The sequence below is a fragment of the uncultured Virgibacillus sp. genome (genome assembly GCF_947495635.1).
GTDB classification, from domain to species: Bacteria; Bacillota; Bacilli; order Bacillales; family Amphibacillaceae; genus Virgibacillus; species Virgibacillus salarius.
The window spans coordinates 1-57671 of sequence record NZ_CANMAB010000007.1; the positions used below are offsets into that span (position 1 = coordinate 1).

Consider the following 57671-nt stretch of genomic DNA (forward strand, 5'->3'; position numbering starts at 1 on the left):
AAAAAAGATTCCAGCTATCATTTTTTGATAACTGGAATCTTTTTTAACTTCATAAGGGCTAGTTATGTCCCAGCCCCTTTTATATAAGTGCCTGCTTCTTTTCTTTATCATCTGTTCGTGTTATAAAATTAGCTAGTTGTGAACTTGCATTACCATTTGAATAATCATTCCATAAATTAGCAAATGCATTAATTTGCGTTTTATTAAAATTATTTTGTTTAATCTCTCTTATGATAGACTCTGTAGAAGTGACAACTGGTCCAGGCATCTGCTTTTCATAATCTTGAATGATTCCTCTTTCCTGTTTATATTCTTCTAAATCATATGCATAAAATATCATAGGTTTTTGATATATTGCATATTCAAATGGGATAGAAGAATAATCCGTAATTAATAAATCAGTAACCATTAATAAGTGATTTGTCTCAGCATAGTCTGAAACATCATATACAAAATTCGGATAGTTATTGATTAATGAGTTAGAAATAGCAGGGTGTAATTTAACAAATAACACATAGTCACTGGATAGATGATTATATAACATTTCCATATCAAGCTGAACTTGATAATTACTGAGTTGCTTATCACGAAAAGTAGGAGCATATAAAATAATCTTTTTATCTTTTATAGTTGGAAATTCTAACTGAATTTGTTTAGAAATTCTTTTTTCTTCCTTCTTGTCATAGAACACATCGGTTCTTGGAATTCCAGTTCTAAGAATAGATTCATTTGGTAAATTAAAGCTTTGGCGAAATATAGTTGCCATACGCTCCGAACCGACTACAGTATAATGAAATTTGTTATAGACCTGTTGAAAACGCATAATTGCTTTCTTGCTTCTGTTCTTTATAGAAGGATCCATTAGCCCAAATTTCTTTATTGCGCCTGCAGCATGCCAGAGTTGAATACAAGTCGTTTCAGGTTTAAAGTTTGTTACAGCTAAAAAACCATAATAGTTATCTACTAAAACAGTAGTTGCTGTTGCTAAATGATAGATTGATTGTACAAATGAAAGGGGATGCTTTAGGCTAAATAGAATTTCTTTATTAATGATATGCTGTTGGAATGGATAGTTACATTTAGGGACTTTTAAGATTATTATCTCTTCTTCTGGTGTCTGTTTACGTATGGCTTGTGCTGTATAATAAATATTGTCCCCAAAAGTTGCCACACCAACAGTTTTCTGCTTTTGGGGAAATAATTTGCATAAGTTAAAGATGAAATGAAATACTTGAAGGTAAACAGAGATGGCAATTTCTCTAACCATTGTTAACCTTTAAATCTGTCTTTATCTTAGTTGTTGAAATACCAATAGTTCTGGGCAAATAAACGACCTCACAGTATTCCTTTAAGTAGTCGAACTGACCTTTCCAGTCGTCCCCCATTACAAATACATCAATTTCATGTTTTTGAATATCCTGGATTTTTTGTTCCCAAGTATTTTCATCAATAACCTCATCTACATAACGAATTGCTTCAAGAATCGCTTTACGTTGCTCAAATGTATAGTAAGCTTTTTTACCTTTCAGTTCATTGAACTCGTCAGCGGAAATTGCTACTATCAAATAGTCGCCGTATTCTTTTGCGCGACGTAATATATTTATATGACCTGTATGAAGTAAATCAAACGTTCCATAAGTAATCACTTTTTTCATTTTAATTCCTCCAATTTAAATGAAGAAGCATTATAGGTCAATATGCTAAATTTCACTTATTATTATAATAACATAAGTTTACATAAAATTAACACAGGGTTTACACTTTGATAATAATTACCACTTTATGAGTTGAGAAGGGAAAATAGAACAGTTATAATTCTAAAAGAGAATAGTTGAAAAAGTGTGTGTAATTTGGACAAACCTAACAATTCCCCCTTTTTAATCGAAAAGTCTTTGACAGTGTGGATAATAAGATTATTAAGGTCCACATTATTAAATATTTCAATGATAAGATACTTTCGAATATAGTTGGTTGACATGATGTGGTTACATCTAAATTCGACACATTATGATATAATATCCATATCTATAATAACTGAGGTGAATGAATTGATTTATGCTGGAATTTTAGCAGGTGGTAAAGGAACTCGTATGGGAAATGTTCCTATGCCAAAACAGTTTCTAACATTAAATGAAAAACCAATAATCGTTCATACTGTTGAAAAGTTTATTCTTAATAATCGATTTGAAAAGATAATAATTGCTACTCCAAAAGAGTGGATTAATCATACAAATGATATCCTTAAAAAATATAAAATTGATTTACCTAAGGTGGAGGTAATCCCTGGTGGAAGTGATAGAAACGGTACAATTATGAGCGTAATAGACCATATTGAAAGAAATTACTCACTAAACGATAGTGATGTCTTAGTAACTCATGATGCAGTTCGTCCTTTTTTAACTCATCGGATTATTCAAGAAAATATTGATCAAGGGCTTGTTCATGGAGCTGTTGATACTGTTATAAATGCTATAGATACTATTGTTGAATCAAAAGATAATGAGTTTATTTCTTCTATACCGAGACGTAATTATATGTATCAAGGACAGACTCCACAAACTTTTAACGTTCAGAAGTTAAAAAGACTTTATAATGAATTAACAGATGAAGAGAAAGTTATTTTAACAGATGCTTGTAAGATTTTTTCTATAAAGGGAGAAGCTGTCAAGCTTGTGCAAGGTGAAATATTTAACATTAAAGTTACCACTCCATATGATTTAAATGTTGCGAATGCCATTATAAAAGGGAGCTTGGATCAATGATAAATCAAGTTTACCGACTAGTTTCTCCAAGACAGTTTGAAGTAACATATAATGATCAATCTATAATTTCCGACAAAGTAATTGTTAGACCAACACATCTTTCTATTTGTGCTGCCGATCAAAGGTATTATACGGGCTCTCGAGGGAAAGAGGCGATGAGGAAAAAGCTACCAATGGCACTAACACATGAAGGGGTTGGGGAAGTGGTTTTTGATCCGACAGGAAACTATAAAGTTGGATCAAAAGTTGTTATGATTCCCAATACGCCGGTTGAAACCGATCCCTTTGTTGGTGAAAATTATTTACGGTCAAGTAAATTTAGATCTAGTGGCTACGATGGTTTTATGCAAGACTATGTTTTTTTAAATCAAGATCGAATTGTAGAACTACCAAATGATATGAATATGGATGTAGCTGCATTTACAGAACTTGTGTCAATAACAGTACACGCACTTAGCCGTTTCAAGAAAAAAGCACACCAAAGAGTTAATACTTTTGGGGTTTGGGGAGATGGGAATTTAGGTTACATTACATGCCTTTTTTTAAAAAAACTATATCCAAACAGTAAAGTAACTATTTTTGGTAAAACAGATTATAAATTAAACCACTTTTCATTTGTTGATGATACGATTAAAATTGATGATATCCCCGAAGGTCTTTCCATTGATCATGCTATTGAGTGTGCTGGAGGAAAAGGAAGTCAATATGCACTAGAGCAAATCATCGATCATATTAATCCAGAAGGTACGATATGCCTATTAGGAGTCAGTGAATATCCAATTGAAGTTCATACTAGAATGGTATTAGAAAAAGGATTAACCTTGATAGGGAGTAGTCGAAGTGGTGCTTTTGATTTTCAGCAAACAATAGCTATTTATAAAGAACATCCCGATATTGTTGACTATCTAAGTACGATAATTGGTAATGTCTTTGATGTTACTAAGATTAATGATGCTACAATGGCGTTTGAAAGTGATTTATCGAGTTCTTGGGGTAAAACTGTAATGAGGTGGATGATTTAACATGAATCATCTATCGTTAAAAAAAAGAATTTTTTTAAGGGCTTATAAATCGCTGTTTAGAGCAATTTATAATGTTTTCTCTTTTTTTAGAAAAACGGATGAGAATAAATTTGTTATTGCTTTATATAGATCAAAAGAATTAGAAGGAAATTTAGAATATGTTAGTGATGAGATAAGAAAAAATATTTCTAATGCTAAGATTCATCTTGTAATTGGTGAGAACAAGATGAATCTTAGACTGTTTAAAGAAATTCCAATGTTATCCAATGCAAGGTATTTGATACTTGATGATTATTATTTACCAATTTACCTGGTACAAAAAAAGAAAGATCTGAAAGTAATACAGTTATGGCATGCAGCAGGTGCCTTTAAAAAGTTTGGTTATAGTACATTAGGAACTAAATTTGGTCCAGGGGCTGATTATTTAAAACTAGTGCCAATACATTCAAATTATACACATGTTTATGTTTCATCTAAAAGAGTAGTACCATTCTACGCAGAAGCATTTAATATGTCGGAAAATAAAATTTTTCCACTCGGAATGCCACGAGTCGATTTTTTTAGAGAGAAAAGTAAATGCGAGAGGATAAGAACAGAGATACTAGAAAAATACCCTATATTAGATGGAAAGAGAATCGTGAAAATATTAGTGGCACCAACATACAGGGCGAATGGCAACCAAGGAGAAACGACATTTAATATAATTGATTCAATGGTTGATATATCACATTTGCTCCATAATAATGTACAAGTTATTTTTAAGCCACATCCTTATACAAAAGAATTAGACTTAAATCGCTTAAGTAAATGTCCAAATATTCTTTTAGCAAGTAAGCATTCCATTAATGAGTGGATGGTAGTTGCAGATGCGTTTATTACAGACTTTTCTTCTTCTATTTTTGAATTTGCTCTGTTAAAAAAGCCAATGGCGCATTTGATTCCAGATCTAGACGAATACGATAAAAATCGAGGACTATATCAAGATATAAATCAACTATCAGATGGGACAATTTTAACTATGAATGACCAATTGGCTGACTGGATAAATAATAGGACTCCCAATGAATACTTTAATTCGTCAAGAATGATTCATTATAATTTCGATGATATTCAAAACATAACCAAAAAAATTGTCTATCATTTTACGCATAAGTAGAAAGGGGTGGGGTAAAAGTGTACCGTACACCAATTGATAACAAGAACGTGGAGATAACAACAGAAGGTGCCGTAGTAAATCAGATAACTAAATTAAACATTAACGGTCCTTACTTGGATATTGAAGGCTATGCTTCAATGAAAGACCATTTTCCGCTTCAAGAAGAAAGGGTACGTAAAACGTTAATGTTTGTTCCAAACATTAATATAGAAGAACTAAGAGAAACAGTTGATGAATATAAAGAATTAACGGATGAACAAATTTTGGAGCATAATATTATTGAGATCGCTTTAGATAATTGTCAATTAAATGAACTCGAAAATTTAGATGAACAAATTTCTGTAGAGTCTTTGCAATCATTAGCTGGATATAAAGGAACGATTGATTTGTCTCTAATTAATCAAGGAAAGCCGTTATTAAGTGGGGATTACAACCTATATATTAAACTAGAACAGCTTGCTCCAAACAATGACAAAATTAAATTCGAAAAAACATTACCGTTATCAAGAGTAAAAAAGTTTATAAAGGGAAGTAGTATTCTTAATACGAAGTTAGAGTATTTTTCATCAAAAAAAGTATTAAAGTATAATTTAGTCGCATCCTTTGATAAATTCAGTAAAACGCTTCACTTAAAGAATACATTGTTACAATCATACGATCCTAGAGATCTTCCGGGAAGTGAATTGTATAAAGAGTCAAGGTATATGAAAGCAATCAAACGAAGATTTTTTAAATTTGTTTATATGTTGTGCAGCATACTGCCTATTAATAAAAGAAAAATATCATTTGCATCTGACAGTCGTTCTGAATTAAATGGTAATTTTTATTTTGTATATGAAGAATTATATAAGCGTAATTTAGATATAGATGTAAAATTTATTTTTAATGAACGAATAAATAATAAAAAAACATTTGGTGATCTAGCTAAAACAGCGCTTCAATTTGCAACGTCTAAGATAATTCTTTTGGATGATTTTTACCCGTTAGTTTACCCACTTAAAATCCGTAAAAATGCTGACTTGATTCAAATATGGCACGCTGCAGGAGCTTTTAAAACATTTGGATATAGTAGGATAGGCAGACCTGGTGGGCCATCGCCAAATTCTAAGAATCATAAGAATTATACAAAAGCAGTTGTAAGTAGTGAAGGAGTACGAGAAAATTATGCAGAAGGATTTGGAATTACAGTAGATAAAATTTATCCTGCTGGGATACCTCGGTCGGATATTTTCTTTGATGTGAAATATAAAGATTATGTTCGCAAAACGTTAACAGAAAAATATCCATTTATAAAAGGGAAAAAAGTAATATTATTTGCACCTACATTTCGGGGAAATGGTCAGGCTTCAGCATATTATCCGTTTGAAATATTGAATTTGAAAAAACTGTATAATGAGCTACATGAGGAATATGTTTTTTTATTTAAGATTCATCCATTTGTCAACAACAAACTAAATATCCCATATGAATATGCTGATTTCTTTTTTGACCTCAGTGATTATCGCGAGATAAATGATTTGTTGTTAATTACAGATATATTAATTACAGATTATTCATCTGTCTGTTTTGAATTTGCGCTACTAAATAAACCGATGTTGTTTTTTGCATTTGATGTAGAAAAGTATATTGAAGAGCGGGACTTCTACTATAATTATTTTGATTTTATTCCTGGTCCTCTATTAAAGACAACGTCTGAAATAATTTCAACTATAAAAGAGCAGAAATTTGAAACGGAAAAGATTCAATCATTCGTTAAGTATTTCTTTGATGATACTTTGGGGAATGCATCAAAAAATGTTGTCGATCACTTAATTATTCCAAGCCTTAACGATAATCCGCTTTATGAACTTGAGGATGAGACAAAGTTATCTCCTCCTTCTTCAAGAATTGAATTATTTGAACGTAGTATTAGAGATCGAAATACTGAAGAAAGTCCGTAATAGTTAATGTTTTAATCTAAACTGTATTGAGTTAAGGTGAATGAGAGAGGAAACATTTATGAAATCAGCAATTAAAGTTATAAAAGAACAAATAGATAATTTTTATCTAATAAGAAGACTATCCATTTATGAATTAAAAAGCCAAAATAAAAATAATTACTTGGGTATGTCCTGGGAAGCTATTAATCCAGCTATCCAAATATTAATATATTGGTTCGTGTTTAGTACACTTAGATCACGTGAGCCAATCGATATGAATGGGATAGAAATACCATTCTTTAGTTGGTTGATTGCAGCATTCTTTTTATGGATTTTCTTTTATCAGTCAACGATACAAGGGTCAAAGTCTATCTATACAAGAATTAAGATCTTATCAAAAATGAATTTTCCTATGAGTGTTATACCAAGTTTTGTTATATTCTCTCAATTTTATGTGCATGTATTTATGTTATTGATATCGATAATTGTACTTCATTTTACAGGATTTACAATATCTATTTACTATATCCAGCTATTGTATTTTGTATTTGCTGCATTATGCCTCTTATTTGCCATATCTCTAATTACATCAACATTGTCTACAATAGTAAGGGATTTCCATATGCTTTTAAATTCGGTGTTACGTATGATGTTATATTTATCAGGAGTATTATGGCCATTAACACTTTTATCAGATCACCAGACATTAATGAGCTTAATGAAGCTTAATCCTTTGTATTACTTAATTGAAGGTTATCGTGCTTCTTTATTTGGAACAGAATGGTATTTTATTACGAACTGGGAGTATACATTATACTTTTGGGGATTAGTAATAATAATATTGATATTGGGATCTACATTACATGTTAAGTTTAGAAGGCATTTTATTGATTATTTGTAAAGGTATGTGAAAAATGGAAAAAGCAATAATTGCAAAAGATATAGTAAAAAAATATAAATTATATAATGGTCCAAAGGAACGATTACTTGATTTAATTATTCCTAGAAGTTATGGGGAAGATTTTTATGCTCTTTCAGGTGTTGAATTTGAGGCAGATAAAGGTGATATTATAGGATTTGTAGGTGTTAATGGCTCAGGCAAATCAACCTTATCTAACATTATTGCTGGTATAGTTCCGATGACATCTGGGGAGTTAATAATAAATGGGCAAGTAGCCTTGATTGCTATTTCTTCAGGATTAAAAGAAGATTTAACGGGTCGAGATAATATTGAATTGAAATTATTGATGCTAGGTTTTAATAAACATGAGATAAAGGAACGTGAACCTGATATTATTGAGTTTTCAGAGCTTGAAAAATTTATTGACCAGCCTGTAAAATCCTATTCAAGTGGTATGAAATCGCGATTAGGATTTGCCATTTCAGTAAATGTTGATCCAGATATCCTTATTATTGATGAAGCCTTATCTGTAGGAGATAAAGCATTTGCTGAGAAGAGTTTCAATAAAATGAGAGAATTCAAAGAAATGGGAAAAACTATGATATTTGTAAGTCATTCCATCAAACAAATGAAGAAATTCTGTGAAAAAATTGTCTGGCTTGAATATGGAATGGTTAAAGATTTTGGAACAGTTGACGAGGTACTTCCAAAATATGAGGCATTTTTGAAAGAATGGAAAAAAATGCCTAAACCAGAAAGGAAGGTATATAGACAAAAAGCTTTGGATCATCGAAAAAATACACCAATAGTATAAGTGATTCAATTATTAAGATCGAATTTAAAATACTAAAGGAGCATTTTTATGAAAAATATTATTATAAGATCAGGTATGTCACCACTTGATACATTTGATGCCTCATATATAATGGGTAATAATTCCATTGGAGGTAACGTAGGTAACTTAGTATACCAATATAGTGTCATACGCACATTAATGACTGAAGGAACCTCAATTACTCCGGATTATTATAATTATGACCCAAATAGAGCGGACGAAATTAATGAAAAATTTGATTGTTATATTATCCCTTTAGCCGATGCATTTCGTAAAGATTTTATACCTACATTGAAGAAATATACGAGGTTAATAAAAAAACTAACTATTCCAGTTGTTGTTATCGGTGTAGGCTTACGAGCGCCTTTTGAACCAAAATTAGATGAAGGTTTTCCATTTGATGAAGATGTAAAAGATTTTGTTAAAGCTGTGCTAGAAAAGTCAAATATGATAGGAGTACGAGGCGAGATTACTTCTAAGTATCTCTCTCGTTTAGGATTTCGTGAGGGAATTGACCATACTGTAATCGGATGCCCATCAATGTATACGTTTGGTAGAGAGTTGAAGATTCGTGATACAAACATTACAAAGGAGTCTATGGTTTGCGTGAATTCTTCTAGACTTTCACCTAACCATGTTTTAGACTTTATTTCACGAAGTATGAAAGACTTTCCTAATCACTATTTTATACCGCAATGGATGAAAGAAATGAAGCTTGTTTACAATGGTGCACCACCAATTGCTAAACAAAGTAGTAATTATCCCGTTAAAATGTCTGACCCCGTTTATATGAATAATCGTGTACGTTTTTTCTTAAATGTACCTACCTGGTTAGATTTTATTAGTAGAGCAGATTTAAGTTTTGGAGCAAGGCTACATGGGAATATAACAGCTACTATTGCTGGGACACCTAGCCTTTTAATTCCAAAAGATGCTCGAATGCGTGAATTAGCTGAATATCATAATTTGACTCATGTTTGGGCAAATGATATTACTAAGGATACTAGACTATCTGATTTAATTGAAAAAAGTGATTTCCACCTACCGGAGAAAAAACAAGGGGTCAATTTTGATCACTTTATTAATTTTCTAAATAAAAATGATTTAGATCATATATATAAAGATAGCATGTCGCCTTCAGTTATTCCTTTAGACCTTGAATTATCAAAAAAAGAACTTCTTCCACCTATATATCCAATCAGTGGATGTAGTATGGAGGAAATGGTAATGCGTTTGGAAACCTATTACCCTCAACAAGAGGAAAAAAGTAATAAAGTACAAAAAGAATTAAAAGCTAAAATAGCTAAAAAGGATAAAACGATTAATAAATTAAATGCAACTTTGAATAGAAAATCAGTAAGATTAGCTTTAAAAACAGCAAATATGTTCAGGATATAATGATAGGGGGGAGGTCATTAGTGTACCTCCCCTTTCATATGGTGTAGGAAAATACAAGAGTATGGTATGCAAAAATAATTAACTCAATATTATAATTATTGATTTTCTCCCCTGAAAGAATGAATAGTCAACCGTAATATATAATGATATTATATATGCAACAACCAATATTATTAAGTTTCTTTTTTATGTGAGTTTGTATTGTAGAGGGTCGCTAATTGGACGTGAAAGGTTGCATTAAAATGAAGATGGACAAAAAGTTAGTTAAATTAATGGATATACCATTTATAAATATTGCAAAAAAGGACCTATTAAATAATAACTTATATCCAAGTTTAGACAAAAGACAAAAATGTTATGTTGTTACAGCTAATCCTGAAATCGTTATGAAAACAAGAGAAGATGCTTCCTATAAGAAAATGGTTAAAAAAGCGGATTACATTGTACCTGATGGAGCGGGTATTGTTATGGCTTCAAAGCTTCAAAAGGAACCAATTCAAGAACGTGTTGCTGGTTATGACTTAATGTTGGACTTATTAGCGTATGCAGATAAGCATGGGTTATCATGCTATTTTTTAGGTGCTAAAGAGCATGTGAATGAAAAATTGGTAAGTAAAGTTAAAGAAAAATATCCGGACTTAACGCTTGCTGGTCACCATCATGGTTACTTTTCAATAGACGATCCTTCCATTGTCAACGATGTTGCAAATAGTAATCCTGATCTTATATTTGTGGCGTTAGGATCACCTCGGCAAGAGGCTTGGATTACGCAGCATATGGATAAGTTCACGAAGGGCTTATTTATGGGAGTTGGAGGAAGTTTTGATGTACTGGCAGGTGAAGTAAAGAGAGCTCCAGAAGGTTGGATAAACCTAAATTTAGAATGGCTATACCGATTGTTAAAACAACCGTTTCGATGGAGGAGGATTTTAAAAGCGGTAGAGTTTATGGTTCGTATATTTTTAAAGAAAAAGTAAGGGCGTGATCCAATCATTGGACCACGCCTTTTTAATTGCCTATATTAATTTATCTCATATATAACTGGCAGTAAGACCCTCACTGATTGAAGTTTCACTTTGTAGTTGAATCATTCTCTTCGTTTGCATCAGCACTGAACTCAGAGTTATTCACATTTGAAGTGGAAAGGTCAAGATGCTCTCTCAATTCGTGCTCTATGTCATTTCTGCTTTGTTCATCTACTTGATAATACCATAATCCGTCATTCATTTTTCCACCAGTTCCGTCTAAACTGACAGAACTTAGAGAAAGATTTGTATTCATTCCATAACTCACAAAGCTCTTCATTTCATTAAAGGATAGACTTGTCTTCATATTGTTGCCGACAGCGGTTATTAAATCATCAAGCTTTAGTATAGATGATGCTGAAGCAGCTTGCTTCACAATTGTCTTTATAATTTCCTGTTGCCGCTTACCTCGTTCTATATCACTATCATATTTCCTTGTTCTGGCCAATGCTAACGCTTCTTCACCATTTAGTTTTTGGTACCCAGGGGTTAAATGAATGGCATTCTTATTATCTTGTGAATCCATTTCAACGATCTCAAATGGTACATCATACTGAATACCACCTAAGGAATCAACAACTTCTATGAAAGCTTCAAAGTTTAAACGAACATAGTAATCTACTGGTACATTTAAAAAGTCTTCGACAGTTTCAATTGATTTTTTGGGTCCGCCAAAATAATGAGCATGATTAATTTTGGTGTAACCATGATCTGGCACATTTACGTACGAATCTCTTGGAATGCTTAGTAGCTTCACACTTTTACTACTTTTATTAAAGGTTGCTAGAATCAATGTATCTGACCTGCTTTTTTCATTATAGCCCCGATTTTCACTATCATCAACACCGATAATTAATACGGATACATTATCCTCTACAGGATCTACCGATTCATTCCTTAATTTGGATGTTTCATTTTCTCTTCCAACTTTTTCATAGGAGTCATTTGCAGCATTTTGAGCAGTTGTATATATATGGAAACCATAAGAAAGGACTGTAATGAATAGTATGGTAAGGGGAATCAGTAAGTACAACAGTAGTTTTTTTCTATTCTTCTTCTTTTTTTTCTTACGTTTTGTGATTCTTGAAAAATTGTTATTTTCGTTAGACATTTTATTTACTCCTCGTCAAACGTACTACATACTATTTTACTATTAAGTGACTAATTCGTAAATTTAAAATTACATTACATTATTGTAAGATGTATGTTTTTCCATTTATATATAAGAGAATTAAGCATTTTTATCCTATTGTAATCTTCTTAATTATTTGGCTGCGATCAGATGCTGGGACTTATGGGTAGCCTAATAGATTCAATCCGACATGTATGCACCAAACGGATTAGTATTCCCTAAGCTTTTCGATGCAAGACATGTCGTATTTACAATAATTCCATCAAGAATGTTTACACGTTAATTATCTATTTTGAGTGAAGCAGTTTTAGTTTGTAATTGATCTGTAACGATTCTCTGTTTTCCTGATTCTAAACCCACAATTAAAATGATAATTGAAATAATAAATAGCATAATAAGTGGAACTTGCCATCCGTTTGTTAAATCATGTAATGCACCAATTAAAACTGGCCCTAAAGCTGCTAATAGATAACCAAACGATTGGGCCATCCCTGACATTTCCGCTGCCTGTTGGCCGTTTGATGTTCGAAGACTGAAGAACATCATCGAAAGACTAAAGGCACTTCCGCCAGCAATTCCTATAAAAATAACGGATATAACTAGTACAGGAATAATTCCAGAAAATAATCCTCCAATTCCTATCATAAATAGAATGGCAGTTATACTAGCTAATAGCTTCTGATCATTCATTTGTTCTGCAATGACAGGAATAATAAACGTTACCGGGATAATAGCAAATTGCATAAGGAACAGCATCCAACCAGCGCTATCCGAACTAAAACCATGAGATTGTAATATTTCAGGAAGCCATGTAATTAGCGTATAAAATATTAACGATTGTAATCCCATGAATAATGTAATACACCATGCTAGTGTGGATTTCCAAATAGACCCCTCTGCTTGTGGTGTTGCACTTGTTGTAGGATCTGACTTGTTTTGTTTTTGTAACTGAGGAATCCAAAAAAGCAGGGCAATAAAGGAAAGTATCCCCCATACAGCCAGTGAGCCTTGCCAGCCAATGTCTCCGATAGAAGAAATAGGAACACCTAAGCCAGATCCTAAAGCTCCAAATACGTTCATGAAGACAGCATATATCCCTGTCATTAATCCTATCTTAAGTGGAAAGTTCATTTTTATTAAGCCTGGTAGCAATACGTTTCCAATTGCGATAGCTAACCCAATAAGAATGGTTCCAGAAAATAAAAATATGGAACCAAATAGGGAGCGAATAATAATACCAATTGTTAATAGTGTGATAGAAATAAATATTGTCCATTCTATGCCGATTCTATTTGCTATTTTAGGAGCAAACGGTGATACAAGTGCAAAAGCAAGTAAAGGTAAAGTTGTAATTGTTCCAGCTAACGCATTACTAATTCCTAAATCGTCACGTATATAGGAAATTAGGGATCCAACAGAAGTTAATGGAGCTCTTAAGTTTGACCCAATCAAAATAATTCCAATTAAAAAAATCCAAGTATTGCGGTTTTCTTGTGTCTTTTCTAAAGTTAGTCTATTATTATTCAAAATTTTTCCTCCGAATCTATCATAACAACGGAACTAATCCGAAGTTTATTTCTAAAAAAGTGGTATACTGGAGCAACCTTGTCCTCTATTGCTCTTGAAATTCTGTGCATGCTTTATAATCTTTTTTTAAATTCATTAATATAAGCATCAACATACTTTGTAGCACCATCTATATCTTGATGTCGAATCGCGTCTAAAAGCTCGCTATGAATTTCCTTGTTATAATCGAATTGATTATCCATTAGCATAATATCGCGGATAGAGGAATATAACGGATCTGTCATATGTTCATATAAATCTTGTAGCAGCTTATTATTTGCAGCTCTTACCATATTTTTATGAAAAGTGATATCTGCTTTAATAAAATCCTCCATAGCACCTCGTTCAGCCGCATCCTGACACTGTTTAATACTTGCGTGCAGCTTGTTTATATCCTCTTCACTTCGGCGTTTTGCTGCCAACTGAGCTGCCTCTTTTTCTAAGGCTAATCTAACCTCTAACGTTTCTAGTAGATCAGATTTTTCGATGTAGCGATGCATTGCAGCTTCTAGGGAACTTGATGAACGGACAATCGTTCCGCTTCCTTGTTTTGTTTCTAATAAACCTGCGTGTACTAAAGCATGAATAGCTTCCCTTAATGTATTACGACTAACACCGAATTCTTCCATTAATTCCATTTCAGGTGGAACTTTATCACCAATAGACCAATGACCATTTTCAATTAAATTCTCCATTTGCGAAACAACTTGGTCGACTAACGATATGCGATTCGTTTTCTTAAGCATTCTTTACACTCCGAATTTGTAGGATGATTGGTACATAGGATATATTATCAGATCGTCATAAGCATGTAAATAAAAGCATCCTTTTATGTGCAGATAATAAAAAAATCAATTATCCTTTTTACCTGTTGATATTATTTAATTCACATTCTCCCAGCTGGTTAAGTGACCCTCTCTTTTCTCTATGTCTAATAAATAACGTCACATATTTTTCTTTTCCTTTCATGCCTCCTTCTTACTACTCCATACGAATGTAAGGATAGAAGGAGGTGAAGAAATATGGCAACGACACAAATAATGGACTCTTCATTATGGTTGGTATTTGACGGAGGCTTGGATGAGGTAACTGGAAAATCAATCGTTAAGACAAAGAGCTTTAATAACGTCAAACCTACAGCAAACGCAGAACAGCTATATACAATAGCACAAGCGATTGCTGGATTGCAGCAGCTTCCGCTTCATTCCGTTGAACGTAAGGATACCTCAGCCATTGAGCCAGTCTAAGGAAGAAGAAGGTAACTAAGTAAGAAGGGAGGGAATACGTTGAAAAAACTAGAATTGAAATTTGCGAATAAAGAAGGAAAGACAGTAACTTATTCGATTGATCACCCCATAGTACCTGCAGACCCAACTGCTGTTAACGCAGCTATGGATGAAATTCTCAAACAAAATGCATTTTCGTCAAGTGGTGGGGAGCTACTCTCTAAAAAGAGTGCTCGAATAGTAGAACGGATTGTTGAGGAGATAGATATTAATTAACGGCACCAATCCGTAAAGAGGAAGAGAGCTGTAACAAAAGACAGCTCTCTCTCTTTCTAAACAATGGGAATACACGCTCTTTTTCATGATCAGCCTCAGCCTATTGTGAATACAAAGGTGTCTTTAGTCGGTTGTTCTTCCAGCTGGAATCTAGGTGATGCCAGTTATTCTACACGAAGCTGTTTATAACAGCCATTTTTTAAACGTAGTCTAGGCTATATTTTAATTTTCATTTAACTAAAAAGGAGGCGATGGCTATGGATCCATGGATAGCTTTTATTACAGATGTTGGCTTTCCGATAGCTGTAACATTTTATCTATTGCATCGGATTGAAGGGAAATTAAATGTTTTAATCGATTCCATTCATGCATTGCCAGAGCGATTAAATTATAAATAACTGAAAAACTTCGGAGTCACCAGATTCCGGAGTTTTTCATTATCCCATTAAATAACTATAATAGTTCAATTTTCCTACTTACTAGTCACGGTATGTCGATTAATAAGTGAATCTAGTACTTTTTTAACTTAGATAATAAAAGGTAATCACTTATAATTTTTAAGGGGGTTTATCCTACATATAACTGCCAGTAAGCCCCCGACCTCAAGCAATAAAGAGAAGCTAACATTGGTAAGTGGGAGATCGACTGCCAGTAAATGTTCGATTGCTTCAAAGGTCTTTAGGTTATACCCTTGTGGTACTAACAATTAGTGTGGGATAAACAAAATCCCCCAACTGCTTGAGGTTTACATTTTATAATACCGAGTACCTGTTGCATTACGTTAAGCAGTTAATTGTCTTCAACATATGAAGACAGTATTATTTGTGTGAACCAAAGAAGAGAGGATTATGTAATTCATGAATGAAGAAGTAAAAATCGAACGTGCACCTATTGATAAGGCATTATCAGAGCTTCAAGCTACCATTCAAAACTTTGAAAAGTCCTATACAAGCATGAACAAAGAAGATAATACAGGTGCTATCCTGCATAAGCTTGAAGAAATTAAAAACACATTTGAGCAAATCAATTCTTCCTACCACGCTTTAAAACATAATAACTCAAAAGCTACGAATCAAGCTGTGGAAAAAATGCAAGGAATGGACCATACCCAATCGACTTCTATGTATTGAGATAATGCTTTTGCGTAATATCTATTAAGCTTTTAAGGATGATGTACTATGTATAAGGTAATGCTTCTATTAATTGGAACACTACTAGTCATAATGGGCTGTAGTAATGATGATGCAAGCAAGATAAGTAAAAATGCTTCTCAAGTTAAACAAGTCTTAGAAGATAATTTAACCTATTCTGAAGATGAAAATATGGATAAGTATCTGGAGACAATTGTAGAAGCGAGTAGGGAAGATACAAAAAAACAATTAGAAGTATTTTTTAAGGATTATGATATTACGTATGAACTATTGGATTTTAAGGTAATAGAAGAATCGAATGATCGCATTGTAATTGAGGCAGAACAGCGGGCAACGGCATCATTTATTGCAGCTGGCGAATCGTATCGTGATCATATTGCACATATGGAGTATGTATTTGTCAATGAAAGCGATGGATGGAAAATTGCCAGCTCAACTGTGACGAAAACAAATATCATTAAATAGTAACGATATGACGTTAATTCACATTCTAGCTATCTAATTCTGTGCATGTAGAAGCAACATGCAATAAAAACATAGTTTACGATAATCACATATTTACAGTGCCTTACATCACATGTACGCTAATCATGTAAGTTCAATTCTGAATATTACAACGTTATGTGGATGGGAGCACGCTATATGGCAAAAACAATTATTTTTTATGATTATGATTTTCCTATAGATGGTAATAGACCAAATAGATCTATTTTGGAAGACTTAAATGGAACAATTGTAACTGCTAATTCATTGGAAGAAGCTCTTGATGATGATCAGGTAACTTGTTTTATTAATCTACATGGTTCATTTTTTCCTAAAAATGCTTGGAAGGCGATCTATTCTTATTTAACAACCGGAAAAGGTATGGTTCACTTTGGTGGCATCCCTTTTCGAGTTCCATGCTTTCAAGAAGACGGCAAATGGAAAAAAGAACGTGAACAGACTGCGTACCACCAACAATTAAATATTCACGAGGCTTTGCCAGTAAAAACGAAGCAGGTCACGCAATTACAATCCAATTATGATATTCCCATTTTTAAAGGAAAGGAAAAGCTATTTGCCATCCAAGATACATATAACTTTATCCTGCATGTTACCAAATCCAGTTCTTTAAAGGGAGAAATGGGTGCAGCAGGACCAATGGATGCTAGGATATTCCCTTTGCTACAAGGATTTACGGATTCCGGAAGAAAAGTAGCTGCTCCGAGTGTTCTGATTGAAAATAGAAACGGAGCGTTTACAGGCGGTCGATGGATATTTATTAATCAAAGGATGGATAAACGGTTTTGGAGCAAATTAGGAATTGAATTTTTGGGAGAATTAGCGCTATTTACCAGTCATGGTGTGACGGAGATGTCCTTGCAGGTGAACTATGCTACATATGAAAAAGGGGAACAACCGATGGCTAGCTTACAGATGGAGTCCTTTACCGATGCACCTGTCCAATGGGAGGTTAGATTAACAGTAAGTAGCAATTCAGAACCACTTTATACAGAGACTATATCAATAAAAGCTAGTAAACAACGCTATAATCATTCATTTATTATTCCGATTACGATTGAACCTGGATTATATCATGTAAGTTGTTATATTGAGTCAGAGAACGGTGAGGTACGCTCACTCTATCAGGGATTCTGGGGGATGGATAAACAGCTCTTGGCTAGAGGGGAGCCCTTATCCTGTGATCGTGATTACTTCCATAAAAACGGACAACCTATGCCAATTGTTGGAATGACCTATATGACCTCAGATGTTGCTCGTTATTTTTTGTTTCTCCCTAATGCCCATTTATGGGATAACGATATGGCACAAATGAAACGTGCTGGGATTAATTATATTCGTACTGGAATTTGGACAGGCTGGCGCAATATGATGTTTATTGATGGATACATGGATGAAGCCGTCCTCCGAGCCATTGATGCCTTTATACTATGTGCTAAAAAACATGATATCGAGGTCACCTTTACGTTCTTTTCCTTTACTCCTGAGGCTTGGGACGGTGAGAATCCTTATCTTGATTCTCGTAGCTTGAAGGCGCAAACACGTTTTATTACGTCGATAGTTTCTAGACATGTAGAAACAACAAATATTAACTGGGACTTAATTAATGAGCCGTCTGTATTTGATCCCAACCGTCCATTTGCTGGTCCTAAAACTAGTCATGATAGCTATGATCGCAGAAACTATCAGAAGTGGCTTAAAGCACGGCACGGAACTGTACGTGAATTAAGAGAAAGGTGGAATGTAACGGAAGAAGAATTACCTTCTTTTGCAGCAGTTGAACCACCAGAGGCCTCTGAAATCAATTTTGGAATAAGGGATATGATGTCTGGGAAGAAAGGATTATGCTGGCTTGATTACACCTTATACACGATGGACATGCATAATAAATGGGTAAAGGAGCTAGCAAGTTCGATTAAGAACTTAGCTGGTGATCAGCTAGTTACTGTGGGACAGGATGAAGCACTTGGTGGATTGCGACCATCCCCATTGTTTTATAGTGAAGCCGTTGATTATACCAGTAACCATACATGGTGGTTTTTAGATGACTTAATTTGGGACGGAATATTCACTAAAACGCCTGCAAAACCTAATTTAATTCAAGAAACAGGAATCATGTATGTTGAAAATGCAAATAATCACGCCAAAAGAAGTGAGGAAGAATTACGAAATATATTAGAGAGGAAGTATGCTTATGCTTTCTCAACTGGTGGAGCGGGTGCAGTTCAATGGCTGTGGAATACAAACTATTTTATGAATAATATTAATGAATCAAATATTGGAGCAATACGTGCAGATGGGACTGAAAAACCAGAGGCAAATGTATCCTATGATTATGGAGAATTCATGTATAAAATAAAAGATTTATTTAGAGGTAGGAAGTTAGAGGATATTGCTGTAGTTTACCCATTTTCTAATGATTTCTCCAATCGTAGATATTCCATAAGGGCGACTACGAAATTAACACGTGTATTAGCTTATGAAATGAATATGCCATTTCGAGCTGTTAGTGAATATCATGTAGAAGAAATATTGAGCGATTTGCCCAAATTACTTATTATTCCAAGTCCACATAATTTTAGTTCAAGTACATTCGATACGATATTAACAATGGTAAAGGATAAAGGCGTTAATCTGTTATTCACTGGTGCAATTAGTATCGATGCATATTGGGGCCATACCTCTAGAACAGAATCGATTCTAGGTAAAACCAAAACACAAAATCTTGTTCGTGAAGAAATACTTGAAATGAATGGGCAGGATTACTTTGTATCGTTTGGGAATGAAAAGATAGGTGAATTGTTGAAAGAAGTAGATGTAGGTGGAAAGACTATGAAAGAAGTTCCATATGGAAAGGGTATGATTTACTGGTGTGGGTTACCTGTGGAGTTAAACGAACGTAATGAACCAATAATAGCTTTATATTCCTATGTTATGAGACGATCAGGAATACCTGAAGAGTTTCAATGGAATAAAGGAAACCTCCCCGGGATGTATGGAAGAAAATTAACCTTCAAACATGGTTGTTTATATATATTTGTATCAGAATGTTCGAAAGATATCGAAATAAAGATTACCGATCAAAAGACGAATACTAGTTATCTATTTTTACTTGAGTCAGAGCGTACTGTAATGTATGCAACGGATATGAAAGGTACTATAACAGCGGTATATCGACCTGAAGAGGTAGAAATTATAACGAAAAATTAGAATAGGAAATGTGTACGAGAAGGAAACGAAAAAGGCTTAATTTCTAATAATTAAGTCTTATTTTTCTAAATATTATAATAAAAAGAAAGATTTCTATGCTATACTTGCTGAAAGGTGTTTTTTCTTGTCGATAGTTGTAAAGTAGAGCTATTATTCTATTTTAATTATTAATACATCCAATTATTTCCATTACGCCACTTGTTTTGGTATTTACAAAAGAAGTTCAGTGGGGATTAGGAAGGAGAGTTAGAAACAACGAGGTAAGCGTTTACATAGGAGTGATATAAATTGTCTTTATTTAATGGTTTTTTACGATGGATATATGATTTTGGTAATTGGCTTTATAAAGTCATGTATTTACATATTTTATGGGTAGCTTTTACCTTATTAGGATTAATAGTATTTGGTGTTTCCCCTGCAACTACAGCCTTATATACAGTCATGCACAAATGGTATGAGAAGGACTTCGATATACCGATATTTAAAAATTTTTATGCTGTTTATAAACAGCATTTTAAGACTAGTAATGCATTTGGTATTTTATTTATGAGCATTGGGGCATTTATGTATATAGATATTGCCATATCGAAAAATTACATTCAATCCTTTTATTTTCATGCATTACTTTTATTTATTGGTTCATTATATGTTATTATGCTGCTCTATTTTTATCCTGTATTTGTTCGTTATAACTTAAAATTCCATCAATATATTAAACAATCCTTTCTTATTGCATTGGCCAGACCATTAGAAACAATAGCAATGATTATTAGTATTATTCTACTTTTATATGTATTCTATTTCCTGCCAATATTATTGGTTTTTGCTGGATCATCAATAATTGCTACACCTATCATGTGGTTTGCCCACCAAGCTTGTTTACAAATAGAGAATAAACAAATGAGTTAGTTTATAAGGGGGGAGATTATGTGGAGATATTGGAAAAAGCCTAGACTGTTATATAAATATATTATTTCTTATTTATTTATATTTCTTGTACCTTTTCTTCTTATGAGCATGATAATTTATTATAACTCGGTTTCCAGCCTACGAAAGGAAATAGAACAATCCAATATTAATAAATTGGAGCAGGTTGAAAACATAACCAATGAGCGAATGAAGGAGTTAGAAACATTAGCAGCGAGAATTTCATATGATCCAAGATTGACGCCATATATGTTTAGCCATAATTATTATGGTGGAGAGGCTATTGATGAATTAAACAAATATAAAGCAAATAGTTCCATTATTGAGGAATTGTTTATATATTACCATAATGCAGAAACAATATATTCAACGCATGGCTCCTATTCCATCGATGCTTTACTGAATAATAAGTACCGTTTTAATGAATGGAAAAAGCAAGATTTACTAAATGATTTACATTCAACAATTCCGTTTATTAAGCCAATCGATCATGTTGTAATTAACGAGGATGAACATGAGAATATGATTGCTTATTTATTTCCTATTTCTCCTGGGAATCCAAGTCCCTATGGTACAGTCATGTATTTTATAAAAGAAAGAAAAATGACAGATCTTATTCAAAATATCCTTGGTGATTTTGAGGGGAATGCATATATTATTAATGAAGACAATCAAATTATTGCCTCCAGTATTAATGATGATTCTATAAATATAAAGAAAGTTGATTATGCTTCTTCAAGTAGAAGCGGAATTAACAATGTAACGATAGATGGTAAAGACTATTCGATGGTGTCTGTTAAATCCGATATGATTAATTGGAAATTCATTACCGTAATGGATAGCAATCAATTTTTTAAGCGGTTGGGAAATACTAGTTTAATCGTTTTTATATTATTAGTTATTATATTTATTATAGGTTTTATATTGGCAATTTTACTTGGTAACAATCAATACAAACCGATTCGAAATATCGTTGAAATTACGAGAAAAGGAAAAAATAATACGCAAGAAATGGAAGGAGGTAATGAACTAGAAACGATAAGACAAACCATTACAAATGTATTTGAGGATCATCAAACCTTAAATGAGGCAATGTATATGCAAAAGCCATTTGCAAGGGATCAGTTTTTTGTAAAGCTGTTAAAAGGCGATATTCCGACTAAAGAAGAAATAGAGACTCTTTCCAAGGCATTACAAATAGACCTGAAGGGTGGTACCTATTTTGTTGGAATTATTTATTTCGATAAAGGAATGTTTCATGAAGCTAATATGTTAGAACGTGAGAATTTATTTAATAAATTGTCTGATATGTCATTTGAAAATGCTAATGCTCATGGAATAGATCTTTTATATAATGATGCAATGGCGGTGATTATCAGTATAGAAGAAAGCGCAAAGCAGCCTAGCGAATTACGAAAGCAATTAGTACTAGAAATTCGACAGTTTATCAAGGAATTCTCGTTGATAGAGCCTACGATTGGAGTAGGAGGTCTTTATACGGAGAAAATACAAATAAATCGATCCTACATTGAGGCGCTTGCAACGATTGAATATAAATTCATAAATCCTCCAGGCAGTATTATTTATTTTGAGGATATTAGTCTAGAGCCAGAGCAGTCTCTTGGTTATCCAAAGGAAGAGCAGATAAAGATTATTCAAAGTATAAAACAGGGTGATAAGGTTGTAGCAATTGAAACATTGCGTCACATTTTTTCCAAGTTAGATCATAATGATTATTCCATTCAAGTTTTAAAATGTATTTGCTTTGACATAATCAATACAATCGTTAAAACGATCTCGGAAACGGGTTTGAGTAATAATATTCAAGATTTTAATCGGATAGTAGACTTTTATTCCATTGAGCAGTTACATACAAGATTGGAAACATTGGTCTTAGACATTTGCCAAGAAGTAAAAGGCAAAAAGGAAAGTCATAATGACCAGCTTCGCAATGATATTTTAGCGTATATTCAGGAAAACTATCAACACTATGAGCTGTCCTTGGAAAGTATTGCCCTAAAATTTAAACTCTCTGTTTCTTATCTTAGTAGGTTTATAAAAGAGCAGACAGGGGTTACCTTTACGCAATACGTACAGGAACTGCGAATGGAGAATGTTAAAAAACAACTAAAGGAGACGCAACAGCCAATTAAAGATATCGTTGTGCAGGTTGGCTATAAGGATGTTGCCAATTTCACTCGTAAATTTAAAAAAATTATAGGTGTTACTCCAGGGCAATATCGTAAATTGAATAGATGAGTTTGAGTGTCTCCATCTATGAGAGGCAAACAGACATGCAAATAAGGAAGCTCCGAATTATAATCCGAGTAAAGTATTATCCGGATCGTAGTTCGGAGTAGTTTTATCCTACATATAGCTTGCAGTAAGCCCCCCACTGATGGAAGTTTCACTTAATGCCTGTAATTAGCTATTGTTAAGCATATCAAAAATCACATACTGTAAAAAAACTGTACATAGTGGATGGCTAACGATGCTTTATATACGTCTGGATAGCAGAATGATTACAATTATAAGATAAGAACATATTGATTCTATTTATTAAGCTAAGCAAACTGAAGATAATTAACAATCTAGCATGTTGAAGGGGGGAAAAAGCGATGACTCAAGATACTTCAACAATTTATCTTTTTTAAAAATTATTACTTTTTTAAAAGGGTTTTAGATTTATATGTAGAATTATGTAATATAAGAGCGCTCAAAAAATTTAAAAAGAGGATTTTTTTATGAGAAAATTATTCGTTGTTTTATTAGGGTTTTTTCTTGTTTTTTCAGCTTCATCCACGACTTTTGCAGAATCAGTACAACAAAATACGTCAAACAATATCACTCCAGCACATCTTGAAATTATTCAAAATACACTCAACACTCCAAATCCTGACGGTACTCCAGCTCAAATCACTAACAACGAATCTCAAGATTCAATTTCTACTCAAGCAACTCTAGGCACGATTACACCAGTTTTTATAAGAGCATCTGATAATTCTACTCAAGTTTATGTATACTTAACTTATGCTGGGAATAAGGCTGCTAATGCTGTAAAGTTCAGTAAAATGGATATCATGCACAGTTCAGTACTTAATCGTACGGTATATAAATCATTTCCAGCAAAAACTTATAATTTTGGCATAGCATCTACTTATCACACTACTTATATCGGCACTGCAAATGTACCAACAAACCAAACAAAAGTAAGAGTCTCAGATTCTGGTCTAATGGTATATGTAACAAGCTCCGGTTGGTTGAGTGCCACGAATATTATTGGACAATGGCCAATTCAATAAAACTTTATACTTATTGATTAAAGAAACTAAGGTACAGATTAGAAGTAACTGTTGGTATAGTTAAAGTACTCTATGCGATTATATGCTATAGAGTAATAATATCGAGATGTTCACTAGAGCATCTCTTATTTCTTTTTTTATTGAGGTGATTACGTGGATCATGATGAGTACAAAGCATATTTGAAGCAGCAATATTCCCATAGGATTCGACCGTTACAATCAGTTAATGACGTTATCTCCGCATTTCAAAAAAAATTAGATATTGCCGAAACAGAATTATCAGAATCCGAAGTTATTTTCTTAAAAATGACAATCCTTAACTATATTAATGCACACAAAAACGACCCTATAAAATCTAACTTGGATAACTTAAATTTCATTTCGTATGAAGTAGTAAGAAATGAAAAAAGTGATCATTACTACAATCATATGAGGATTGCATCTGATAATGAAAGAATACTTGTCATTATTGAATCCCAGTTAAATGCAATAACCTCCAATTGCGAAGAACTAAAAGTGGATATGCTTATCGAACGTGGAATCGACACATCTCATGTTAATCAAGAAACACCTGAGTTTTTTGCATATCTAATACTTTTTGATTCTCATAATGAGAATCATTGACTACGACAGAGGATAAAAAGACAACATTTTATAGAAAAGTGAAAGAGTTACAGGAAAATTAATTCTCGATTTTAAGAGTCTATTCTCGGATGGCGTCAGGGAAATGTGCTTAGCGTTGTAAATCCGCATTTTCTTGACGCCACCCGTAATACTGCATCAAAATAAGAACAATTATTGCGTAAATTAATTTTACGCTAAATGCCTTGAATAAGTACATAAATTTTAGGCAAAAGGATAAAAATTATTTTTTCGAATTGGAATGTTGTATATAACTCCATCTCAAAAACGAAGGTTTAAACGCCTGGTTTCCTTATAATGTTGAAACTCTTTCGTTAAGATAAGATCCCCGCCATTTTCACTGACCACGATTAAATTATCCTGATCATAAACGATTTCTCTTGGGATTCCGCCATACCACCGAAATGCCTCTTCATGTGCTTCCATCACATCCTGGGTAGTGAAAGGTCTGTCTAACCATTTTTTATATTTGTATCTCGAGTTAGACAAAACAAATGCGATAAAGCTCAGCTTCACCTCTTGATTGTCAGGTGTTCTTTGTTTTGTATGACCAAAATCAACCTGCATTTGTTCTCCCATTGGCTGGTCAGGAATAGCTTTTTCCGTTTGCTCGTTCATTTTGAGTAATCATTGGATTTAATTTAGAAATCAGTTGAATGCTTTGTTCTTTTGTATAAAGTACCCTACGCAATGCCTTTCAATAATTGAGCTATTGAGGTGCAATTTATATTGATAAAAAATACCGAAGCAACTTCTCTTATTTTTCCTTTCAATATTTGTAAGTGTTTCTAGTCTTTTATGCTGGTTATAATGTGTATAACTCAATTCGATTATAATTTCGAAATAGCATAATAAGGAAGGTGTTTGATACAGTGGTCAGACAAGGAAAATTACTAAAAGTTCAAGACTTACAAAAAAACTACGGAAAGAAAAACAATATAACAAAAGCTTTAAATGGTGTTAGTTTTGATGTTCTTCCTGGAGAATTCTTAGGAATAATGGGACCAAGTGGATCTGGTAAAACTACTTTATTAAACTGTATTGCAACAATAATAAAACCAACATCGGGGCGTGTACTTTTAAATGGTGAAAACATCAGTGCTTTTGACAGTAAGGATTTAGCCGAGTATCGCGGTAGTCGAATTGGATATTTGTTTCAAGACTTTGAATTACTGGATAATCTAACTGGACAAGAAAATATACTATTACCATTATCTATTCATGGGATAGATTTTGCAAAAGCACACACTAAATTAGATGATCTAGCGTTTTTTTTAGAAATTACAGATATTCTTAAAAAATTTCCATCTCAGATGTCTGGAGGACAAAAGCAAAGGGTAGCTGCTGCACGTAGTTTGATTTCTAATCCAGACATTGTTCTTGCAGACGAACCGACTGGAGCATTAGACACACGCTCTGCAAGAACATTAATGAATAAGTTGGAAGGTATTAATAGAAGTAGAGGAAGAACAATTTTAATGGTCAGCCACGATCCTAATGCTGCAAGTTTTTGTTCTAGAATCCTTTTTATTCAAGATGGTGTGATATTTCATGAACTGCGCCGCAAACATGATGAGTCACAAGAGAAATTTTATGAGAGAATTTTGCATTTACTAGCTCAGCTTGGAGGAGGAAGTGCAAATGTTCTCTAGGTTGATTTATCGTAATGCTAAACGAAATCGTAAGGAGAATTTAATCTACTTTGCAACACTTGTAACAGCAGTAGCCTCGTTTTATATCATTCTTTCACTTGGGAGACAAGATGTTATTTTATTCTTAAAGGAGTTTGAAAGTGATGCGATTGATAAACTTTTAGCTCAAATGCCAATTGTGTATCTATTTTCATTATTTTTATTATTTTTCTTAACTTTATTTGCTAATCGGTACCAATTAAATCGAAGGAGTAAAGAGTTTGGGCTCTACCTCATGTTAGGAATGCGCAAGGAACGCCTTATTCTTCAACTTTTAGCCGAGGGGTTTATTACTTCTATTTTGGCACTTATTGGAGGCATTTTGATAGGCGGATTTTTAGCAGAAATAATCAGCTTGACGGTATCTAAATTAGTCGGGCAGGGAATTATCGGTCATCAAATCAGCTTGTCGGTAGGTGCAATTTTCTTTACCATAGTTGGTTTTTTATTCATCCAGTTTATAGCGTTAGCCATTCTTGGGGGAAGATTATTTAATCAAGAGGTACATCAATTACTTTATGAGCAAATGGATAAGAAACAAGATATGGGGCATTTGAAAGGCAACGTTATCAATATATTAGTAGGTTCTATCTTATTAGGCGCTGCATATTGGATTGTTTTATACCGTTTTATGGATTTTGCAGGACTGATTTTGTTCGCGGCATTGGCTCTCGGAAGTTTAGGAACAATCCTTTTTATGAGAGGATTTGCAAAATTACTAGGCTTATTGGCAAGCATGTCCGAGCGTAAATCGACGAAAGGTCTGCACACATTTACATTAAGGCAGTTTCAAGAAAACATAGCAAATCGATCTACTTCTGTTGCGGTAACATCGATTCTCATTATGCTCGCTATCATTTTGCTAACAGATGGTGCTTCGACTATCATGGGGTTAGAAAATGTTTATACTAGAGGTCCCGCGATCTATGATTTTACTGTTAATAGCGATAATCAAAAGGCTGAGCAATTTCTTACGTCAGAAAAAATGGTATCATATGTAGAGGACTTAAATTTTCTTGAAATTGGACAAATGAAATATCAAGATGAACAAGGGGAAGACGACTTGCCTTTATCGTTGGTAGACTGGTCAAAATTAAGAGAGCAACTAATTATGGCTTTGCCAAGCAACTATAGAGAGCAAATTTTATCTGGAGAAATGCAATATTATGATATCAGTTCAGAGAATCCTGAAGCACTTAATCTTTTTGGGGTACTAGAAATCGATGCAACAAAACCCTACCTCATTCCTGAAACATCTTATAATGGGCTTTTAGAGGCGATAGGAGAGACACCACTGAACCTAGATTCAGATGAAATTGCTTTATACTTTAATCCAGATTTTATGCCTATGGATGATGTAGAAAGCATGCCTGTACTAGATCGTATTCTTGAGGATGCTCTAGAAGAAAGGCAAAGTTTAATGAGCATTAATGATCAGGAAGTATTTATACACCCATCAATTCCAATGAGAGGATTAGTAGCAGATCGTTCCGTAGAAATTACCTCAGCATTTATCGTCCCCGATCAAATGTTTGAACAATTACTAGATACGGAAACCTATGTGTCTTATTGGAATTTTTGCATTCCACAAAAGCTGCAAGAACAGCAAGGTTTAATGAAGGCAATGATGGAGGCTAGAGATTTATTACAATCCTCAGGCTTCGAGTTTGAAAGTTATTTACAAAACTTTGGACGGAAACTTTTCTACGTTGTTGCTGGAAGTTATACGACACTATATTTGGGATTCTTATTCTTAATTATTGCCTGTACGGTAATAGCTTTACAATTTTTGACGCAGATGAAGCAGACTGGACAACGCTATGTAACGCTTTCCGTGTTGGGGGCAAAACGTAAGCAAATGAAACAATCGGTGCATAGACAGGTGTTGCTGACTTTTCTGTTACCTATGTCTCTCGCATGCGTCAGTGGAGCGGTTGGCATAAGGGCTATGATTTCATTTGTTATTATTTACTTCGATGATCAAGTGTTACTGTATCCGATTGCCCTTACCTTTGCCTGTCTTGTACTCGGCATTTTTGTGATTTATGGCGTAGCAGTAGCACGTTCAGCAGATCATGAAATTGATAAATTGCGTTGGAAGCCAAATATCGATTAAGGAGAAGTCAAAGGAGGTGCTAAAGTGGCGAGGATTACAATTGTTGAAGATGATTTATTAATGAGAGAAGAGTTAATGGATATATTGCAAAAAGAAGGGTATGAAGCGGTAGCAATGGAAGATTTTCAAGATATAGCACTTCAAATAGCTACTTTGGTACCAGACTTAGTCTTATTAGATATCAATTTACCGGAACAATCAGGATTTGAAATATGCAAAAGTCTAAAATCAAAAGGGATTGGTCCCATATTGATTCTTACATCTAGAGATAAGTTACAAGATGAATTACATGGTTTTCATTTAGGCGCAGATGATTACCTCATAAAACCATGTAATCGAAATAGATTGTTAGCGCGTATTCAGAACTTGCTCAGAAGATTTAAAGAGCAACCAAAGTTAGTAGATGGTGGCAGTTTTTCGCTAGACCCGAATACCTTTACTTTGTATAAGGGATCTCGGTCGTTGTTATTATCAGCTAATGAAGGAAGAATTTTATTGGCTCTAGTGGAGCATAGACCTGAGATTGTATCCAAGTCAACATTAAGTGAACTTTTATGGGGAACGGAGCAATATATAGATGAAAATGCTCTTCAAGTAAATCTGACTCGCTTACGAAAAACACTACGGCAAATAGACTTGGAGAATCATATTGAGACAATAAGGGGTCAAGGTTATCGACTTAGGGGGTAGGTGAAACCATGAAATGGATAAAGCAAATCTATGATTGTTTTCATGCTTATAAACTATGGTTTCTTATTTTAATTACTACAGATCTTCTATTTATCTTTCTAGCCTGGTTGGCTTACCCAGAAACCTTTAAGGTGTTAGTAGGACTAATGATTATTTTTACTCTAACAATGATATCGTTGTCCGTATTCATCATCATTAGAAAGCAAAAAATTATAGAAGCTGTCTTTCAAGATTTTTTATTAGAACCGAACGGGGCGAACGAAGAAATATTATGTCAGCTATCTCCTAAGACAAATTGGTCATATATCCGTAGAATGGGAAGTGTCATAAGATCATATCAGTCAAAACTTAATGATCAAGTCATTGAGTTGAATGATTATGAAAATTATGTAGAAGGATGGGTTCATGAAATTAAAAAGCCCCTGTCATTGATGACATTGGTATTAGATAACCGCAGTGATGAAATATCTCCCTTTGTTAGACAGCGTATGCTTCATATTAGGAATCAAATGCTTGGAGACGTAGAGCGAATTTTGTATTTTGCAAGACTCGGGGCTACTCATAAAGATTATATTTTTGAGTCTATAAATTTACTAGCATTTTGTAAAAAGACAATTGAAGACCATCAAACACTATTAGATGAATCGGGTTTTCAAATACAATTCATAGGTGAAGAAATGGAAATTTTTTCTGACCGCAAAGGATTAGCTTTTATATTAGAACAAATAATCGCTAATAGTACTAAACACGTTCCACAGAATGAGGATAGTCCAATTTTGAAATTTGAAACGGTTTATGACAAAGTGAGTGATCAAACTTTTTTAAATATTAGTGATAATGGACCTGGTGTATATGAAGAGGATTTACCATTTATTTTTGATAAGGGCTTTACTGGAAGGAGAGGTACTTATACAAGACAATCGACAGGTATGGGACTCTTCTTAGTGAGCAAGATGGCTTATGATTTGGCAATTCAGTTGGATGCAAAATCAGAGCTTGGTTCGGGGTTAATCATATCGCTAATATTTCCAAATGTGAAACAATAAGCTGTCATACTGAGCTTGATATGATTATCTATAGTGATGAATTAGGTAACAGTACTATACAGGCTTTACAAATATGCAATCAACATTGTTGTTCGATTTTAAATAATGAACATTTTAGGTGATTAGGAATTCGAAAAAATTAGTGAATTATTAAGGAGATTATTATGGAGCTGTACGGAGAAAATACATCATTATCATTTCTAATTTTCTTTTACTTATCTAAAACGTTTTCATTCTCTCTCCCTTTTAACATGTTTTCAATATTATATTTTTGGATTTAGAATATGGTTAAAAGTAAAATATAAAACAAGTTGGGGTGTAATCTTTGAAAAGTCTATTAGGACTAACACTAGTATTTATCGTTGTTATAGTCATTATCTCCTTACCTTTAAAACAAATGAAGTTTCTTGTTCCACTTATATTCATTTTATTTAGTATCATTTTATTTATTATAAGTACTATAGTTGGTCAGTGGGAAGGAATGCAACTAGGAGTGATAAGCGCATCTTTATTCATAGTCTCTCCTGTTTCTTTGATTCTGATTTTTGTTTTGCAACAATTAAAATTCAAAAAGTAAAAAAACAAAGGATGCTTTCATGTTACGCATTCTTTTGCGGTTGAATATTAGCAACGTTTATCTGCAAAATCGAATTTCTGCTGCTGTCTATGTATCATCAGTTTCTCCACAGTTGTAAAGCATGGTATTACAACTACACTTCTTAAGCCTATCTTTTTATAACATTTATCATGAAGTACGCAGCAACTATCCGTATAATTAATTGGTGCGCTACTACCATGATCTCGAGGCGGTTAACCATAATTCCCTCCACAGTGTTGATAGCCTCCTGGAAAACAACCATCCTTTGACCACCATGCATATGGTGTAATTTTATTTTCCGAATCAAACTTTGGATTGTCTGACAAATCTTTGTTTGATTCTGGAATCTCACTATCTCGATAGCTGTCATCAATAACACTTACTTTTACTTCCACCTCACGATCAAGCGTAATTCCAACTAACATAGTTTCATCTTCTTATAATTTTAATCTGGCTGCAACCAGTGGAGGTGGCACTCGGATTTGAACCGAGAGTCAAGGTTTTGCAGACATTCGCCTTAACCGTTTGGCCATGCCACCATTTGTTGTCGGTTAGATAAAGAGGAATTATAAGCCTAAACAATCATTCTATTACACCAAGTCTCAGCATCTCAAGATTTGAAACAGGAGTTAAAAATGAAAATCACCGAATGCTTCTACAATAACGTTTTTTGGATGGGTTCCAGTATTTGGAATTTTGTCGAGCAATTCGATTAGTGCTCCTGCAGGAGGAAAGGCATTAGTGAGACCCCATAGTGCACGAGCGTCCCACGAAAAAAAGCGAAGTATATTTCTTGAGTAGTTCATAGCAACGATCATTTCTAGTTGTTTGTTTTTTTGATTAAAACATTTTTGTCCCCACCGATACACTTTATCAAAACGATGAAATGTAAAACGGAACATATTAAAACAAATGTAACATAGTACAATTGGTGAACCCCTTGATAAACGGTATGTGTACAAACTGGCTGACAAGCTATAATGAAAATCACATATTGATTGTATTTTCTGAAAAATATAACATGTAAGCAGTTTCTTAAATTGGAAGGAGGGCAAATACGTGGGCACAGCTAATTCTCCGTTAAGAGAGGAAGAAATGCAGGCTTACCCTGTTGAGGGTGAAGCTTTCAGTAAAAGCAATAAGATTAACAAACCTAAAAAACATCGAAAGAATAGAAAGATCCTACAGAATTGGCAGCTATATATATTTGTCCTGCCAGCGTTTTTATACTTTTTCATCTTTCATTATATCCCAATGTATGGTGTGCAAATTGCCTTTAAGAATTTTATTCCTACATTAGGCATATGGGGGAGCGAATGGGTAGGATTTGAACACTTTACTCGATTTTTTGAATCCTATTATTTCTGGGATTTAATTAAGAATACGTTAGGCATTAGTATATATGAATTAATCGTTGGTTTTCCACTACCGATTATCTTAGCATTAGCTTTAAATGAAGCGAAGGATGGATTGTATAAAAGAACGGTACAAACGGTTACATATGCGCCCCATTTTATTTCCGTCGTTGTCATGGCTGGTATGATAATTGCTTTTCTATCTCCCGCCACAGGAATTATCAATCATGCTATACAATTACTTGGTTTTGAACCAATTGCTTTCTTAAGTGATCCTGCTTGGTTTAAAACCGTATATGTATTATCAGGCGTATGGCAAAGTACAGGTTGGGGTACGATTATTTATCTTGCCGCATTATCAAGTGTAGATCCGCAGCATCATGAGGCTGCGATTGTAGATGGAGCATCTAGATTTCAACGTATCTGGCATATTAACATCCCAGCAATTGTTCCCACTATGATTATCTTATTAATAATGAACGTAGGAAATATTATGGCAATGGGCTTTGAAAAAATATTATTACTACAAAATCCACTTAATCTTGAATCTTCAAATGTTATTGCAACATTTGTCTATCAAGCAGGTTTATTAGATGCACAGTATAGTTTTGCTGCTGCAGTCGGTTTATTTAATGCAGTCATTAATGCGATTCTACTTGTAACGGTAAACCAAATTGCAAGAAAAACAAGTGAGACTAGTCTTTGGTAGGGAGGGACAGACTATATGGGCTCAGCAATCCAAGATACAAAAAAAGATAAGGCGTTTAAAGCGTTGGTTCTATTATTTCTTACTGCGGCATTATTGATTGTGCTGTATCCATTAATTTACATTATTAGTGCATCAATAAGTAATCCATCAGCTGTTAATACTGGTGAGATGTGGTTGTTTCCAAAGGAAATAACGCTAGAGGGATATAAGTTAATATTTCAAAATGATGATATTTGGCGAGGATATTTAAATACGATTCTATACACCGTTTTAGGAACCGTCATTAATTTAGGAGTTACTATTCCAGCGGCTTATGCTCTATCAAGAAAAGATTTAGCAGGGAGAAATTTATTAATGGGTATGTTTGTATTAACCATGTTTTTTAGTGGTGGATTAATCCCAACGTATTTAGTTGTTAAGAGCTTAGGACTCATTGATACGATTTGGGCAATGGTTTTACCAAATGCTGCCGCTGTTTGGAATATTGTAATTGCTCGTGTGTTTTTTCAAACTTCTATCCCTAAAGGGTTAGAGGAAGCTGCAATAATAGATGGGGCCTCAAATTTTAAGTTGTTTACAAAGATTATTCTACCTCTATCCGCTCCAATTATTGCTGTAATGGCATTATTTTATGGAGTAGGACATTGGAACAGCTACTTTAATGCATTAATCTACTTATCGGATAAGGAAATGTATCCACTTCAACTCGTACTAAGAGAAATACTTGTATTACAGGAAATGGCCTCTCAAAATACAAACATGACAGGAAGCATGGCAGAAGCAATGCATAGTAAGCAACAGCTTGCTGCTATCGTTAAATATGGAGTTATGATCGTCTCTTCCCTTCCTGTTATTATCGTCTACCCTTTCCTACAGCGTTATTTTGTTAAAGGTGTTCTCATCGGCTCATTAAAGGGCTAATCAATATGAAGTGATATCGATTCGCGAGGAGGTGACCACTTCTTATCATTTAGGAAATCTATTACATGTCTGAAAGGGGATGGTAGGATGAAAAAAATCGTATATTTGTTGTTAATTACTGGACTTTTAGTAGTTACTTTAGCTGCATGTAAATCCAAAGAAACAAATGAAGAGTCTGCTTCGGCTACTGATGTCGAAGTAAATGAAGAAGGTTTTCCAATTGTTGATGAAAAACTTGAACTGTCCATGATGGCACCTGGAACTGGTGTCGCTGAGTGGAGTGATATGCCAACCTTGCAAGTATATGCTGAAATGACAAATATGGAATTTGAGTATATTACACCTCCGTTAAATGACTTTCAAACAAAGCTAAATCTAGCATTTGCTAGTAGCGACATAGCAGACATTATTTATGGTGCAGGCTCAAGTAACTTCACACCAGCAATGGAAGTAGATTATGGTGAACAGGGTGTATTAGTACCATTGGAAGATCTGATAGCTGAGCATGCTCCGAATCTGCAGAAGCTTTTAGAAGAAAGACCAGATGTAAAGAAATCGATAACAACAATAGATGGTCATATTTATGCACTACCGACCGTTGCTGAAGGACCTACTTCTAGATGGTATCGAGGACCTTTATGGTATAACGGTAAATGGCTAGATGCGTTAGGAGTTAAAGAATTACCTAAAACAACAGACGAGTTCTATCAACTATTAAAGCGATTTAAGACAGAGGATCCCAACGGTAATGGGAAGGCTGATGAAATTCCGCTTCTTGATGTGAAAATGAATAGCTCTAGACCATGGCTGTTAGGAGCATTTGGAATGAAAGAATGGGGAATAGAGGAAGTGGACGGGAAGGTAAGGTATACACCAATTACCGAAAACTATAAAGAATACTTAACATTTATGAATAAGCTTTATGAAGAAGAATTATTAGATCCAGAGACCTTTTCGCAATCAGATGAACAAAAAAAGGCAAAAGGGCAAGAAAATCGAATTGGCGTATTCCCTGACTATTTTTCATTCTTTACAACTGGAGAATCTGAAGAAGAGGCAATGAATAATCCGATGTTTCAACCACTAACAAGCTCGATTTCAAATAAAGCAATTATCCCTAGAAGCCCTGCTATTCAGAGAGGTACGTTTGCGATTACTAGCAATAATCCTAGTCCTGAAGCTTCTATTAGATGGATAGATTATTTTTACTCTAAGGAAGGCTACGAATTTTTGAATCGTGGCCCTGAAGGTTACATGTGGGAGTGGAAGGATAAAGAAGGAGGGGAGAAGGTTGATCGCGAGGTACCAGAAGGCTTTAAATCGGAAGAAGATTATCGTGGCACGATCACCCCAGATTATGGGATTTCCACCCCTACAATTAGTGGCCCGATAGAAGGTAGAGCCTTATCTGAATTCGATAAATTTATTGCTACAGAAACAAATGAAAAAATTACGCCTTATGCAGAGGTTCCGTATCCATTGGTTTATTTATCACCAGAAGAACAGAAGAAGGCAAATACGATCGAAGTTGATTTGCAATCCTATGTAGAGCAAATGGAAGCTAAATTCATAACAGGTGTTGAATCATTATCAAACTGGGAGGAATATATAAAGACAATTGAAAACATGCAAATCGAAGAATATATTGAAATTTATCAGGATGCTTATAACAGATGGTCAGATAGTTAATAAAAAATGTATAGGATAAGCTAGATGCGTGTTGAATAGTAAAGTACTTGAACAATGGCTCGTATGTCTTTTTGGAATGTCATACGAGCCGTTCTTACATAGCTAATTTGTTAGTGAGGTGATGACAACGGTGTTTTTAACAGAAGAAAAACTAAAAGCAAGAATGGAAGAGCTTTCCGTATACAGATATCGAGATGCGAAAAAAATAGCAGAATGGACTTTTCGTATAGATGAAGAAGGTGAGATTGGTGCATATCCACCTAACTCTATTAGTGACAATACAACAATTAGAATCGGAGACAGGTGGGAAGGTAGAGATTTATATGTATGGTTGTCTGCAAATGTTCCCATTCCAAAAGAGTGGGATGAAAAACAAATAATTGGCTTTTTTGATTTTGGTAACACAGGTGGAGGGAATAATTCAGGATTTGAATCATTATTATTTGTGAATAAACAACCCTATCAAGGCGTTGACTCCAATCATAAAGAGGTTTTTCTTTCTAGTGATTATGCTGGAAACACGCTAGCCTTGGATTTTCGATTATGGTCAGGGCTCGAAGGAGGAGGCCATCCTACTAATCAAGAATATAAGTTACGAAGAGCAGAAGTTGCTTGGCTAGATGAAAGCGTCGATGGTTTTTATTTTGATGCGAAGGCGATGATCGAAACAATCCAGGTATTAAATGAGAATCAGCCGGAGAAGCATCAATTGTTACAAATACTAAACCAATCGATCAATAAAATTAATTGGTTAAACCCTGGAGCTTCGAGCTTTTATGAATCGATATATCATGCACAAACCTTTTTAACGGAACAGTTACAAACACTAGAGAAATCAAATCACGTTACTTTCCATGCTGTGGGGCATACACATATTGATGTAGCTTGGTTATGGCGATTAAAGCATACAAGGGAAAAGTCAGCACGATCTTTTTCCACAGTACTTCGTCTGATGGAGCGCTATCCAGAATATAAATTCTTACAAAGTCAACCACAGTTATATGCCTATTTAAAAGAAGATTATCCAGCTATCTATGAATCTATCAAACAAAAAATAGCCGAGGGTGCTTGGGAAGCAGATGGAGGTATGTGGCTAGAAGCTGATTGTAATATCCCATCAGGAGAATCACTTGTCCGGCAGCTATTAGTAGGAAGAACGTTTTTTAAAGATGAGTTAAATATAGAAAGTGAATATTTATGGCTACCGGATGTGTTTGGATATAGCTGGGCGCTGCCTCAAATATTGAAGAAATCTGGAATTAAGACATTTATGACAACAAAAATAAGCTGGAGTCAATTTAATCGAATGCCTCATGATACGTTTTATTGGCGAGGAATAGATGGTAGTGAAATACTTACACATTTTATTACCACGACAGAGCCTTGGCCAGATTCAAGATACTATACATATAACGGCTTCATGACACCACAAGTGATTAAGGAATCATGGGAAGCATATAGGGATAAACAACTGAATCAAGATCTACTGATTTCTTATGGATATGGCGATGGTGGTGGTGGAGTAAATAGAGAAATGCTGGAAATGCGAAGCAGGATGGATAAATTACCTGGTCTTCCCCGTGTGAAAACGTCTCGTGCAAAGGATTATTTTCGAAAGTTGCACGAAACAATGGAAGAAACCGAGAACTATGTCCATACATGGGATGGGGAATTGTATCTTGAATTTCATCGTGGAACCTATACCAGTCAAGCATTCATGAAGCGAATGAATCGAAAGCTTGAATTACTTTATAGAGACAGTGAGTGGCTTAGTACAATAGCTTCTGTTTATCATGATAATTTTTCACGCTATCCGGATGCTTCCTTATTAATAGGCTGGAAGGCGATATTGCGAAATCAATTTCATGATATCATCCCTGGCTCTTCTATTAACGAAGTATATAAAGATGCTAAGAAAGAGTATCAGGAAGCAGAAGATATTGGGAACAATACGTGGAATGATGCTGTTTCAAGTATTATTCAGAGTGACAAAAATAAGTGGACAATATTTAATTCTGTACCGTGGAATCGAGATGATACTGTATTTATTCGTAAGTCTGAGCAGATAGATATGAATGGAAAATGGGTGGATAGTGACAATAAATTATTAACTACACAGGTCACGGAAGAAGGCTGTTATGTTTATGTTAAAGACGTCCCAGCAATGGGCTGGAAGGGGATAGCGTATCAGTCTGCAAGTGAAGCACGAAAGCAAGCTGCTGCTCCGGTTTTTAACCATACTGAGGACGGGATTATCTCCCCATTTTATATGGTTTCTTGGAATGAAAAGGGGCAAATTACTCGTCTGTATGATCGTAAAAATAATCGAGAAGTACTGGCAAAAGAAGCGATTGGAAATGTATTACAAGTATTCGAAGATAAACCGCTTATGTTTGATGCGTGGGATATTGACATATTTTATCAAGAAAAGATGGAGGAAGTATCGTTATTGCAATCTATTCATGTAATTGAAACTGGCGACTTACATGCTACCATTCGTTTTGTTTGGAATTATGGTCGGTCGGTTATTCAGCAAGATATGATTGTCTATCGCAATCACCGTCGTATAGATTTTAAAACATCTGTAGATTGGCAGGAAAATCAACGTCTGCTTAAAGTAGCCTTCCCTGTTGATATTCGTTCAACAGAGGCAACGTATGATATTCAATTTGGAAATGTCAAACGGCCAACCCATTGGAATACAAGTTGGGATTATGCAAGATTTGAAACAGTTGGACATCAGTGGGCGGATCTTTCGGAAGAGGGCTATGGCGTTAGTTTATTAAATGATTGCAAATATGGCTATGATATCAAGGATAATGTCATAAGGCTTTCCCTGCTCAAATCGCCGATTCATCCGGATCCAGGTGCAGATAAAGGCTATCATGAATTTACGTATGCATTATTTCCTCATCAAGGTAATTGGAGCGAAGGGCAAACCGTGGAAGCGGCGTGGGCATTAAATAAACCACTCATATATAGTAATGGAAGAGTCAATGAAGGAGATTTTTCCATGTTTCGTTGCTCTGTCAATCATGTGATGATAGATGCGGTTAAAAAGGCAGAGAATAGCGATCAAGCAATTGTAAGGATTCATGAATTTACGGGGAAACGTGAGGAAGTATCACTTACTAGTGACTTTTCCATTTTATCATGGCAGGAATGTGATCTAATGGAGCGCGTAATTGGAGAGAAACATCATGAAGAACAGATTAAGTTTTACATCAAGCCATATGAAATAAAAACATTTCTAGTTAACCTTACGAAATCATAGAAGTAAAATGTTAGTCACTCTGTGTATTACTAATTAACTTATTACAAAGATGAAACTACCATAATAGCAAGTTTTTGTTTAAAAACATTTAGGTCGCACCTCTATAGACCCATTTATTTATTATCAAGGAGGATTGCAATTGGAAGGTAACCAGACAGTTCATATCATTTCACATACACATTGGGATAGGGAATGGTATTTGCCATATGAGAAGCATCATATGTATCTCATCAAATTAATGGATCAGCTCTTAGAAGTCTTAGAAAATGATTCTGATTTTAAAAGTTTTCATTTAGATGGTCAAACAATAATATTGGAAGATTATTTGCAAGTACGTCCGCAAATGAGAGAGAAACTAAAACAGTTCATTCAAGAAGGGCGGATATATATTGGTCCATGGTATATTCTACAGGATGAATTTTTAACAAGTAGTGAATCCAATGTCCGAAATTTATTATATGGAATGAAAGATTCGAAGGAGTGGGGAGGAATTTCCAATGTAGGATACTTTCCGGATTCTTTTGGTAATATTGGTCAGGCACCACAGGTATTAAGCCAGGCAGGGATTCATCATGCCGTTTTCGGGAGAGGAGTAAAGCCCACAGGATTCAATAATGTGGTTCAGGAAGATACAAGCTATGAATCTCCTTATTCAGAGATGCTGTGGCGTTCCCCAGATGGTTCTTCTGTACTTGGTATCTTATTCGCCAATTGGTATTGTAATGGAAATGAAGTACCAGTAGCTAAAAAATTAGCTCAAGACTATTGGGACAAGCAGCTTCAGTCATTAAAGGAGTATGCATCCACGCCACATCTGCTATTAATGAATGGCTGTGACCATCAGCCTATCCAACTTAATTTGCCCGAAGCCCTGCGAACAGCTAAGAAATTAAATCCTGATGTGGATTTTATGCATTCAAATTTTAATGCGTATTGTGAGAAGCTTGCATCTTCTATTCCAAGTGATATAAAAATCATTGATGGAGAATTAAGAAGCCAGCATACAGATGGTTGGGGGACACTTGTAAACACTGCATCGTCCCGTATTTACATTAAACAAATGAATCAGCAAAGTCAGGTGCTGCTTGAAAAGGTTGCAGAACCTCTTGCTACCTTTGCCTATTTACAAGGAGAAACATATGATCATGGTTTATTTGAATACGGTTGGAAAATATTAATGCAGAATCATCCACATGATAGTATATGCGGCTGTAGTGTGGATGAAGTTCATCGTGAGATGGTTACTCGGTTCGAGAAGTGTCAGCAGGTAGCAGAAGTTATTATCGATAAGAGTTTAGCTAGCGTAACAAGAAATATTGATACGACAACCTTTACCAAATGGGGAGAAGATGCTATTCCTTTCGCTGTGTACAATACAACCGGACAAATTCGTACTGGAATTGTTTCGGTGGTTTTAGATGTGAGAAAAGAATATTTTTCTGCAGGAGTAAACAAACAGCAGCTAAAAGCGTTCCCATTAGGTACCAAAATATTGGTAGATGCGTATGGAAATAGAATGGATTGTGAATGGGAAGATTTAGGGATAGCTTTTGATTATGAGCTACCTGATAACCAATTTAGACAACCCTTTATGGCGAGGCGGGTGCGTTTAACATTTGAAGCGAAAAATATTCCGACACTAGGGTATGAAACCTTTGCATTGGTACACCGTTCAGGAGCATCAAAAACGGCTAGCAATCAATCATTAGTTATAAATGAAAGGGAAATGGAAAATAAATATACACATGTAAAAATGAATGAAAATGGATCTCTGGTTATTACGAATAAAGAAAATGGCCGCATTTATAAGGATCTATGTATCTATGAAGATACGGGGGACATTGGAAACGAATATATGTACAAGCAGCCAAAAGAAGAGACACCTCTAACAACAAAGGATATAAGAGCGGAAATAACGATTATTAAGGATAGTCCCTTTCGTGCGGTTTATCAAATTGTTCATGAATGGGATCTACCTAAAGGTGCTTCTGAGCTCTTAGATCAGGAACAGCAAGAGCTTGTTTGGTTTACAGGGAGGCAAGCCAAACGAGTTACGGATACCATTACTCATACGATTACGACCTATGTCACATTGGAAAAAAATAACCGTGGTGTACAAATTACTACTTCCTTTACTAATCAGGCAAAGGATCATCGGTTACGAATGCTATTTCCGACAGATATACAAACAGATACGCATTATGCTGACTCTGTATTTGAAGTAGCAGAGCGATCAAATGAGCCTGCAAAAGATTGGGCAAATCCAGACTATTCCCAGCATCAGCAAGCATTTGTAAACGTTAGTAATGAATTGGAAGGGCTTACGATCGCTAATTTTGGTTTAAATGAGTATGAAATATTACGCGATGGAAGAAATACAATTGCCATCACGTTACTTCGATCTGTAAGGGAACTAGGAGATTGGGGATACTTTCCAACCCCTGAGGCTCAATGTTTAGGTGAGCAAACGGCTTCCATTTGTATCTATCCGCATGAAGGGGAGCGCAGCAAGCTTGTGTCATTTCAAGACTCGTATCAATACCAAGTACCTCTAACGGTAAAGCAGGCAGCTATACAGGAAGGAGTTTTACCTCCAGCTCAATCGTTTGTTGAATGGCAATCAAATTTACTTGCATTTACTTCTTTAAAAGTATCGGATGAATCAAGTGATGTGATAGCTCGGGGATTCAATTTAACGAATAGGGACGCTCGTTTAACGGTTCATTCACCAGCTTCATGCAATTATATGTATCGAAGTAATGTCTTGGAGGAAGTAGTAAGTCCTTTCATGAACGAAATCGAATCAAGCTGCTCATTTCCTGTGAAAAAACATGAAATTGTTACCATCGGTTTTTCTAAACAAAAACTATAAACAACGTATTCCGTATTGGCTGATACCAATAACGGCTTGTTGCTCAGTGGGCTGAGATGAATACTGCTAATACATGGAAAGGATGTGGTGATGTAGTGGAAATAAATGTACCAATATCGATGAAGCAAATGATCGATATGGTAAAACGACATTTTAAACAAGATCATAAGATACAAGCAATGTTTGAGCAATGCTTTTCAAACACCTACCAAACAACCATTCGCCCTCAAGTAGATGGAACTACTTTCGTGATCACAGGGGATATACCAGCAATGTGGCTAAGAGATTCGGCTGCACAAGTACGACCGTATTTATTACTTGCAGAAACGGATCATGAAATAGCAGATATGATTCAAGGCGTATTGCAAAAGCAATTCATGTTTATTACGCATGATCCATATGCCAATGCCTTTAATGAAACGGCGAATGGGAATAGATACCATGATGATCAAACGAGTATGACTCCATTACTGTGGGAGCGTAAGTATGAGGTTGATTCCCTTTGCTATCCGTTACAGCTGGCTTATTTGTTTTGGAAATCAACCGGAAGACTCTCTCATTTTAATGCACAATTTTTAGCAGCAGTCAGGAGGATTATTGATACTTGGCGAACAGAGCAGGATCACGAAGCTGACTCCACCTACTATTTTGCAAGGGACAATTGTCCCAAACAGGATACACTTTCGAATAATGGGAAGGGATCACCTGTAGCTTATACAGGCATGACATGGAGTGGTTTTCGTCCAAGTGACGATGCCTGTCAATACGGTTACTTAATTCCGGCAAATATGTTTGCTGTCGTCGTCTTAAAACAGTTAGCAGAAATAGCAGATGAAGTGCTAGATGATCGATTTCTCAAAGAAGAAGCAGTTCGATTGGCTAATGAGATAGATCGAGGGATAGAACAATTTGCTAAAGTACAACATCCGACGTATGGAACCATTTATGCTTATGAAACGGATGGTCTTGGTAATTATAATCTGATGGATGATGCAAATGTTCCTAGCTTACTTTCCATTCCATACTTTGGTTATTGCGATATCAACGATCCCATTTATCTAAATACGCGTAGATTCATACTTAGTAAAGATAATCCATATTATTATCAAGGCAAGGCAGCTAAGGGAATAGGAAGTCCACATACACCAGAGCATTATATTTGGCATATCGCGCTAGCAATTCAAGGGATGACTGCAGTGACAGAGCAGGAAAAGGAGGAAATATTAAATGCCTTTAAAGTAACAGATGGAAATACGGGATTAATGCATGAAGGCTTTCATGTCGATAATCCAGCAGATTATACGAGACCTTGGTTCTCATGGGCAAATTCAATGTTTAGCGAATTTGTGCTAAATAGAGTCGGTTATTTTGTTAAAGGGAGCCCATTTAATAAATGATGAAGGAGGTTATGCCAATGGAGAAAACAAAGGTTAGAGGTTTTCATTTACGATTTGGTTCCCATGACTTAGTGGAACCGTTGATAGAATTTATTCATCATGTTTTAGTTCCGCAAGGGATTAACTATCTATTTTTAGAATGTAATACCTCGTTTGTTTTTAAGAAACATCCAGAGATAACCGAGGGTACATTAACGAGACAGGATGCAAAGGTGATTGCAGACGTATGTCGAAAGCATAATATTAGACTAATCCCGTTATTTCAATGTTTAGGTCATCAGGGTTGGGGCGGAAAACGTAATTCGATACTTACGGCATACCCACAATTTGACGAAACGCCCGAAATTTCACTCGATGCAGTGTGGCCTGAAATTTTTTGTAGAAGCTGGTGTCCGGAACATCCAGATATACATCAATTAGTCTATGATTTGATGGATGAAATTATAGAAGCGTTTGATGCTGATGGCTTTCATGTTGGCATGGATGAAGTTTTTGAAATGGTTAACCCTAACTGTCCCAGATGCCGTGGGAAAGACAGAGCAAAGTTATTTGCAAACGTAGTAAATGATTTACATCATCATTTAGTTGGAACACATAATGTAGAAATGTTTATGTGGGGAGATCGTTTAAATGACAGTGAAAGATTTGGATATAACGAGTGGGAAGGGGATACATTCGGAACACATGACGCGATTGACCATATTCCAAAAGACATTGTAATTACAGACTGGCATTATGATAAGCTTCCAGCATACCCTTCTATTGGTAATTTTATATCAAAGGGCTTCACTGTAATTCCAGCTTGCTGGTATAAAACAGATGCCGCAGTAGATTTATTAGAACAGGGAATACAACAAGCACAGGAACGTGAAAAATTAAAAAATATGCCAGGTATGCTCGTTACTTCGTGGAATAACTGGGATAGAGCTTCATTCGAAAAAGTGATAAAGATGACAGGTGCTTCACAAAAAGATGAGCTTCATGAATTACACCATACCCTTCACGTAATTACAACTGCTTTAAAGGATTAAAGTGGAAATAAAGGAGTGAGCATTTTGAAAGTAGGTTTAAGTACGTATAGTTTACTAGATGTTATTAATACGGGGGAAATGAGTGTGTTGGATGCTGTGCAATGGATTGCTGCAAACGGTGGAGAACATATGGAAATAGTTCCGTTCGGATATACATTGGTTGATAATTGGAAACTAGCAGAGCAGCTATGTGAAAGGGCAGAATATTATGGGATAGAGCTTTCTAACTATGCTATTCCGGCTAATTTTATTCAGGATTCACAAGAGGCATTTGAAGCGGAAATAGATCGAGTTAAAAAGCATGTTGACCTAATGAAGCATATGAATATAAAGCATATGCGTCATGATGTAACAGCTTTTGATTTATCTTCAGACGAACAAACGATTGCCTATTTTGAAAATAAGTTAGAATACATTGTTGAAGGGAGTAGGAGAATTGCGGATTATGCTGCTCCATTTGGAATTACAACAACTATTGAGAATCATGGTTTAGCTGTACAGCATAGTGACCGTGTGCAACGTGTATTACAAGCAGTGGATAGACCTAACTTTAAAACAACATTAGATATTGGTAATTTTATGTGTGTCGACGAAAGTCCAATAGTAGGAGTTCAAAAAAACCTCCCCTACGCTTCACTTATCCATTTTAAGGATTTTTATTACCGGCCACAATCGAAAAACCCTGGAGCGGGGAAGTGGATTCGAACATCCAATGGAAACTATTTGCGAGGCGCTATTGTGGGTCATGGAGATATCGATATTAGAGAAATAATTCAAGCGATTAAGCAGTTTGGTTATGATGATAATATTACGTTAGAATTTGAAGGAATGGAAGCGTGTAAAGAGGCATGTAAAATTGGTATGGATAATATAAAAAGGTTATGGGAAGAGGAGAATTAAATAAAGGGTTCACTTTATTGCTCAAAGTAGTGGTCTTACTGCCAGTTTTAAAGGGATAAATTTACAATTTTATTAGGACAAAAAATGAGATGAATATATTGTCTTTTGCCTAAACGTTAGAAAACGAAAGGGAGGGCTAATAATTGAATAAATTGAAAATTGGGTTAATAGGTGCTGGATCAATTTCTAATATGCATTTGCAATCGTATAAAAATAATAGTGATGTAGACATTTATGCTATATGTGACCATAATAACCAACGTGCACATGAAAAAGCAGCAGCAGCGTATCAAGCTAAAACAGTATATACGGATTATAAGGAGCTGTTGGCAGATAGGAAGGTAGATGCTGTTAGTATTTGTACCTGGAACAATACACACGCTTCTATAGCTATTGAAGCATTAAACGCTGGGAAGCATGTTTTAGTTGAAAAACCATTGTGTAAAACAGTAAAAGAGGCAATGGCAGTTGCAGAGGCGGTAGACAACAATCCAGAACAAGTACTACAAGTAGGGTTTGTACGTCGATTTGGTACAAATACACAAGTATTAAAGAAATTTATTGAATCTGGAGATTTAGGAGAAATATATTATGCAAAGGCATCATGTATACGAGCATTAGGTAATCCAGGAGGATGGTTTGCAGATAACGAAAGATCAGGAGGAGGACCATTAATTGATTTAGGTGTCCACATAATTGATCTTTGCTGGTACCTTATGGGGAAACCAAAAGTAAAATCGGTTAGTGGAAATACATATTACAAATTAGGAAATCGCTCGAATATAAAACACAAAGATTACTATAAGGCTGCAGACTACGATCCAGATAAAAATAATGTGGAAGACTTAGCTAATGCAATGATTCGTTTTGATAATGGTGCATCGTTACTGCTAGATACCAGCTTCACACTCCATGCAAAAGAAGACGCCATGGCTGTTCAGATTTTCGGAGATAAAGGTGGCGCAGAAATAGAACCTGAACTCCGACTTATTACAGAAAAAAATGACACAATCTTAACTATTACCCCACAAATAGATGATTTATCCTTTGATTTTACTAAAGGGTTTCAAAATGAAGTTGATCATTTTATTACTTGTATCAAAGAAAAAAGAGAACCAATAAGCCCTGTACATGATGGGGTTGAAATAATGAAAATATTAACTGCTGTATATGAATCCAGCAAGAGTGGTGCAGAGATCCATTATGAAGATTCGAAGATGGAGTGACTTTGTAGAATGAAGAGGGTATGCTTGTCAGGTTTTTCTATTTCCCGGGAAATATCGACATGTAAAATAAAAAACAAATTAACATAAAATTAACTGTAGCTTTAAGCTAGTTTAATATATTGTAAGATTATTCTGGTTACAATAAAGGTAAATGAATGTAGATATGAAATGATAGAAGGAAGTGGTTATTTGAAGAGAGTTTTTATTGGTTTTAGCTTCATGTTGATTCTATCCTTTGCTTTATCAGAACATATTCATGCAAAGGGCTTCGGAAAAGATATCACGGTAAAAGTGATGTCCTATAATATTCATCATGCCGTTGGTTTGGATAATGAGTTAAGCTTACCAAGCATTGCAAATGTGATTAAAGAGACAAATGCTGATATTATTGCTATTCAGGAGGTTGATCGATATTTTGGGGAACGAAGCCAATTTGTAGATCAAGCAAGAGAATTAGCAAAATTAGTAGGATACCATTATACATTTGGAGCTAATTTAAATTTAAAGCCAGCCCCCGGACAAGTAGAAAATAGACAATATGGCACAGCTATACTTAGTAAGTATCCAATTATAGATTCGAAGAATATACATTTATCTAGTGATGGGGAGCAAAGAGGTTTACTAATAGGTAAGGTTAATGTAAGGGGAGTACATCTTACTGTTTTTAATACGCATTTAGGTTTAAGTCATGTAGAAAGAATGGGACAGGTGGAAGAAATTATAGGAATTTCCTCCTATTATAATGAACCAACCGTATTAATGGGGGACCTGAATGCAGAACCTAAAAGTAAAGAATTAGAACGTTTACAGACAGGGCTAAACGTTGTAGATACATTTAAAGATGTAGTTGAAGCTAATACGTATCCCGTTCTCCATCCAACGAAGCGTATAGATTATATTCTAACTTCATCAGATGTGACATATAAAAATTCCAACGTACATTATTCTGAATCATCCGACCACCTTCCGATAGTAGTAGATATCACATTAAAACGATAATGGCTATTTAATTGCAGATTGAGCCGCCTTCCATGGGTATCAGCTGTTGCTGTCCTCGTAGGAATCGTTGGCTCCTTTTATTTGCTTTCAATTATTAACAGAGAATTTTATAAGAGTGTCATTTACATCGATGGAGGATGCATTTTATTATGCAGTGTTTTTCTAAAAGTTCTTCTCAATAAACGGAGAACGGTACTAATATTGGACCGTTTTGTATTAGTCTAGGAAATTAATAGGAAATTATAAAATTTGAGCTTGTGGATAAATAGGAGCGTGTTGAACCGCGTCCAGCTCCAACACCCAGAAATTAGGAGACTTTACGAATCACCCTAATCTAAGTCAGCATCGGCTCACAAACTCACCGTGATTCCTTTATCTCTGTTGATTCGCTCAAGTCCTTACGTTTCTAATCGGGCGCTTGCACTTTTGTATAATAATTGTTTATTAAATTAAGAGAATTGTATAATAGCAGTACACTATAGATTTTTTAACTGGAGGTGAGGATTTTGCATGCAAAAGAAGTTATTTCTAGGTTAAGTGATCGAAAACCTACCATCTTAGGTAGTGAAAAATTTCATGAGTTCGCTATATTACTTCCTTTAGTTGATATAAGTAATGAAACACATCTTGTTTTTGAAGTCCGTTCGAAAAAAATGCGTCAGCAACCGGGTGACATTTGCTTTCCAGGCGGAAGGGTTGAAAAAGACGATATAAATGAAAGACAATGTGCTATACGTGAAACTGCTGAAGAATTAGGAATACGTGAGGAGGAAATTGACGATGTTATTCCATTAGATTATATGGTATCAGACTTTGGAAGAATTATTTATCCTTTTGTTGGACGGCTTAAGAAACCAGAAGGAATAGAAGCTAATCGTTCAGAGGTAGAAGAAGTTTTTACGGTACCACTTCAATACTTTCTTGAAACAGAACCTGAGGTTTACAAAGTGAATTTTCAAGTGATTCCTGAAGCAAATTTTCCGTATGACTTAATTCAAGGTGGTAAGAAATATGATTGGAAAGTTCGTCAACTAGATGAGCTGTTTTATCAATATAATGATAAAGTAATATGGGGATTAACCGCAAGAATTTTAGCGCATTTTATTCACTTACTTCAAGCAAATCAATCTTAAATAAATGAAGTAGCAGCAAGCCTCCCAGCTTTCTATAAACGATGGGAGGCTTGCTGCTACTAGTGTTTTACGGGGCTCGTGTGTTTGTTCATTAATCCATTGATAATATAAATGACTATTTCGTTCTATTCACATGCGCTGCACTAAAGCTTGGAAGTAGCTAAGTATGCTGATGCGCTATATCGCCGATATTGTCTTTGCAAGACGCAACTAAATATCAAAATCAATAAATTGGTGACATAAACGGGTGAGCATGATAAAATAATGACCGTAGTCAAATTATGACTATGGTCATTATTGTGGAGGTGATTTATGTGTTACGAGAAGCTAGAAAAAAAGAGCTAAAAGAAAAGATTTTCTTCGAGTCTATTCGTTTGTTTTCTGAAAAAGGTATTGATGAAGTCAGTGTTTCTGAAATTACCAAAGCATGTGGGATTGCAAAAGGAACGTTTTACAATTATTTTTCTACGAAGGAATCTGTTCTTTTATTTGTTGGACAATCGCAAATGGATCGGATAACTAATATCCAAGAGAGTTTAGATATGGACGTAAAACAGAAAATCATCACATTATTTACTGATTTAACGACGAGGTATGAAGAATACCCAAAATTAATGAAATTTGCTGTAGCCGAATTGTTCAAAACCTCGGGAATTATTGATGATGAAATGAATGCGGTTCAACAACTTAAAGACCTGTTAATGAATCTATTAAAGGAAGAAATAGAACGAGAACATATTAAAGTTCATGTCGAACTTGAAGATATTGCTTCTATTCTCTTAGGCACGTACTTTACATCGGTGATGATGTGGGTACATCATGAACAATCCGTAACGACACTTCTTCAAAGTGTGAACCGAAGAGTTTCACTGCTTCTCGAACAATTTATTATGAATAAGGAGGAGGATCAATGATATTCTTTTCGATCATTTCTTGTCTCATATTGCTTCTACTAGCCTTCATTCACGTTTATTGGGCATTTGGGGGAACAAAAGGAATAAGTGCCGTCATACCTCAAGATGTTCATAATCATCACAAGTTTACCCCCGGGAAATGGGTAACACTCTTAGTGGCTGTTTGCCTTTTTAGTTCATGCTTCATCTTAGGCATTCAAAGCTCACTTATCCCATTTGTAAAGCAAACGAAGCTAGTTAGTATCCTTTGTTTTTTCTGTTTTCTCGTTTTTGCTCTTAGAGGCATCGGTGACTTTAATTATGTAGGTTTATTTAAAAAAGTACGAAGGACTTCTTTTTCTAAAATGGATACGATTGCCTATACGCCCCTTTGTCTTTTTCTTAGTTTTACATTTATTTATGTTTTAATGACAAAATAGGAGGAAAATTTGTATATGAAAAAAGTAATTATTTTAGGTGGGGGAATTGCTGGATTAAGTACAGCCATAGCACTTCAACGACTTGGAATGAATGTACAAGTGTTTGAGAAGGCACTAAAACTAGAACCTGTAGGAGCAGGAATTATTTTAGCACCTAACGTTATCCGTATTTTTGAGGAATGGGGGATAACACAAAAATTAAAAAAACATGGTCAGTTCATAAACCGTTTTGTTATTTCCTCTGATAAAGGGAAAACGTTATCAAAGCTTAATGAAAGTCTATTTCCTGAACAAACAATCGCTATTCACCGTGCAGATTTACACCATATTCTTCTAGAGGAATTAAAATCAGTCCCTGTTTACTTTGGAAAGAAAGCTGTTGAATGTCGTCAGCATCGACATGGAGTCACCGTGTTAATGAATGATGGTGAAGAAGTCAAAGGGGACATGTTAATCGCGGCAGATGGAATTCATTCTGTTATTCGCAAGCAATTGCTGCCGAATATATCACTTCGTTACGCTGGCTATACTTGTTGGCGAGGAGTTACCCAAATAGACAACCACATGAATTTAAACGCTGAACTTCATGAACTATGGGGACCGAATGGACGCTTTGGTTATTTACCGATATCTAAAACAAAGGCATACTGGTACATGCTTATTAACACTCGGCCAAATGATCACCTTATATCTAATTATTTTCTTTCAGATTTGATCAAACGCCTAGAAAACTACCCACAGCATGTTACTGACTTCGTAAAGCTTATCGAAAATAATCATGTCCTAAAACATGATATCTATGATATTCCTACAATCGACCAATATGTTTTTGACAATATTGCTCTTATTGGAGACGCAGCTCATGCTATGACACCAAACTTAGGACAAGGCGCATGTCAAGGAATTGAAGATGCCTACATCCTAGGCATGTCTTTATTCAATCATCCAGATAGTGGATTACAAGCTTATCAGAAAGAGAGAGTAGATAGAGCAAATAAAATCAGCAAGATTTCCAGACGAGTAGGGATTATGGCGCAATTCGAGCACCCTTTCCTTTGTCGTATTCGTAATTTAATGATGAAAACGACTCCTCAAGCTTTTTACCGTAAGCAAAATCAATTTATATATAATTATCGCTATGAATATAGTACTTGAATCTGGGAAATTTAACGTACTTCCGAAAGAAGTCTCCATCCTCAAGCGTGTGAAATGCGTAGCCCAACGGTAAGGGGGAGATGAGTTTCGGTTGGGCGACAGCCCAAAGGCCTTTTTTTCCTTTTTTGTTCAAAGCACAATCAAATAGTGAATGATCGAAATTCATCAATTCCTATAAAAGTTCCAGTTCAAGATTTAGCAAGAGGGATTTTCCTCATGTTCGTAAAAAGTTATGGAAAGAAATGTTTTGGTCAAGAAGCTTGTGTTTGTTGACGACTGGCGGTTCGCCTATTGAAGTAGTAAAAAAATATAGAAACGTATGAAAGCCTAAAAGCTGATAAAGAAGCATGGAAAACGGTAAAACATCCTACTCCTGCCAATTACAAAAAAGAATACGAATGGCTAAAAGAAGTCGATTCATTAGCGTTGGCAAACGCTCAACTAAACGTAGATAAGGCATATAAAGCCTTCTTCAAAGGGAATGCCAAGTTCCCAAAATTCAAAAGCAAACACCATAAACAAAGCTACACAACGAATGTCGTCAATAGAAATATTCAGTTGTTGGATGGTCATATCAAATTACCTAAATTAAAAATGGTCAAAATCAAGCAACATCGAGCAATTCCTTCGGAGTACAACATCAAATCTTGTACCTTGTCTATGACTTCATCAGGAAAATACTATATTTCGATTCTTACAGAGTACGAGAAGGAGATAAAAAGGAAGGAAATTGAAAAAGTTGTTGGCTTAGATTTTTCAATGGGTGAGAAAGCCAATTATCCTAAGTTTTATCGACAAATACTTAATAAATTAGCAAAAGAACAACGTAAACTTTCTCGTAAAAAGAAAGGCTCTGCAAATTGGAATAAACAACGTATTCGAGTAGCTAAAATTCAAGAGAAAGTTGCCAATCAACGCAAAAACTTTCTTCACCATAAATCAAAGGAGTTAGTGTCTAACTTCGATGCTGTTGTGATTGAAGATTTAGACATGAAAGGAATGTCACAAGCACTTAAATTCGGTAAAAGCGTAGCTGATAATGGATGGGGAATGTTCCCTTCTTTCTTACAGTACAAACTAAAAGAACAAGGGAAACAACTTATCAAAATTTAAATGGTTCCCATCTACCAAAACTTGTTCGAGTTGCGGAAATACCCAACCAATGCCTATAGAAATTAGAACATACGCTTGTTCGTGTGGGCTAAATCTCGATAGAGATTATAATTCAGCGCTTAATATCAGAAAAGAAGGCATTCGCTTATTAGCAAGTGCCTAATAAAATATAAACTCTTGGAACAAGAGGGTTAGCTTGGTCCATTTCGTCAGCTACTAAAAGTGGCGATTACCCAAGAAACCCCCACTTCAAGCAATCCGTAAGGGTGGTAAGTGGTGGGAGTAGTTCACTTAATTGCATTGGCATGTAGAATGATAGTTTGAAAAAAATAGGACATCTCCTTTTCTAGAATACTGAAGTCTGGTAACGACAAATTATCTTTTAAGGTTCATGTCCTTCGTTCTATTCGCTACTCGTCAGAAGGAGCTACCCGAAGTCTTTCTTATTCAACTAGAGAAACAGCAGTACGTCAGCACAGGTTGGCTAACCAATGTGCTCGCGGAAAAGCGACGTATATATCCAGAGCAGCTATCAGATCTAGCTGTTGTCTGATCAAAACAATTTTGTCTCCGTCTTGTCCCACATATAACCTTGTAGGAATATCCCTCTTCAAGTAATAATGGGACATCAATATGGATGAGTTGGGGACCAACTGCCAGTAGATGTCCGATTGATTCAAGGGCCTTTAGGTCATACCCTTATGGTACGAACCATCCGTGCTGGATAAACAATAACCCCCACGGAGTGAAGTTTCACTTTATATGGAAGGAGTATACCGTTTGTTCCTGGTATGTTTCATTTGGCTCTAAAAGAATGGATGGGAACTGCTTGTGATGGAGAGAGGCTGGAGTTCCTTGTGTTTCGAAGCATACTCCCATGTACTTGTCAGCGAATCCGTTGGCTAACTTCATATCTTTTTCCAAAGTATTTGCTGTATATAGCACCATTCCTGGTTGGCTTGTAGTAATATTCATCACTCGGCCGGATTTTTTTTCGGTTACCTGTATATTTCCAATCCCATCAAACAGAAAGTAATGGTCATAGCCACCACTTGCAATCTCATGCTGTTCAGAAGGAGTCAACATGCCGTCTGCTAGATAACGCCCATTGCGGAAGTTAAAAGTTGTCTGTTTGACATCGAGCTGTTTTCCGGTTGGAATTAATTCATGATCTAGTTCAATAAATGAATCACTATTAAATGCCACAACATGATTTTTCACGCTGTGTTTTGCATTTCCATTTAAGTTAAAATAGCTATGATTCGTTAAAGCGACTGGAGTTGTGTTATCGGTAGTTGCATGGTAATGAATCGTGAGTTCATTTCTATTTGTTAACGTGTATGTCACAGCTACAGACACATTACCCGGAAATTCATTACTACCTGCTGTATTATGCGTCAGCTTCACACCAACAGTATCGTCTGTTTGCAATGGTTGGACATCCCAGATCACCTGGTGAAATCCGTTTGCACCACTATGAAGGTGATGAAGCCCGTGATTCTTCTCCAGTAAATACTCCTTGCCATTGAGCTGAAAGGAAGCACCTTGAATCCTACCAGCTACTGGACCAACCAATGCACCAAAAAAAGCAGGATTGATTTTATAATCTGTATAATTTTTAAATCCTAGTACGACATTTTCTATATTACCATCTCGATCCGGAACCATTATTTTTGTGATGATACCGCCATAATTTAAGAGACTAACGGACATTCGCTTGTCATTTATTAATGTATATTCTTTCCATTTTTCTGTAACTGCTTTAGTTAGTATGTTCATATTGTATCGTCACTTCTATTTAGTGAGTTGATAAAACGTAAGAATTGCTCTTTGTTTTTAAATACGCCTGCATCTTCAAGGGCTTTAGTGAACTTCTTTCCTAGTTCTTCCATGATAATGGATAATGCTTCATTTTTATCTTTAATAGAACCATATGTTTCTTTCAATTGTTTACTCCATGCTTGATGATAATCCGCAATATGGCACGCTTCATCAAGCAGATATTTTTTAATCTCTGCTAATTCTTCCTTTAATCGAGCTGGTAATACAGCTAGCCCCATTACTTCAATTAGTCCAATATTCTCTTTTTTTATATGATGAACATCAGCATGGGGGTGAAAGATTCCCATGGGATGTTCGTCAGAGGTGCGATTGTTCCGTAGGACAAGATCCAATTCATGGACGCCGTTAGTATGTAGTCTAGCAATTGGAGTAATCGTATTATGAGAAATGTTATTTGAAAAGGCATAGATAGAGGCGGATTCGTCTGTATATCCTTTCCATGATTCCAGCACAAAATTAGCTGCTGCTATTAATTGTTCTTTGTTTTTACTTTGCAACCGAATAACAGATAACGGCCATTTCAATACGGAACATAATACATGTTTAAATGGATCTAATGCAAAGGTAAAAGCATCTTCTGCTTGCGCCATGGCAAACTTATAATTGCCTGCTTGATAATGATCATGACCTAAAATGGAACCACCGACGATTGGTAAATCAGCGTTTGATCCAATAAAGTAGTGGGGAAACATTTCGGTAAATTGTACCAAACGTTCAAATGCCTGTTTATCTATTTTCATATTGCGATGTTCTTCTGCAAGTAAGATACTATGTTCATTATAATAAACATACGGTGAATATTGGAGATACCAATTCTCTTTCAATAATGGCACCCGTATTACACGATGGTTGGCACGTGCTGGGTAGCCCACACGTCCAGCATACCCTTCATTTTCAATACATAACACACATTTAGGATAGTTTAGGTCTTGCTTTAATTCTCTTTCCCGTTTAATCTCCTTAGGGTCTTTTTCTGGTTTGGAAAGATTAATAGTAATATCCATTTTTCCGTAAGGTGTATTTGTTTTAAAATGAATATTTTTCTGTATTCGTTTCAATTGAATATAATTACTGTTTTGACTTAACTGGTAAAAATAATCCGTGGCTACTTGCGGTGATTGTTCGTATTTTGCGTAAAACGTTCTATTGATATCGGATGGACGAGCCATAAAACAGTTCATGATGGAAGCAGCCAGCATTTCTTTCTCTTCAAAAATATCTTCTATTACTTGATGGCGAGCTGCATACTCTACAATGCTTTCTAGCAAATTAGGTATGGAATCCTCTATCGATGGAATGGTATCTTCTGGGAAGTTGGTTAGGTTAAGTAAATGCATGACTTGATTTCTAACATAGATTTGATCATGTTCCTCAATGAAACCAATGGTAAGAGCTTGCTTAATTAGTCTCGAAAGTTGTTGGTAAATCATGATTCTTTTCATCCCCCTTCATAACCGTTCGGATGTGTCGTATGCCATTTCCAAGCGTCGCTTAAAATAGTTTCAATCGAAGTTCGCATTGGCTTCCATCCCAATACTTCCTTAGCTTTTTTGGAGCTAGCAATTAGGACAGCCGGATCACCAGCTCGTCGCTCTCCCGTTTTAACTGGAATGGATTTCCCTGTAATGCGTCGCGCTGAATCTATCATTTGTTTAACGGAAAATCCAGTATTGCTGCCAAGATTAAACACATCACTCTTACCGCCATTTTGTACATAATCAAGTGCTAGGATATGTGCTTGAATAAGGTCTTCGACATGGACATAATCGCGAATACAGGTACCATCGTCAGTATCATAATCTTCACCAAAGATCGTTATCGCATCCCGCTGTCCAAGTGCTACTTGTAAAATGATTGGCACAAGATGTGTCTCTGGACGGTGGTCCTCTCCGATCTCGGCTGTCTCTCGTGCGCCAGCTACATTAAAATATCGGAGTGATACAAAGTTAATTCCATGGGCTTTGGCCGTCCATTCTATTAATCTCTCCATTGTACGCTTCGTTTCGCCATAGACATTAGTTGGATTTGTAGGCATCGTCTCTTGAATAGGGTTGATAGTAGCTTCGCCATATGTGGCAGCAGTTGAAGAGAACACAATATGCTTGACTCCATACTCTACCATGACTTGCAATAAGACTTGTGTACCATAGACATTATTATCAAAATAGAGTAAGGGCTTTTCCATAGATTCACCAACTAAAGAGTTCGCAGCAAAATGTATGACTGCATCAACGGATTCCTTTTTGAAAACGTCAATTAAAAAGTTAATGTCTCTAATATCCCCCTTATAAAAGGTTGCCATTGGATGTATCGCTTTGGAATGACCTGTTTGTAAATTGTCTATGACAACTACATCTTTACCTTGATCGATTAATTGATATACTGCATGAGAGCCAATATAACCCGCTCCTCCTAATACTAAAATACGCAATTAAAGCACTCCTTCGCTTAGTTCTTTTGCTCCATCTTCCATAACTGCTGTATAAAACGTCGCATTGTATCCAACAGTGTTGACATATATTTTATTAATACGATTTATAATCAAATCAGCTTTGTCCTTTTTTACAATTGCTATTGCACAACCACCAAAACCTGCACCTGTCATACGAGCTCCTAATACACCTTCCTGACCCCAGGCAGCTTCAACGACAGTATCTAATTCTAAACCAGTCACTTCATAATCTTGTTGAAGCGATTGATGTGATGCATTCATTAATTCTCCAAACTGCTGTAGATCATGTTCTTGTAGGCTTTGCACTGCATCTAATGTTCTAGCATTTTCATAGACAACATGCCTTGCCCGTTTTTGGATAACTTTGTTCCTAATTACATGCTTATTTGCATCAAAATCTTCACGGGTCAGTTCACAAAGAGTTTGAATGGGGAGCTTACTCTGTAACGCTTTTAATGCATGTTCGCATTCGGAACGACGTTGATTATATTTTGAACTAGCAAGTTGGCGATGTTTATTTGTGTTTATAATTAGGATGACATAGTTTTCTAAATGTAACGGAGCGTATTTGTATTCAAGACTTTGGCAATTCAATAGAATCGCCTGCCCTGTTTTTCCCATACCGATTGCAAATTGATCCATAATGCCGCTATTAACTCCTATAAATGTATTCTCTACTTTTTGCCCTAATTGAATTAATTGCAAGCGGTTCACTTTTAATTGATACAAATTTTTTAATAGAATTCCAGTTACCATTTCTATCGAAGCAGAAGAAGAAAGGCCAGCTCTGTTTGGAATGTTTCCATAAAAGAGAATATCAGCACCGGTTTGAATATATTTGGTGTGCTCCCGTAGTAGCTGAATCATTCCTTTAGGATAATTCGCCCAATCATCTGCCGGATCAAAGATGAGCTGCGTAATATCACATGTTACAATCCCCTTTTCAGGAAAATTCATCGAATAAAAACGAAATTTCTTATCTTTTCGTCTTACTCCCAATGCATAAGTTCCAAATGACAAGGCAGCAGGCAGGACATAACCTCCATTATAATCGGTGTGTTCCCCAATAAGATTAATTCTTCCAGGTGCAAAAAATATCCGTGGTGTTGTTTCTGCATGAAAAATAGTATGAAATTCCTTTTTTAAGGCTTCAATGTTCATAAGTACCTCCTGTTGAA

Annotated in this window: 49 protein-coding genes, 1 tRNA gene and 3 pseudogenes; 39 read left to right on the plus strand and 14 right to left on the minus strand. The window is 35.2% G+C overall.

The genetic code is table 11. The annotated features are described in order from the left end of the window. Positions 1 to 79: 79 nt before the first annotated feature. Positions 80 to 1267 carry a CDP-glycerol glycerophosphotransferase family protein gene (locus Q1A47_RS02860; RefSeq protein ID WP_166530170.1) on the minus strand — a complete coding sequence of 396 codons (1188 nt, stop codon included), beginning with the start codon at positions 1265 to 1267 and terminating at the stop codon, positions 80 to 82. Beyond that, on the minus strand, positions 1260 to 1655 hold the full coding sequence (gene tagD / locus Q1A47_RS02865; RefSeq protein WP_026680019.1) for a glycerol-3-phosphate cytidylyltransferase: 396 nt from the start codon (positions 1653 to 1655) through the stop codon (positions 1260 to 1262). The genes Q1A47_RS02860 and tagD overlap by 8 nt, the downstream gene beginning before the upstream one ends. A 393-nt stretch (positions 1656 to 2048) precedes the next feature. Between tagD and Q1A47_RS02870 the strand changes: the two genes are divergently transcribed. The 8 genes from Q1A47_RS02870 to Q1A47_RS02905 all read left to right on the plus strand — a co-directional run bounded on the left by Q1A47_RS02870 (position 2049) and on the right by Q1A47_RS02905 (position 10970). Then, positions 2049 to 2762, plus strand: coding sequence for a 2-C-methyl-D-erythritol 4-phosphate cytidylyltransferase (locus Q1A47_RS02870; protein WP_026680020.1), 714 nt, complete (start codon positions 2049 to 2051; stop codon positions 2760 to 2762). After that, entirely contained in the window at positions 2759 to 3784 is a 1026-nt protein-coding gene (locus tag Q1A47_RS02875; RefSeq protein ID WP_026680021.1) for a ribitol-5-phosphate dehydrogenase, read from the plus strand. The genes Q1A47_RS02870 and Q1A47_RS02875 overlap by 4 nt, the downstream gene beginning before the upstream one ends. Before the next feature lies 1 nt (position 3785). Further along, positions 3786 to 4940 (plus strand): CDP-glycerol glycerophosphotransferase family protein, encoded by a 1155-nt coding sequence (locus Q1A47_RS02880; RefSeq protein ID WP_166530169.1) that lies wholly within the window; start codon positions 3786 to 3788, stop codon positions 4938 to 4940. A gap of 17 nt (positions 4941 to 4957) precedes the next feature. Continuing rightward, a complete protein-coding gene (locus tag Q1A47_RS02885) occupies positions 4958 to 6880 on the plus strand; it encodes a CDP-glycerol glycerophosphotransferase family protein (RefSeq protein WP_152525398.1) in 1923 nt (640 codons plus the stop codon). A 58-nt stretch (positions 6881 to 6938) separates the two neighbouring features. Continuing rightward, positions 6939 to 7760 (plus strand): ABC transporter permease, encoded by an 822-nt coding sequence (locus Q1A47_RS02890; protein WP_026680023.1) that lies wholly within the window; start codon positions 6939 to 6941, stop codon positions 7758 to 7760. 13 nt (positions 7761 to 7773) lie between these two features. Beyond that, the gene (gene tagH, locus Q1A47_RS02895) at positions 7774 to 8574 is read left to right on the plus strand and encodes a teichoic acids export ABC transporter ATP-binding subunit TagH (protein WP_026680024.1); all 801 of its coding nucleotides are present in this window, start codon (positions 7774 to 7776) and stop codon (positions 8572 to 8574) included. Between the two features lie 48 nt (positions 8575 to 8622). Further along, positions 8623 to 9993: a polysaccharide pyruvyl transferase family protein gene (locus Q1A47_RS02900; protein ID WP_166530168.1), complete on the plus strand. Its 1371-nt coding sequence runs from the start codon at positions 8623 to 8625 to the stop codon at positions 9991 to 9993. Between the two features lie 248 nt (positions 9994 to 10241). Next, entirely contained in the window at positions 10242 to 10970 is a 729-nt protein-coding gene (locus tag Q1A47_RS02905; protein ID WP_034678512.1) for a WecB/TagA/CpsF family glycosyltransferase, read from the plus strand. 94 nt (positions 10971 to 11064) lie between these two features. Here Q1A47_RS02905 and Q1A47_RS02910 read toward each other — a convergent pair whose 3' ends face one another. The 3 genes from Q1A47_RS02910 to Q1A47_RS02920 form a co-directional block, all read right to left on the minus strand. Next, positions 11065 to 12129, minus strand: a complete 1065-nt coding sequence (locus tag Q1A47_RS02910; RefSeq protein ID WP_026680027.1) for an LCP family protein — start codon at positions 12127 to 12129, stop codon at positions 11065 to 11067. Between the two features lie 300 nt (positions 12130 to 12429). Continuing rightward, a complete protein-coding gene (locus tag Q1A47_RS02915) occupies positions 12430 to 13677 on the minus strand; it encodes an MFS transporter (RefSeq protein ID WP_166530167.1) in 1248 nt (415 codons plus the stop codon). Between the two features lie 113 nt (positions 13678 to 13790). Continuing rightward, complete coding sequence (locus Q1A47_RS02920) at positions 13791 to 14462, minus strand: FadR/GntR family transcriptional regulator (protein ID WP_121603883.1); 672 nt, start codon at positions 14460 to 14462, stop codon at positions 13791 to 13793. Positions 14463 to 14738: 276 nt separating this feature from the next. Between Q1A47_RS02920 and Q1A47_RS02925 the strand changes: the two genes are divergently transcribed. From Q1A47_RS02925 to Q1A47_RS02935, 3 genes are all read left to right on the plus strand, one after another. Further along, complete coding sequence (locus tag Q1A47_RS02925) at positions 14739 to 14963, plus strand: DUF1659 domain-containing protein (RefSeq protein ID WP_026680030.1); 225 nt, start codon at positions 14739 to 14741, stop codon at positions 14961 to 14963. Between the two features lie 39 nt (positions 14964 to 15002). Continuing rightward, entirely contained in the window at positions 15003 to 15218 is a 216-nt protein-coding gene (locus tag Q1A47_RS02930) for a DUF2922 domain-containing protein (protein ID WP_026680031.1), read from the plus strand. A gap of 257 nt (positions 15219 to 15475) precedes the next feature. Continuing rightward, on the plus strand, positions 15476 to 15616 hold the full coding sequence (locus Q1A47_RS02935; RefSeq protein ID WP_080668622.1) for a YvrJ family protein: 141 nt from the start codon (positions 15476 to 15478) through the stop codon (positions 15614 to 15616). A gap of 146 nt (positions 15617 to 15762) precedes the next feature. Here Q1A47_RS02935 and Q1A47_RS02940 read toward each other — a convergent pair whose 3' ends face one another. Continuing rightward, a complete protein-coding gene (locus Q1A47_RS02940) occupies positions 15763 to 15924 on the minus strand; it encodes a hypothetical protein (RefSeq protein WP_299630465.1) in 162 nt (53 codons plus the stop codon). A gap of 151 nt (positions 15925 to 16075) precedes the next feature. Here Q1A47_RS02940 and Q1A47_RS02945 point away from each other — a divergent pair, with 151 nt between their 5' ends. The 7 genes from Q1A47_RS02945 (at position 16076) to Q1A47_RS02975 (ending at position 24933) form a co-directional block, all read left to right on the plus strand. Continuing rightward, on the plus strand, positions 16076 to 16348 hold the full coding sequence (locus Q1A47_RS02945) for a Wadjet anti-phage system protein JetA family protein (RefSeq protein ID WP_166530166.1): 273 nt from the start codon (positions 16076 to 16078) through the stop codon (positions 16346 to 16348). Between the two features lie 48 nt (positions 16349 to 16396). After that, positions 16397 to 16834: a hypothetical protein gene (locus Q1A47_RS02950; protein ID WP_026680033.1), complete on the plus strand. Its 438-nt coding sequence runs from the start codon at positions 16397 to 16399 to the stop codon at positions 16832 to 16834. A gap of 177 nt (positions 16835 to 17011) precedes the next feature. After that, positions 17012 to 20080 (plus strand): beta-galactosidase, encoded by a 3069-nt coding sequence (locus tag Q1A47_RS02955; RefSeq protein WP_166530165.1) that lies wholly within the window; start codon positions 17012 to 17014, stop codon positions 20078 to 20080. Between the two features lie 288 nt (positions 20081 to 20368). Further along, a complete protein-coding gene (locus Q1A47_RS02960; RefSeq protein ID WP_026680035.1) occupies positions 20369 to 20989 on the plus strand; it encodes a YesL family protein in 621 nt (206 codons plus the stop codon). Positions 20990 to 21007: 18 nt separating this feature from the next. After that, positions 21008 to 23266, plus strand: coding sequence for a helix-turn-helix domain-containing protein (locus Q1A47_RS02965; RefSeq protein ID WP_166530164.1), 2259 nt, complete (start codon positions 21008 to 21010; stop codon positions 23264 to 23266). 485 nt (positions 23267 to 23751) lie between these two features. Further along, the gene (locus tag Q1A47_RS02970; RefSeq protein ID WP_166530163.1) at positions 23752 to 24309 is read left to right on the plus strand and encodes a hypothetical protein; all 558 of its coding nucleotides are present in this window, start codon (positions 23752 to 23754) and stop codon (positions 24307 to 24309) included. Between the two features lie 153 nt (positions 24310 to 24462). After that, positions 24463 to 24933: a hypothetical protein gene (locus Q1A47_RS02975; protein WP_166530162.1), complete on the plus strand. Its 471-nt coding sequence runs from the start codon at positions 24463 to 24465 to the stop codon at positions 24931 to 24933. Between the two features lie 312 nt (positions 24934 to 25245). Here Q1A47_RS02975 and Q1A47_RS02980 read toward each other — a convergent pair. Then, positions 25246 to 25551, minus strand: a pseudogene (locus Q1A47_RS02980) (IS21 family transposase); the annotation flags it as partial. 272 nt (positions 25552 to 25823) lie between these two features. On the opposite strand from Q1A47_RS02980, the gene Q1A47_RS02985 reads away from it, so the two are divergent. The 5 genes from Q1A47_RS02985 to Q1A47_RS20840 all read left to right on the plus strand — a co-directional run bounded on the left by Q1A47_RS02985 (position 25824) and on the right by Q1A47_RS20840 (position 31071). Beyond that, positions 25824 to 26603, plus strand: coding sequence for an ABC transporter ATP-binding protein (locus Q1A47_RS02985; protein ID WP_026682550.1), 780 nt, complete (start codon positions 25824 to 25826; stop codon positions 26601 to 26603). Further along, positions 26593 to 28758: an ABC transporter permease gene (locus Q1A47_RS02990; protein WP_166530161.1), complete on the plus strand. Its 2166-nt coding sequence runs from the start codon at positions 26593 to 26595 to the stop codon at positions 28756 to 28758. Before Q1A47_RS02985 ends, Q1A47_RS02990 begins: the two co-directional genes overlap by 11 nt. A 24-nt stretch (positions 28759 to 28782) precedes the next feature. Then, complete coding sequence (locus Q1A47_RS02995; protein ID WP_026682548.1) at positions 28783 to 29448, plus strand: response regulator transcription factor; 666 nt, start codon at positions 28783 to 28785, stop codon at positions 29446 to 29448. A gap of 8 nt (positions 29449 to 29456) precedes the next feature. Beyond that, positions 29457 to 30494, plus strand: coding sequence for a HAMP domain-containing sensor histidine kinase (locus Q1A47_RS03000; RefSeq protein WP_166530160.1), 1038 nt, complete (start codon positions 29457 to 29459; stop codon positions 30492 to 30494). A gap of 325 nt (positions 30495 to 30819) precedes the next feature. Further along, positions 30820 to 31071, plus strand: a complete 252-nt coding sequence (locus Q1A47_RS20840; protein ID WP_166530159.1) for a YesK family protein — start codon at positions 30820 to 30822, stop codon at positions 31069 to 31071. 233 nt (positions 31072 to 31304) lie between these two features. On the opposite strand, the gene Q1A47_RS03005 is transcribed toward Q1A47_RS20840, so the two are convergent. From Q1A47_RS03005 to Q1A47_RS03015, 3 genes are all read right to left on the minus strand, one after another. Next, entirely contained in the window at positions 31305 to 31517 is a 213-nt protein-coding gene (locus Q1A47_RS03005; protein WP_166530158.1) for a hypothetical protein, read from the minus strand. A gap of 39 nt (positions 31518 to 31556) precedes the next feature. Beyond that, positions 31557 to 31631 (minus strand) — tRNA-Cys (locus Q1A47_RS03010). Positions 31632 to 31721: 90 nt separating this feature from the next. Continuing rightward, positions 31722 to 31994: a hypothetical protein gene (locus tag Q1A47_RS03015; protein ID WP_299630481.1), complete on the minus strand. Its 273-nt coding sequence runs from the start codon at positions 31992 to 31994 to the stop codon at positions 31722 to 31724. Positions 31995 to 32151: 157 nt separating this feature from the next. Here Q1A47_RS03015 and Q1A47_RS03020 point away from each other — a divergent pair, with 157 nt between their 5' ends. From Q1A47_RS03020 to Q1A47_RS03090, 16 genes and pseudogenes are all read left to right on the plus strand, one after another. Next, positions 32152 to 33156, plus strand: coding sequence for a sugar ABC transporter permease (locus Q1A47_RS03020; RefSeq protein WP_226983558.1), 1005 nt, complete (start codon positions 32152 to 32154; stop codon positions 33154 to 33156). A 15-nt stretch (positions 33157 to 33171) separates the two neighbouring features. Continuing rightward, on the plus strand, positions 33172 to 34077 hold the full coding sequence (locus tag Q1A47_RS03025) for a carbohydrate ABC transporter permease (protein ID WP_121603860.1): 906 nt from the start codon (positions 33172 to 33174) through the stop codon (positions 34075 to 34077). Between the two features lie 87 nt (positions 34078 to 34164). Next, on the plus strand, positions 34165 to 35766 hold the full coding sequence (locus Q1A47_RS03030) for an extracellular solute-binding protein (protein ID WP_166530157.1): 1602 nt from the start codon (positions 34165 to 34167) through the stop codon (positions 35764 to 35766). A gap of 130 nt (positions 35767 to 35896) precedes the next feature. Further along, the gene (locus tag Q1A47_RS03035; protein ID WP_166530156.1) at positions 35897 to 39040 is read left to right on the plus strand and encodes an alpha-mannosidase; all 3144 of its coding nucleotides are present in this window, start codon (positions 35897 to 35899) and stop codon (positions 39038 to 39040) included. A 139-nt stretch (positions 39041 to 39179) separates the two neighbouring features. Continuing rightward, entirely contained in the window at positions 39180 to 41912 is a 2733-nt protein-coding gene (locus tag Q1A47_RS03040; RefSeq protein ID WP_166530155.1) for an alpha-mannosidase, read from the plus strand. Positions 41913 to 41968: 56 nt separating this feature from the next. Then, positions 41969 to 43309 (plus strand): glycoside hydrolase family 125 protein, encoded by a 1341-nt coding sequence (locus Q1A47_RS03045; protein WP_240455783.1) that lies wholly within the window; start codon positions 41969 to 41971, stop codon positions 43307 to 43309. Between the two features lie 17 nt (positions 43310 to 43326). Continuing rightward, on the plus strand, positions 43327 to 44340 hold the full coding sequence (locus Q1A47_RS03050) for a family 20 glycosylhydrolase (protein ID WP_051388433.1): 1014 nt from the start codon (positions 43327 to 43329) through the stop codon (positions 44338 to 44340). Positions 44341 to 44364: 24 nt separating this feature from the next. Then, complete coding sequence (locus tag Q1A47_RS03055; protein WP_026682537.1) at positions 44365 to 45240, plus strand: sugar phosphate isomerase/epimerase; 876 nt, start codon at positions 44365 to 44367, stop codon at positions 45238 to 45240. 143 nt (positions 45241 to 45383) lie between these two features. Then, complete coding sequence (locus Q1A47_RS03060) at positions 45384 to 46466, plus strand: Gfo/Idh/MocA family protein (protein WP_166530154.1); 1083 nt, start codon at positions 45384 to 45386, stop codon at positions 46464 to 46466. Positions 46467 to 46655: 189 nt separating this feature from the next. Then, the gene (locus tag Q1A47_RS03065; protein WP_246484644.1) at positions 46656 to 47465 is read left to right on the plus strand and encodes an endonuclease/exonuclease/phosphatase family protein; all 810 of its coding nucleotides are present in this window, start codon (positions 46656 to 46658) and stop codon (positions 47463 to 47465) included. Positions 47466 to 47971: 506 nt separating this feature from the next. Then, entirely contained in the window at positions 47972 to 48598 is a 627-nt protein-coding gene (locus Q1A47_RS03070; protein WP_026682535.1) for a CoA pyrophosphatase, read from the plus strand. A gap of 281 nt (positions 48599 to 48879) precedes the next feature. Continuing rightward, positions 48880 to 49512 (plus strand): TetR/AcrR family transcriptional regulator, encoded by a 633-nt coding sequence (locus tag Q1A47_RS03075; RefSeq protein WP_080668741.1) that lies wholly within the window; start codon positions 48880 to 48882, stop codon positions 49510 to 49512. Beyond that, a complete protein-coding gene (locus Q1A47_RS20845; protein ID WP_026682534.1) occupies positions 49509 to 49931 on the plus strand; it encodes a DUF3995 domain-containing protein in 423 nt (140 codons plus the stop codon). The genes Q1A47_RS03075 and Q1A47_RS20845 overlap by 4 nt, the downstream gene beginning before the upstream one ends. A gap of 15 nt (positions 49932 to 49946) precedes the next feature. Continuing rightward, positions 49947 to 51086, plus strand: coding sequence for an FAD-dependent oxidoreductase (locus Q1A47_RS03080; protein WP_166530152.1), 1140 nt, complete (start codon positions 49947 to 49949; stop codon positions 51084 to 51086). Between the two features lie 125 nt (positions 51087 to 51211). Beyond that, a pseudogene (locus tag Q1A47_RS03085) lies at positions 51212 to 51409 on the plus strand (transposase); the annotation flags it as partial. Further along, positions 51396 to 52362, plus strand: a pseudogene (locus Q1A47_RS03090) (transposase). The pseudogenes Q1A47_RS03085 and Q1A47_RS03090, both read left to right, overlap by 14 nt. 590 nt (positions 52363 to 52952) lie before the next feature. Here Q1A47_RS03090 and Q1A47_RS03095 read toward each other — a convergent pair. From Q1A47_RS03095 to Q1A47_RS03110, 4 genes are read right to left on the minus strand one after another with little or no spacing between them, the layout of a single operon-like run. Beyond that, positions 52953 to 53978, minus strand: coding sequence for an aldose epimerase family protein (locus tag Q1A47_RS03095; protein ID WP_166530151.1), 1026 nt, complete (start codon positions 53976 to 53978; stop codon positions 52953 to 52955). Then, positions 53975 to 55471 carry a UDP-glucose--hexose-1-phosphate uridylyltransferase gene (locus Q1A47_RS03100; protein ID WP_026682531.1) on the minus strand — a complete coding sequence of 499 codons (1497 nt, stop codon included), beginning with the start codon at positions 55469 to 55471 and terminating at the stop codon, positions 53975 to 53977. Before Q1A47_RS03100 ends, Q1A47_RS03095 begins: the two co-directional genes overlap by 4 nt. An 8-nt stretch (positions 55472 to 55479) precedes the next feature. After that, positions 55480 to 56472, minus strand: a complete 993-nt coding sequence (gene galE / locus Q1A47_RS03105) for a UDP-glucose 4-epimerase GalE (RefSeq protein WP_026682530.1) — start codon at positions 56470 to 56472, stop codon at positions 55480 to 55482. Then, positions 56473 to 57654, minus strand: a complete 1182-nt coding sequence (locus Q1A47_RS03110; protein WP_026682529.1) for a galactokinase — start codon at positions 57652 to 57654, stop codon at positions 56473 to 56475. It abuts the gene before it with no gap. Positions 57655 to 57671: the final 17 nt, after the last annotated feature.

Excerpts from the sequence above, each read along its gene's own strand:
- Q1A47_RS02910 (WP_026680027.1), bottom strand. The coding sequence starts at position 12,129 with ATGTCTAACGAAAATAACAATTTTTCAAGAATCACAAAACGTAAGAAA.
- Q1A47_RS02950 (WP_026680033.1), top strand. The coding sequence starts at position 16,397 with ATGTATAAGGTAATGCTTCTATTAATTGGAACACTACTAGTCATAATG.
- Q1A47_RS03110 (WP_026682529.1), bottom strand. The coding sequence starts at position 57,654 with ATGAACATTGAAGCCTTAAAAAAGGAATTTCATACTATTTTTCATGCA.
- Q1A47_RS02890 (WP_026680023.1), top strand. The coding sequence starts at position 6,939 with ATGAAATCAGCAATTAAAGTTATAAAAGAACAAATAGATAATTTTTAT.
- Q1A47_RS02900 (WP_166530168.1), top strand. The coding sequence starts at position 8,623 with ATGAAAAATATTATTATAAGATCAGGTATGTCACCACTTGATACATTT.
- Q1A47_RS02935 (WP_080668622.1), top strand. The coding sequence starts at position 15,476 with ATGGATCCATGGATAGCTTTTATTACAGATGTTGGCTTTCCGATAGCT.
- Q1A47_RS02925 (WP_026680030.1), top strand. The coding sequence starts at position 14,739 with ATGGCAACGACACAAATAATGGACTCTTCATTATGGTTGGTATTTGAC.
- Q1A47_RS02970 (WP_166530163.1), top strand. The coding sequence starts at position 23,752 with ATGAGAAAATTATTCGTTGTTTTATTAGGGTTTTTTCTTGTTTTTTCA.
- tagD (WP_026680019.1), bottom strand. The coding sequence starts at position 1,655 with ATGAAAAAAGTGATTACTTATGGAACGTTTGATTTACTTCATACAGGT.
- Q1A47_RS02905 (WP_034678512.1), top strand. The coding sequence starts at position 10,242 with ATGGACAAAAAGTTAGTTAAATTAATGGATATACCATTTATAAATATT.
- Q1A47_RS02920 (WP_121603883.1), bottom strand. The coding sequence starts at position 14,462 with ATGCTTAAGAAAACGAATCGCATATCGTTAGTCGACCAAGTTGTTTCG.
- Q1A47_RS02880 (WP_166530169.1), top strand. The coding sequence starts at position 3,786 with ATGAATCATCTATCGTTAAAAAAAAGAATTTTTTTAAGGGCTTATAAA.
- Q1A47_RS03100 (WP_026682531.1), bottom strand. The coding sequence starts at position 55,471 with ATGATTTACCAACAACTTTCGAGACTAATTAAGCAAGCTCTTACCATT.
- Q1A47_RS02945 (WP_166530166.1), top strand. The coding sequence starts at position 16,076 with ATGAATGAAGAAGTAAAAATCGAACGTGCACCTATTGATAAGGCATTA.
- Q1A47_RS20845 (WP_026682534.1), top strand. The coding sequence starts at position 49,509 with ATGATATTCTTTTCGATCATTTCTTGTCTCATATTGCTTCTACTAGCC.
- Q1A47_RS03025 (WP_121603860.1), top strand. The coding sequence starts at position 33,172 with ATGGGCTCAGCAATCCAAGATACAAAAAAAGATAAGGCGTTTAAAGCG.
- Q1A47_RS03005 (WP_166530158.1), bottom strand. The coding sequence starts at position 31,517 with ATGTTAGTTGGAATTACGCTTGATCGTGAGGTGGAAGTAAAAGTAAGT.
- Q1A47_RS03075 (WP_080668741.1), top strand. The coding sequence starts at position 48,880 with ATGACTATGGTCATTATTGTGGAGGTGATTTATGTGTTACGAGAAGCT.
- Q1A47_RS03000 (WP_166530160.1), top strand. The coding sequence starts at position 29,457 with ATGAAATGGATAAAGCAAATCTATGATTGTTTTCATGCTTATAAACTA.
- Q1A47_RS03045 (WP_240455783.1), top strand. The coding sequence starts at position 41,969 with ATGAATACTGCTAATACATGGAAAGGATGTGGTGATGTAGTGGAAATA.
- Q1A47_RS03030 (WP_166530157.1), top strand. The coding sequence starts at position 34,165 with ATGAAAAAAATCGTATATTTGTTGTTAATTACTGGACTTTTAGTAGTT.
- Q1A47_RS02990 (WP_166530161.1), top strand. The coding sequence starts at position 26,593 with ATGTTCTCTAGGTTGATTTATCGTAATGCTAAACGAAATCGTAAGGAG.
- Q1A47_RS02965 (WP_166530164.1), top strand. The coding sequence starts at position 21,008 with ATGTGGAGATATTGGAAAAAGCCTAGACTGTTATATAAATATATTATT.
- Q1A47_RS02875 (WP_026680021.1), top strand. The coding sequence starts at position 2,759 with ATGATAAATCAAGTTTACCGACTAGTTTCTCCAAGACAGTTTGAAGTA.
- Q1A47_RS02955 (WP_166530165.1), top strand. The coding sequence starts at position 17,012 with ATGGCAAAAACAATTATTTTTTATGATTATGATTTTCCTATAGATGGT.
- Q1A47_RS03095 (WP_166530151.1), bottom strand. The coding sequence starts at position 53,978 with ATGAACATACTAACTAAAGCAGTTACAGAAAAATGGAAAGAATATACA.
- tagH (WP_026680024.1), top strand. The coding sequence starts at position 7,774 with ATGGAAAAAGCAATAATTGCAAAAGATATAGTAAAAAAATATAAATTA.
- Q1A47_RS03015 (WP_299630481.1), bottom strand. The coding sequence starts at position 31,994 with ATGTTCCGTTTTACATTTCATCGTTTTGATAAAGTGTATCGGTGGGGA.
- Q1A47_RS03080 (WP_166530152.1), top strand. The coding sequence starts at position 49,947 with ATGAAAAAAGTAATTATTTTAGGTGGGGGAATTGCTGGATTAAGTACA.
- Q1A47_RS02860 (WP_166530170.1), bottom strand. The coding sequence starts at position 1,267 with ATGGTTAGAGAAATTGCCATCTCTGTTTACCTTCAAGTATTTCATTTC.
- Q1A47_RS03050 (WP_051388433.1), top strand. The coding sequence starts at position 43,327 with ATGGAGAAAACAAAGGTTAGAGGTTTTCATTTACGATTTGGTTCCCAT.